Here is a 57,671-nt window from a genome sequence, read left to right as displayed (position 1 = left end):
TATGATAAGGGAGGTTAGGGAAAGGGGAATTTACATATGGGGTATATTGAAGAGTTACGAAAAGTCGTTGGTACAAGACCGCTTATTCTCGTAGGATCAGCAATCATTATATTAAATGATAAACAAGAAGTATTGCTTCAATATCGTTCAGATACATATGACTGGGGTGTACCTGGCGGGGCGATGGAACTGGGTGAAACGACAGAAGAAACGGCACGTAGAGAGTTATTTGAGGAAACGGGGTTAACTGCAAAAATAATGCAATTTCTTGGTGTTCTATCAGGAAAAGAAGTATATTTCCGTTATCCGAATGGCGATGAAATTTTCAATGTCATTCATCTGTATCAGGCACATCATGTGAGCGGGGAATTAAAGCTCGATCATGAAGGGTTGAAACTTCAATATTTTCCAGTAGATAAGTTGCCAAAATTGAATGAAACGACAGAGAAAATTTTGCAAAAGTTTTTATATGCACTGACAGAATAGAAGGTTAATTCCTTCTATTTTTATTATATTAAATATTTTGATTTTTTAGTATGTTTATAGTATGATAGTTATAGATATACATCTTATGGAATTTCACCTAAAAACTTACTAGGGTACATAAGAGAGGGGCAAGTACAAAATGCATAATGTTGTTATTACAGCTGCAGTTCGTTCGCCAATTGGAACTTTTGGAGGAGCGCTAAAAAATGTAACGCCAGTAGAATTAGCTGTTCCTGTACTTCAGGAAGCTGTAAAACGAGGCGGGGTAGAACCACATGAAGTTGATGAAGTAATTTTAGGTCATTGTATTCAAAGAACTGATGAAGCAAATACAGCGAGAACAGCTGCATTAGCGGCAGGATTTCCTGACACAGTTACGGGATATACAATCCAACGTCAATGTTCTTCAGGTATGCAAGCAATTATGTCAGCTGCAATGCAAATCCAATTAGGTGTAAGTGATGTTGTTGTTGCAGGTGGAGTAGAAGCGATGAGTTCGAGCCCTTATGCATTGAAACAGCACCGCTGGGGACAACGTCTACAGCACGGAGAAATTCGTGATACGGTGTGGGAAGTGTTAGAAGATCCGATTCACCATATTATGATGGGTGAAACAGCGGAAAATTTAGTTGAACAATATGAAATTACAAGAGAGGAACAAGATGAAGTTGCTCTTCGCAGTCATACATTGGCACTGAAGGCAATCGAGTCTGGACACTTTGACGATCAAATTGTTCCTATTACAATAAAAGAACGTAGAAAAGAAGTAGTATTTTCGAAGGATGAGCATCCACGTGCAGATATTACAGCGGAAAAATTAGCAGGGTTAAAACCAGCATTCCGTAAAGATGGGTCTGTAACTGCAGGTAATGCATCTGGCCTGAATGACGGAAGTGCAGTTCTAGTATTAATGAGCGAAGAAAAAGCGAAAGAAAAAGGCTTACAACCGTTAGCTAGAATTGTTGGATATTCAGTAGCTGGAGTAGACCCGAAAATTATGGGTATTGGACCAGCACCAGCAATTCGTAAAGGTTTAGAAAAAGTGGATTGGTCATTAGAAGATGCAGATTTACTTGAAATTAATGAAGCTTTCGCGGCTCAATATTTAGCTGTAGAGAAAGAGTTAGGTTTAGACCGTGAAAAAGTGAACGTAAACGGTAGTGGCGTAGGACTTGGGCATCCAATTGGTTGTACAGGGGCTCGTATTACGGTAAGTTTAATTCACGAATTAAAAAGACGTGGGTTAGAAAAAGGAATTGCCTCTTTATGCGTCGGTGGCGGTATCGGGGTTGCCTTATTTATAGAAGCACTATAAAAAAGAAGCAGCTATTGCTGCTTCTTTTTTTATGACTCAAATAGATGATGAAATAATCGATCACGATTTTCAAAGAAAAGTTTCGTTGTTTGGTAATGCTCGGTTTCTTCTAATGTGGATTCGTGAATCCCCTCTTGTGTTAAAGAGTATATAGTAGATTCAGGGTAAGCCATTAAAATAGGAGAATGCGTCGCAATAACAAATTGTGAACCTTGTTCCGCTAGTTCATGCATTCGAATGAGCATGGAAAGTTGTCTCATTGGTGATAGAGCGGCCTCAGGCTCATCTAAAATGTATAAACCTTGTCCTGAAAAACGATTCATAAATAAGGAAAAGAATGATTCACCGTGTGATTGTTTGTGAAGTGAGACACCACCATATGAATCAATAACTGGATTTCCGCGTGCTTCTGGATCAGCATCCATTTCATCAATATAAGAAGCAACGTTATAAAAAGATTCAGCGCGAAGAAAGAAACCGTCGTTTGGTGTATTGAAACTTTTTGAAATTCGAAGGTATTCATGTAAAGATGAATGTGAATCGTTTGTGCTAAAGCGGAAATTTTTCGTTCCACCTTCTGCATTAAAACCTAACGCAATTGCAATTCCTTCAAGTAATGTTGATTTACCCGTTCCGTTTTCTCCAATAATGAATGTTACATTTGGATGGAAAGCTAGTGATTGTAATGTTCGGATAGCGGGTAAGCAGTAAGGATATGCGGAAAAACTAGGGATATTTTCTTTTTTTAATGTGACATTTTGTAAAAAGGGTACGTCAATCAATATATAAACCTCAATTCATAACGGATTTTAATTCTAAAAAAGCAGCAAATACAATTGTTAATGGCACATGAATTCCTTCTTATTTTCTGAATATTTTATGTGTATTATATCAGTATAATCGCTCATCATCTATCCTTTTTTCTGCTTATAAAGACATTAAGGATGGGAGGTTTAGGTATTAAATATTAAAACATAAGGTGAATATTTTTAATTGTTTAGAATAATTTTTGTTAAAGGAAAATTAAAGTATCCTGTCTAATGTTGTTGAGGAGGAATTTAACATTCATTTTTGGAGAATATATATTTTGCTTTTAATGAGTGAACCTATATATATAACTAAAAAACCGAAAAAAATATATTCTAATTTTTCTTTGAAAATAGCACGAAACCTTTGTTTTAAGGTGGTTTTAATGAGAATTTTAATTCAGAATAAGTTTTATATTCTGAATTTTCGACAAAAAAACTAGACGTTTATTTGTTTTTTTAGTATAATCGATTTGTAGTTAAAAACGGGATTATCTGTAAAATTTGCACGAATATAGAAGTCCTCTAGAAGTTATTTCACCTAATTAAAAAGTAACTACATTAATGAATGCAGGGAACTAGGTGATTTTTTGTTTGTATGCAAAGAATATGTGTTAAAAGTCATTGAGAATCTTAACGTACCACATGTTTGTAAAACAGACAAAACAGTAAAATGTAAGTATTGTGAACTGTGTTCTAAAAAATGAGAATCGGAGTGAAGAGGAAATGTCGAAATTTACAAATTTGACACGTTATGAAGAAATAGGGTTAAACCAAGATTATAACTTGGCTGATGGTCATGCCCATCAGGGACAATCAGAGACACAAAAAAGTATTATTAGTGAACTATCTACTATCTTTTATGAATCAGAACTTACTAAACAAAAAGTTTTAGAGAAAGAATTTCAATACGAATTTTACAAACTAGCTGGTCAACACTCCGCTATAGATCACCCTAGAACCATGTTATGTTATTCGGCATCACTATCAACTGATTTAATAGCTACATATTTACAAAAAAAGAATATGACTGTCAGTTTATTACAACCTTGCTTTGACAATTTAGCAACTATACTTAAGAGAAGAAATGTTGAATTATCTCCTGTTTCAGAGGATGCTTTTTCATCAATTAATCTAGAAACTACATTAGATAATATAACAACAGATGCTTTATTCTTAACTTTGCCTAATAATCCTACAGGATTCATGTTAACGCAAGGAGAACTTGAAACCGTAATCAAATATTGTAAAAAGAACAATAAATTATTAATAATTGATTGTACATTTAGATTTTATCACCCAGATTCATTTTGGGATCAATATAAAATGTTAGAAGATTTAGGTGTTAGTTACTTTGTGGTTGAAGATACAGGAAAGACCTTCCCTACTCAAGACTTAAAATGTAGTATTCTTGCGGCTAGCGAAGATTTATACGAGGATATCCTTGAATTACATAATGACATCCTTTTAAATGTATCTCCGTTTATCTTAAACTTATTAATTAAGTATATGAAGGATATGAGCAAAGAGGGTTTCCAATCTACATTATGGGATATAATTAATACAAATAGAAAGTATCTTCGCAAAGTCTTAGAAAACTCTATTCTTGTTCCATATAACTCGGACACTATTATCAGTGTGGAGTGGCTACAAATAGTTAATGATGATGTAAATAGTTTGGATTTATTAGAGGAGATGAGGAATTTCGGATTAGGGGTTCTTCCAGGTGATCATTTTTATTGGAATAATCCAGAGATAGGAGAAAGGTATATTCGAATTGCTTTAGCGAGAAACCCTGAAATGTTTAAAGCATCATGTGATGTACTTGCAGAGTTTCTTACAGCTACCAGATCCAAATCTATGATAACAGTTGGTGTCTAATCGTTATGAAAATTACTTATATTGACAAGCCTACATATCTTCCGAGCTGGGTTATTAATAAAATAAATGAATATGGGGATTTTGAAGTGTTTTATGACTTCCCTAATGAAGAGGAAGCAATTAATAGACTGTCTAGTACTGACATTGCAATTGTTGAATGGACATCTATCACAAAAGAAATGATTGAGAAAATATCGAGATTAAAGTACCTTATTACTATTACAACTAGTTATGATTATATCGACGTTAACTCTCTTAAGGATAATGAAATCATGGTATCCAATTGTCCCCAATATTCTAAACAAGCTGTGGCTGAACATGTATTTGCTTTATTATTTGCTGTTAACAGAAAGATTTTACAAGCTGATGAAACTTGTAGAAAGGGATTAAGTCACATATATCCTCCTTTTCTATGTTCTGAAATAAGAGATAAGACCATTGGATTAATTGGTATTGGGCAAATAGGACAGACAGTTGCAGAAATAGCGAATGCTTTCCAAATGAAGGTTATTGGTCTTAATAAATCTAAGAGGAATGTTAAAGGTATTCAGCAAGTAGATATAACAGAATTAATGAAGAAAAGTGATATTATCTCACTTCATATTCCTAGAAATGCAGATACAGAAATAATATTGACTGAGAAATTATTGAGCTTAATGAAACCAGATGCAGTATTAATAAATACGTGTAGAGGTAACTTAATAGATGAACAGGCTTTGTATTCTGTGTTAAAACAGAATAGGATTAGAGGGGCAGGTCTTGATGATTTAACATATTATAAGGATAACCCTATAATAGGATTAAATAATGTTGTTTTGACACCTGGAAGTGCTTGGTATTCCTATGAGGCAAGGGAAAAGAATATGTATGAACTTATAGAAAATATAGAATCCTATTTAGCACAAAAACCAGTAAATGTTATATAGAATTATCTAATTTTTATCCCGATATTAGCTGGAAATAATACTCTCATCCCAGGATCTAGCAAAAGTGAGGAAGTTAGGTGGGGAGAAACTGCCGATAAAATCCTGCGTGGTTTAACTAATAATCAGTGGAGGGTGAAGAAACCTCTACTGATTAAAGTTATACTGTAGTCGGAAACTTCATGTAAAAATCTATCAGAGGTGAAAATAATGAAACACACCTATATTGACGTTTTTAAAAAAGCTGGTTCACCTTCTAAGTTGAAATCATTTGTGAATTTTCAACCAGTTTGGCCAAGTGAAACCCTTGAGAGACATACGGAGATTCTTAAACTATTTTATGATGAACGTGCCCGATATAATCACCTTGATAAATTGCCTCGTGAAATATTGGATGAATGGACTTTAGGTCGACTACAAGCGTTGGTAGATTTCGCTTATGAGCAAATTCCATTTTATAATCATATTTATAAAAATGTTGGTTTTGAGCCTGGAGATTTAAAGACACTTAAAGATTTTGAAAAACTACCTATTATTCAAAAGGGTGATTTACATATTGTTTATCAAGATGCAGTAAATCATCCTTGGGTAAAAGTGAATCACAAATCACGAACTTCAGGATCTACGGGTATCCCGTTATCCTTGATTAATGATACTGATCGACAAAAACATTGGTTTATTCATCGTTTTCAAATGTTTGAAAATATGATGCAAAAAACTTTAAATCCTGGTGACTGGATATACTCAATATATTATGAACCATTTTTACTTTCGAGTATACTGGGGAAATATCCTATTTTTACGGTTGGTTTAGGTGCTGCCTATGGAGATTTAGTTGAACATATTCGTAAGTTGAAGCCTAAAATTGTTACAGGTGTAGCTAGTCATATTATAGAGGTAGCACAACTCCTTCCGGATGCAAAAGATATTGGGATTATGGCATTCACCACTAATAGTGAAACTTCATCAGCACAAACTAGAAGACAACTGTCTATGAAGTTAGGTGTTCCGATATTAGACGAATACTCCTCCGAAGAACTTGGTATTATTGCTTGGGAGGAACGTGATGGTTCTTATTTAGTAGCTGAAGATACAGTATATCTTGAACTAGTTAATAGAGATGAAGAAGATATGGCTTCTGTAATTGGGACTGATTTATGGAACTTTGCTATGCCAAGAATTCGTTATGCTCAAAATGACTATGCTACTTGGAGACATAGGGATCCGGAATATGGATTAAGAAGATTGGAAAGAATTATTGGTCGTCAGGATATGAAAATTGTTAGCCCTGATAATGGTTCAATAGATCCGGGGAGAATCCTTGAAATTTTCGATACAACTTTAGTTTGTGAGGATTCGGGAGTTGAAGAATTTCGTCTTGTACAAAAATCATTACATGACGTAAGGTTACTGATTAAACTTAGGTCTAAGCATAACGACGCTGAATCAGCTATAAAAGAGTTTAGTGAACGTTTTCATGGGATTTTTGGTAATACTGTGCAACTAACAGTGGAAATTCTGGATGAAATCCCCTCCTTGGGAGTTAAGAGGAGGAGTATTGTGAGGGAATTTAATGACTAAGAAGATAGCTATTATTCATGAAGAAATTCATCCCTTGTTGAATAAGATTTATGAGAGATTAGAGGATTTTGGGTGCGAACCACATCTTGTTCACTGGAATACCTTAGGTTTAGAAGCAGGAAGTTTATCTTATAATTTGGAGAAATTTGACACAGTTTATTTAGATCGTATGGGTGAAATTTTTCCTTCTTATTCAACACAACTTTCACTTCTTCAAGGAATAGCGGAACAGTTGTCAAATACACGTATTGTAAATAATCCAAAAGCATACTCAATAGCCAGAAATAAAGCATTAATGGCGGTAAAACTAGCTACAGCGAATTTACCTATACCATTAACTAAAATCGCATACACAAAAAATCAAATTGAAGACTTTTGTAAACAAAGTGGTCATGAATTTTATATTGCAAAGTCGTTTCTTGGTGCTTGTGCAGAAGATATTTTTCCATTTCCTAATGGGAAAATTCCAAATGAGGTTATTAATCTCTTAGATAGAGATGGTATGGTCATAGTTCAGGAGTTTATTTATAATCCAAACAGATTCATATGGAGAATTGATATAGTGGATTCGCAAGTTATTCAGTGTAATCAAAGATTTGCGTATAACGATGACTTTGAAACACCCCTATGTAATGGGACAATTGGAGGAGACATTATTTTTTGGGAGCCTAGTAATTTACCAAGTGATATTTGTAACCTTGCTGTTAAAGCGGTAAGTGAACTAGGCTTGGATATTGCTGGAGTCGATATCTTGGTTTCTGATAGTGGATCCCTTTTTATTGCAGAAGTTAATCCTGAACCGGATATTACTCTCGATAGAATAGGATTTCCATATGCCATTGCGGACTATTTAAGAAATTTAACAAAATAATAATTTTTTGCGGAGGGCTTATGAAGAAAATATTAATTGTAACTACTCATGTAGATATTGAAAGTCGGTTAATAAAAATGATTAAGAACAATATTCTACCAGAAGCGGAATATTCGGTTGTAGCTGAGTTTTTCGGAGAAGTCCCAAAAGTTTCAACTTATTTTAAAAATTTTTTCCCCATTCAAGATTTGCGTAACGAGAATGAAATTAGTGAAGCTATTGAAAAGAGTAAAGAGTGGGGGCCCTTCGATTGTGTACTACAGACCGATGAATATGCAGTACATCTTGCAGCAGTAATACGTGAACATCTTAATGTTAAAGGACTACGTACAAAAGATGTAACGAAGTTTCGTGATAAAGTTGAAATGAAAAAATCACTTAAAGATCAGGTAAGAGCCCCGTATCTCTATGAGATGGAAATGCTATTAAACAACCCTGACTTATTTCCAGTAGTTGTAAAACCGCGTTCGTATGCTGGTAGCAAAGGAATATGTGTTCTTCATTCAATACAAGAGTTAGATAAGTATCTCAAAGAACATAATATAAGTATAGACGATCAAACAGACAGCTTCCGTGAATTTGCGATGGATGAAGTTGAATTCGAAGAGTATATCCAAGGTTTAATTTTTCACATTGATGGCCTTGTTTTTAATAATGAGATTATCTTTTGTAGTGCATCTAAGTACGAAGGGATATGTTTAAATTTTCTTAAAGGAGAACCACTGGGGTCAATTTCAATAGATGATAAGGATGAACAAGACCGTTGGAAAGCATTCACTCAACAAGTTCATGAGGCTATGGAGATCCCTGATGGTGCCTTTCATTTAGAGGCTTTTCTTACAAATGAGGGAGAAAGAATTTTTTTAGAGATAGGTATACGGCCTGGGGGAAGTCTTGTTGTTCCATCTATAGAGGCAGCTGTTGGAATCAACTTGGATGAAGCACATTTACAGTGTCAACTAGACATTACTCCCGAAATAAATCTTAAAAATGCAAAAAATTATGGATGGTTAGTTTATCCAAAAGTATATGACTCAGAAAGTGAACAAAAAATAAAGGAAGTATGTTTACCGCAAGCTTCCTTACCGTCAGTGACATGGTCGGAAATTCCAGGTATCGGACAACCACTTACAGGATCATTTTCTTATGTTAACAACCTAGGTAGTTTTGTTTTTGTATCTGAAGCAACTGAACAAATTAATCAGGATCTAAAAGTATTGATTAACCAATATTCGGTTATATAGGTATGTTTAAATAGATGCTTTTATAGGGGGAAGGTAACAGATTGTGGACCATAAACAAAAAATAATAAACAGGAAAATATGGGTTTTGATTTGTGGTAGTGGCCTTAGTACATTAGGAATATTCATTTCAATTCCAATAATAACCATATATGCAATGGATTATTTTAAACTCTCTGTTGTACAAGTTGGTTTTATCTCGGGTATTTGGCCAGTTACACAATTTAGTATGAGTTTCTTTTGTGGGATAATAGCTGAACGTTGGGGGTATTTGCGTACTCTCCGGTTGGGTATTATTCTCAATAGTATGTCTTTTCTTTTTATGGCTATATCTGTTAATCTAATTCAATTTTCCTTGTCGCTAGTTTTATTTGGATTAGGTAAAGCCTTTTCAGATAATTCAGTTCGTGCTACCATGATTGCACTTGCTGAAGAGGATGAAGTTGAAAGATATTTTCGATTACGTTATCTTTTGCAAAATGTAGGGAACGTATTGGGGCCGTTAATTGGGGTGGCTGCATACGGGCTACTATTTGGTAATACCTTTATCCTTAGCACAGTGGTATTTTTGATGTTTTTATTTGCAACATTTATTTGGTTACGACTTAATGATTTTAGAAATGAAAAACCTAAAAAGAACTCCACTGTTCTTAAGACTTTCTTAGTTCTTAAAGACACAAACTTACAGTTGTGGATATTAAGTTCGATGTTTATTATAATAGCATATGGTGCATACGAAGGACTTATGCCTGCGGTGGTATTAGGATCAGGTGGAGATCGGCCAGCTTATGGTGTTTTAGTTTCACTTAATGCTCTTGTAGTGATAGTCTTTCAACTAATTCAGTTGCGACTTTTTAAAGATGTAGATATAAACAAGTCTATTGTTTGTGGATTTTTTCTCCTTACTTCAGGTTTTTTTCTTTTTGCTTTAGACTGGAATGCTTTTGTGATGACAATTGTTGCAACGATTGTAGTCTCAGTAGGAGAAGCTATTCTGTTTCCGTGCTTTGATGTTATTATGGGAAGAATAGCACCATCTGAACAAAAAGCTGTTTATTATGGTGCAGGAGGGTTGAGCCAAGTTGGTTTTTTCATTGGTCCTTCGATTGGTGGTTTGCTTTTAGAGTATGGTGGATCGGTATTTTTATTCATTGCCTGCTCGACAAGTATTATTTTTTCCGGGATATTCTTTAATAAGATCTCTAAAGAACGGAATAATAAAGTATCTACAAATGTCCAACAAGTTATTGATTAATAAATTGCTACTAAACTCTAAAGATTTAATATTAGTGATTATAGATCGGTAGGATTTAGTCTAGACTTTAATCAGGAAGCAGGACAACAGTTGTGTGGTCTCTCAAACCATTTAATGATTACAGTTATATGCCCCGGATAACCAGTTGGAAAAAGGTTATCCGGTTAAGATTGAGTTCCCTGCTGGCTTGACTTATTACGGATTATTCTAACTAATTAAGTTCAAAGTCTAGACTGAGAAATAGGAGCGTGTAAATGAGTAAGCTCCATGGGAAGTCATCAAAGCTTGCTTAAATAAGATACATACATTTCTGTAAAAGAAGTTCCTTCAATAAGGAGCTTTTTTTCTTGCGTGCCCAGGTAAGTTGGACACTACTTATTGGTGAAATTCTAGCCTCGATAGGGGCCAAATCGTCTAGTAACTGACAGGTGAAGCTTCCATTTGGACACTTATTTTACGTAAGCTAGATTCTTATTTTATTACTTTTTAATTTTTTATTTAAGCAATCGTTGATTTAACTGGTTTTATATTTTAGTGTATAATTCTACTACAAATTCATTTTTTCCACTCTTTTTTACGTAAATAAATAACTTTCTCAAGCACCGATTTGAGGAGGCGATTTTTCTTTTCTATATCACTCGTTGTATAATAAGCCTCTAAAACATTTTTGATTCTCGGAACAAATTCATGTATACCACTCTCTCCTAATCACCGAGTTTGATACTCTTGGAAAAGAGCCTATATCTTAGGGATAAAGGGATTGTCGTTGTTTATTATTATGGACAGTGATTTAGAGAAATAAACGTACTCGGTGATTAGGGATAAGAAAGTATTTAAGACATTTGATATTTCGGTAATTCAGTAAATAAAAAGTACGCTGTTATTTATGGAGGACATTATTTCTTGAAGTGAAAATAATAAAGTTACAGGTAAGTCTTTGCAATAAAATATACTTTAAATTTGGTTACATCCCTGCTAACTAAACCATTTAAACTATCATATTCCAATGTGAAAATAAATATTGCATGAAGATCCATTCTCTCGTTATGATATATGGTATTCTACTGAAAATGTGAGAAGGAGTTAAAGTATGCCGTTTACATTTACACATCCAGCAGCAGTTCTTCCTTTTGCGAAAAAGCATTCTAAATATATGTCAGTAACGGCTCTTATATTAGGTAGTATGGCGCCTGACTTTGAATATTTTTTACACTTTAGACCGTATGGTGTTATTGGGCATACGTGGCTTGGGTTCTTATATTTAAATTTACCACTTGTCTTCTTATTAGCATGTATATATCATTACATTTTAAAAAAGCCTTTTATAACACATTTACCTAAACCATTTGCTGGGTATTATACATATGTAGTAGATAAGGGGTGGAGGATTCATACATGGAAGGATCTTTTTATATTTTGTTATTCAGCATTATTCGGTATGTTAACGCATGTTGTTTGGGATGCATTCACTCATAAGACAGGCTATTTTGTTATGAAAATACCATTATTGCAAAGAGAATGGTACGGTATCCCTGTTTATAAATATATGCAACATGGAAGTACATGTATTGGTTTTCTATTATTAGTATACGTTTTATGGAAATATAGAAATGAAATGGGTAAAGACCTTATTTTAGTTTCGGAAAAAAGAAAGTATTGGATTTCAGTAATTGTTGTGGCAACTATTATATTTATCGTGCATGCGTTCCTAGATCCCTATTTTCATATTTTCCAAATTGGAGGTATAATAGTATCTGGACTGACAAGTTCATTTTGTGGACTTTTCATTGTTTCTATAGTTTACAAGGCAAGGGACTAATTTTATATTCATGAATGATAGTGTTAGGAGAAATGAAATGATGAAAGCATGGAAAAGTATTTTTGTTTTATGTAGTTTTCTTCTTATGTTAAGTGGTTGCTTCCATCAAGAAGAAAAGAAAGCTGAACCGAAGAAAAAAGAATCTATTCCTGAAACGAAAGAATATGGTGGGCGTGAGCTGAAAAAAGTAGGACAAAAAGTGAAAGAAACAGGATGGGGTACTTTCAAGTTAGAGCAGATGCACTCTGTGAATCAAACATTTGAAGTAGCGCCAATGAAAATTCACGTACAAGATGTGAAAGTAATCTCTTTATCACAGATGAGTGAAAAAGCAAAAAATACATTGAAAGTATACACGGCACTAACTCCTGAAGAAGTAAAACGTAGATTAGGGGATAAAGTAAGCCAAGAAGATGCAGAATTATATGCATCGCTAAGTGGAACAGAGATTAGTAATACAATTCGTTACGTTGAGATTACATATAAAGTGGAGAATAGCGGGAATAAAAATATGCAATTTTTCTCTATGAATGATGTTATGATTAATGGTAAGCAACATTTTAAAGTAGCGACTCAAAACTTTTTATATGATGAAGATACGTTAGTTGGTACAAAAAATGTGTCAAGAGAAGACTATAAGCCTGGTGAAACAAGAGATGGTATTATTGGTTTGATACTTGACGATGGAAAAGACAAAGTAAAGGATATTCAGTTTACAACTGATGATTTACTTGCAGGAGATTCAGAAACACAAGATGTTGTAAAAGAGTCACAAACGTTTAATATCTCACTTTCGGAGTAAGGTGTTTTTAAAATAATGTAAGAAAAACAGTCAGCACTCAAATATTATGCTGACTGTTTTTTTATTTCTTTTATGTATGAATCTACATTTTGAAAAGGTACCTTAATTTTAAACGCATCTTTTTGTTCGTTAAATTGCTTTTCATTGTAGGGACCGAAACGTTTATTGTGCTTTACGTCAATAATCCAATAATGTTCACTTTTTTTATTTGCAATTGCTGCGTCAGGGTTATTTGGATCTGATTTTTCCTCAGTTTGTTTTGCAATAATGTATTTATCATCCCAAGCAATGTCTGTAATTTTTGCAGGGATGTATTGTGTGGCATATACAGCATCTTGCGAGGGGAAAAGTTCAAATGCATTTCCAGAAGTACGTATGAGTTCGTATTCATCGTTAACCGTATAAGTTAAGTGACTTGTGTTTCCTGCACAACCAGTTAATAGGAAGGCGACGAATAGGATTATCCATTTTTTCAATATGGGAACCTCCTTTATAATGCTATTGTAACAAATTGTACAAGAAAAGTAAGAGAAACGCTAGTTTACAATGTTTTTTAGAAGTGGTACGATGAGACGGGTAAAGAAGGATATGAAGGAGTCGACATAAAATGAAGTTAAAGATGCATCGTCCAGCGCTTGTAATGAATCGCATAGGTGCTTCCCTAATTGACATGTTTTTAATCTCGGTTATGTATGGTGCAGTAGTAGCTATTATGACCGGAAACTATAGTGCTATGTTTAAGCGCTTTAATATAAGCTTAGGTGATTTTAGATATGATTTCGCAGTAGTTTTCATATTAATGGCGATATATTTTATTGTATTACCCTTTATTTGGAACGGTGTTACACTTGGCAAAAAGGTAACGAGAATAAAATTAATTTCATTGAAGAGTGAAAAGCTAACGTTGCAAACATTAATTATAAGATTTTTTGTAGTGTTATTACCGAACGTATTGCTATTAGGAATTCCATTAATATGTAACGTATATATGATGTTGTTCCGCAAAGACAATTGCGGTTTTCAGGACTTAATTACAAAGACGAAAATAATAAGTCTTGTATAATAAAATAAAATAAAAAAAGACCCTTTTATATATAAAAGGGTCTTTTTTTATTTTATAAGTATATTGTGAATATTTACAGTAAGGAAAAGCTAAAATGTGTCATTTCTATTTATAATAGATTGAAAATTAAGATAATGGTATAATAATTAAAAATAATATCTTTATCTCACCATTTGGGGCTGATTAAAGTTTTACTTTATATAATAAGGGGGAAGTTGAGATGACAGGAGGTAGCATAATTTTTTGGGGCATTCTCATTTTTATCGGTCTAGTTCTTGATCAGCGTAAGAGTAAGAAAAAAGAAGGATAAAAAGTAAACGTTTACAAATTGAATAGCAATTTTTCTTGCTTGCAGAATAATCTCATAAAGGAGTATACTGAATGACGGTAAGACTTATAGAAGGGGTAATGAAAATGAAGCTTGCAGGAAAAGTTGTTATCGTAACTGGCGGTGGCATCGGTATTGGACGTAATACAGCTCTTTTGTTGGCTAAACAAGGCGCAAAAGTAATTGTGACGGACATTGATCAAGAAAGTGGACAAGCAACAGTGGAGGAAATTACGAATCTAGGCGGAGAAGCCCTTTTTGTATTCTATGATATGGAAAAGCAAGGAGATTGGCAACGCGTTATTAGCATTACTTTGAATGCATTCAGTCGCATTGACATGCTTTTTCAAAATGCTGGTTTATATAAAATAGATTCTATTTTTTCTCGTCAACAAGAGAACGATTCCAATGTACTTTGTATTAATGACGTTTGGATAGAGATAAAACAATTAACGTCATCTTTTATGAAACAGCAAGAAGAAGTGGTGCTTAGTGATTTACCGATTTTCGGTATTATTGGCACGAAAGGACAATCATTTCATACAGTAGAAGCCCTAGTATAATAATGAAAACCGCCCTCAATATATGTGGACGGTTTTTTTGTATGTTATATAGAAGGAAATTTTTTTAGCGAATACGTTGTTCTGTTTGGCTGTCAAAGAAATGCGCTTTATTTAAATCAAATGCCAATTTAATTTGGTCTCCAGGTGAGAATATATGTCTTGCATCAACACGTGCTGCAAAATCTTGATTTCCAAGTTTCATATATAAAATAGATTCAGCACCTAACAATTCAGCAACTTCAATTTTTGTTGTGAAAGTAGTAGATTGTGAAGCTTCTAAAAATAGTAGTTCATCATGAATGTCCTCCGGGCGAATACCTAAAACAATTTCTTTATTTACATAGCCTTGTTCACGTAGCATCTTCATTTTTCCTTCAGATACTTTGATTTTTATAGTATTGTCTATAACGAAATCGGTTTCAGTCAATTTACCACGGAAGAAGTTCATCGCTGGTGACCCGATAAATCCACCCACGAAAATGTTTTCTGGTGTTTCATATACTTCTTTTGGTGTTCCAATTTGTTGAATCTTTCCATCCTTCATAACGACAAGACGCGAAGCCATAGTCATTGCTTCTGTTTGGTCATGTGTTACATAAATTGTTGTTGTTCCAAGGCGATGATGTAGCTTAGAAATTTCTGAGCGCATTGCAACACGGAGTTTAGCATCTAAGTTTGATAATGGCTCGTCCATTAAGAAAACTTTTGCATCTCGAACGATTGCTCTACCTAACGCAACACGTTGGCGCTGTCCACCTGATAATGCTTTCGGTTTTCTATCTAAATATTGTTCAAGTCCTAAAATTTTTGCTGCATCTTTTACACGACGATCGATTTCATCTTTTGGTATTTTTCGAAGTTTTAATCCAAATGCCATATTATCATATACACTCATATGTGGATAAAGAGCGTAGTTTTGGAATACCATTGCGATATCTCGATCTTTTGGAGGAACATCATTCATTAGTTTACCATCAATTGAAAACTCGCCTTTTGAAATATCTTCGAGTCCAGCTACCATTCGTAATGTTGTAGATTTTCCGCATCCAGAAGGACCGACAAATACGATAAATTCTTTATCTTGAATGTGTAAATTAAAATCAGTTACAGCTGTTACGTTATTATCATATATCTTATAAATGTTTTCTAATTTAAGTTCTGCCATGGTATTTCCCCCTAGAAATAATTATGCAAACGTTTTCTTTGAGTTCATTATAAACGAATAGATTCAAAAAATAAATAAAAAAATAAAACGTTTTCATATATTGGAGAATTATTAGTGATTTTCGCATGTTTTCTTAGAAAAAGAACAATAAAAATTGTAAGCGCTATTTTAAATTGAGATAGAATCTGTTATCATTCATTAATGAAAACGTTTGCGCCTTAAAAAAGAGAAAAATGAATGATGAATGAAATGGGGTAGCATAATGGAAAAACAATGGTGGAAAGAAAGCGTAGTATATCAAATTTATCCTCGTAGCTTTATGGATAGTAATGGTGATGGTATAGGAGATCTTCAAGGGATTATTTCAAAGCTAGATTACTTAAAAGAGTTAGGGATTGATGTGATTTGGTTATCACCAGTCTATGAATCTCCAAATGATGATAATGGTTACGATATAAGTGATTATTGTAAAATTATGAACGAGTTCGGAACAATGGAAGATTGGGATGAACTATTACATGAAATGCATGAACGTAATATGAAATTGATGATGGATTTAGTTGTTAATCATACATCTGATGAACATAATTGGTTTATTGAATCACGTAAATCAAAAGATAATAAATATAGAGATTACTATATATGGCGTCCTGGAAAAGAAGGGAAAGAACCAAACAACTGGGGAGCTGCTTTTAGTGGATCTGCATGGAAGTATGATGAAATGACGGATGAATATTATTTACATCTGTTTTCTAAAAAACAACCGGATTTAAACTGGGATAATGAAAAGGTAAGACAAGATGTTTATGAGATGATGAAGTTTTGGTTAGAAAAAGGAATTGATGGATTCCGCATGGATGTTATCAATTTTATTTCTAAAGAAGAAGGGTTACCAACAGTTGAAACAGATGAAGATGGTTATGTTTCAGGTCATAAACATTTTATGAACGGTCCAAACATTCATAAATATTTGCATGAAATGAATGAGGAAGTATTATCGAATTATGATATTATGACGGTTGGTGAAATGCCAGGTGTAACGACAGAAGAAGCCAAATTGTATACTGGAGAAGAACGAAAAGAGTTGCAAATGGTATTCCAATTTGAACATATGGATTTAGATTCAGGAGAAGGTGGAAAGTGGGATGTAAAACCATGCTCACTTCTTACTTTAAAAGAGAATTTAACAAAGTGGCAAAAAGCATTAGAGCATACCGGATGGAATAGCCTTTATTGGAATAACCATGATCAGCCTCGCGTTGTATCTCGTTTTGGTAACGATGGAATGTATCGCATTGAATCTGCAAAAATGTTAGCGACAGTTCTTCATATGATGAAGGGGACGCCATATATTTATCAAGGTGAAGAAATCGGAATGACGAACGTTCGATTCCAATCAATTGATGAATATAGAGATATTGAAACGTTAAATATGTATAAAGAAAAAGTGATAGACCATGGTGAAAATATAGAAAAAGTAATGGAATCTATTTATATAAAGGGTCGTGATAATGCTAGAACTCCAATGCAGTGGGATGATCAGAATCACGCTGGATTTACAACGGGTGAGCCTTGGATTACTGTAAATCCTAACTATAAAGAGATTAATGTGAAACAAGCAATCCAAGATGAAGGTTCAATTTTTTATTACTATAAGAAATTAATTGAGCTACGCAAAAATAATGAAATAGTTGTATATGGATCATATGATTTAATATTAGAGAATAATCCTTCTATTTTTGCTTATGTAAGAACATATGGAGACGAAAAACTACTTGTTATTGCAAACTTTACTGCGGATGAAAGTGTATTTGAAATGCCTGAGGATATTAGTTATAGTGAATCAGAATTATTCATACACAATTACGATGTAGAAATCGGATCGATAGATAACATTACATTACGTCCGTATGAAGCGATGGTATTCAAATTGAAATAAGAAAAAGCCTTATGCCACCTTGGCATAAGGCTTTTTTGATTACCATTTTAATATGGAGAATCCATATGGAGGAAGTGTAACTTGTAATACACTTGCTTCTGCTGAAAATTCTTCATTTGTATAAATGTTAATTATTTTCTTACCAGTAACATGAAGAGGGAGTGAAACTGTAACTTCACTATTAGTAGGGTTTAAAACAAAAAAGATAGTTTCATCCTCATATGTTTTCGTATAAGAAATATAATTATGTTCATCATTTGCTTCGATGAATTGAAAAGTACCATGTCCTCCAAAAGCTGCATGTTGTTTTCGTAATGAAATCAATGTTTGTATATGTGTAAATAATGCATGATCTTGTTCTTTAGTATCCCAAATCATACATTTACGGCAATTGGGGTCCATACCACCATCCATGCCGATTTCATCTCCGTAATAAATACATGGAGAGCCGATGAAAGAAAGATGGAATACATAGAGCAATTTCAACTTATTTTTATCTCCATTGCATGTTGTTAAAATTCTTGGAGTATCATGGCTATCTAATAAATGAAAGGCTGCTTCATTTACATTCATAGAGTAGGAATGTAGAGATTCTGTAATTTGCTTCATGAATTCACTTGCTTTAATGGAATCGTTAGCAAAGTAAGAAAGTAGAGCGTTTGTAACAGGATAGCTCATGACAGCATCAAATTGATCACCTTGTAGCCACGGAAGGGCATCGTGCCAAATTTCTCCCAAAATATATACTTCAGGATTTAATGTTTTTATTTCAGTTCGGAATTCTCTCCAAAAGTTGTGATCGACTTCATTTGCGACATCAAGGCGCCAGCCATCTATATTGAATTCTCGTACCCAATAACGTCCTACTTCAAGTAAGTACTCTTTTACATCTGGATGAGCTGTATTTAATTTAGGCATATACGGTGTAAAGGCGAAAGTATCGTAATTGGGAAGTGGATCGGTTATAATTGGAAATTCATGAATGTGGAACCACTCTTTATATGCAGACTTCTCACCGTTCTCTAGAACGTCTTGAAATTTCTCGAAAAAGTATCCACTATGATTAAACACAGCATCGAGCATTACTTTTATACCGTGTTTATGACATTCTTCAATGAGCTCTTTAAAAGTTTCTTTCGTCCCAAATTGTGGATCAATTTCCATATAGTCAATTGTGTCATATTTATGGTTTGAATGAGCTTTGAAAATAGGTGTGAAATATATTCCGGAAATGCCAAGCTTAACAAGGTAATCAAGGTTTTGAATAACACCAGCAAAATCCCCACCGAAAAAATTAGTTGGAGTAGGATTCGCACTTCCCCAAGGAAGGGTGTTTTCTGGATTCAGCGTACTATCGCCATTAGCGAATCGTTCAGGGAAAATCTGATACCAAATGGTGTCTTTAATCCAAGATGGTGCTTTGAATACATCATCTGCATGAATAAATGGAAAACAAAAAAAGTTACCAACATCATCATTTGGAATGTTAGAAAAGAATCCTCGCTCTGTATAAATAAGAGTGTCTGTTTCAGATTTTAATTCAAACCCATAACGTAAGCGCTTAAATTTTGGTTCGATTGCAATGGACCAATAATCAAATAATGCAGTAGAACCCGTTTTTTTCATTGGTGTACTTGCTGATATCCATTTCCCATCTTTCCATTCGTAAGGATCACCGTAAATAAGATCGGCGCTTTGAACATCATCTCTCTTAGTACGTATTCGGATGTGAATTGTTTGTTCATCGTAAGCGTATGCATAATTATCTTTCGGCCTATGATAAATGGCTTCTTTAAACATATAGAAAATCCCCCTTCAATATCTCTATACATAGTATTCCCTTAAGTGTAATAATAAAGCCTATATTGCAAACGATTGCCTTTCTTATAGCTTTAATATTGCTTATAAGAGTAGTATTCATTTAATATAAAGTCAATGTATAAAGAGTATAATGACATAATTTTTAAATTAATATTTGCAAAATGAATAAAAGAATGTATAATGATAGACAAATAGCGCAAACGTTTTCATAGACTTGAGATATTGTTTGTGCTTCAATTAAACTATTAAATGCAAACGTTTTCAGTTGCTAAGGTACATAGACAATTTAGGGAGGTTTTTGGGATGAAGAAAGCATTATCATTATTAACGGTTTCAGCATTATCTATTGGTATGTTATCTGCATGTGGACCGAAAGATTCAGGGAAAAAAGAGGAAAGTAAAGCGAAAAAAGATTATGATCTTCTTGTTTGGGAAGATGAGAAAAAAGGTGTGGGTCTAGAGCCAGCGGTGAAAAGTTTTGAAAAGAAATATAATGTGAAAGTAAAAGTTGAAGAGGTTCAGATGACGAAACAAATAGAAAAACTTCGTCTCGACGGTCCAGCTGGCACAGGGCCAGATGTTGTAACATTGCCACATGATCATATTGGTAATGCGGTAACAGAAGGGCTACTTTCAGAAGTGAAAGTAGATGATACAGTAAAAAGTAAATTTACAGATTTATCAATAGAAGCACAAACATATAACGGAAAAATATATGGTTTACCAAAAGCGATTGAAACACCAATCTTTATTTATAATAAAAAAATGATGCAAAAAGCGCCGGAAACGATGGATGAACTGTTTAACTTCTCAAAAGACTTTACGAAAGATGGAAAATACGGATTTTTAGCACTAGGAGATAACTTCTACTTTGCTAATGCATTTATGGCAGGTATGGGTGGTTATGTATTTGGTGAAAAAGATGGAAAGCCAAATGCAAATGATATTGGATTAAATAATAGCGGTGCGGTACAAGGTGCTGAATATATTCAAAAATGGTATAAAGAAAAGTTATTCCCGAAAGGTATTATCGGTGAATCTGGTGGTTCAGCTGCAGATGGATTATTTAATGAAGGAAAAGCAGCATCTATTATGAATGGTCCATGGGCATTCCAAGCGATGGAAAAGGCTGGAATAGACTATGGTGTTGCTCCAATGCCGAAATTACCAAATGGTCAACCGATGAAAACGTTCGTTGGCGTAAAAGGATGGCATGTAACAAGCTTCTCTAAACAAAATGATTTAGCTACAAAATTTACTGAGTGGGTTACAAATGAAGAAAATGCTAAAATTCGCTTTGAGAAAACGAAAGAAATTCCACCAGTAAAATCAGTAATGGAAGATCCAATCATTAAAGAAAATGAGGCTGCAAAAGCGGTTGCGACACAATCTGAAAATGGAATTCCAATGCCAAACATTCCAGAAATGCAAGAAGTTTGGAAACCAGCTGGAGATGCGCTTCAATTAGTTGTATCAGATAAAGAAGCACCAAAATCCGCACTTGATAGTGCAGTGAAACAAATTAAAGGTAATATTGAGGCAAATCATAGTAAGAAAAAATAAGGTGAAATTCGTGCCTCTAATATGAGGGGCACGAATTCTCTCCCTTCCATGTAGGAAGAAAAAAGGGGGAAGGAACATGCAAACATCTATGGAACCTGCAAAGGGGTTAAATGATTCAAAGCATAGGAAAGTGGCAACCATGTTATCAATCATTCCAGGCGTGGGCCAAATGTATAATAAACAATTTGTAAAAGGTCTTATTTTTCTAGTATTAACAGGTTCATTTATTGTAGCCTTTGCTGATTTATTAAATATGGGATTATGGGGCATTGTAACGCTCGGTACAGAAGTTCCACGTGACCATTCCGTCTTTCTATTAGTAGAAGGGATCTTGGCACTTATCGTTATCGCTTTTGGGCTTGGCATATATGCATTTAACTTATATGATGCATATCAAAATGGGAAGAAACGTGATATTGGAACACCGTTAAATTCTGTAAAAGAGCAATACCGTAATTTGTTAGATCAAGGCTTTCCTTATTTAATGGTTTCACCAGGTTTTCTACTACTTATCTTTGTTGTCGTATTTCCAATCATCTTCGTAATTTTAATTGGATTTACAAACTATGATTTATATCATTCTCCTCCAGCTAAATTAGTAGATTGGGTGGGCTTTAAAAACTTTATTGATATTTTCACATTACCGATGTGGAGAGATACATTTTTAAGTGTATTTTCTTGGACTGTCATTTGGACATTCGTTGCAACAACATTACAAGTTGCACTTGGTATTTTTTTAGCGATTATCGTAAATCAGCCTGGTATTAAAGGTAAGGCAATTATTCGAACAATCTTTATTTTACCGTGGGCTGTTCCAGCATTCGTATCTATTCTTGTATTTGCTGGTATGTTTAATGAAACATTTGGAGCAATTAATAACCAAGTATTAGCTTTATTCGGGATTGAAAAGATTGCTTGGATGACAGACCCGTTTTGGTCAAAGATTGCTTTAATTATGATTCAAACGTGGCTTGGTTTCCCGTTCGTCTTTGCGATGACAACAGGTATACTGCAATCGATTCCAGGAGAATTATATGAAGCGGCTACAGTAGACGGAGCAACTGCTTGGCAACAGTTCCGCAAAATTACATTGCCACTTGTGTTATATGCAACAGCGCCAATATTAATTACGCAATATACGTTTAACTTTAATAATTTTAGTATTATTTATCTATTTAATAACGGGGGACCTGCTGTGTCTGGACAAAATGCAGGTGGAACGGATATTTTAATTTCATGGATCTATAAGTTAACGATGACTTCGGCTCAATACGGCAAAGCAGCAGCTCTTACAATGATTTTATCGTTAATCGTTATTACAGTTGCGTTATGGCAATTTAAGAGAACAAAATCATTCCAAGAAGAGGATATGATGTAAATGAATATTAAACGACAAAAGATGCTACGTCTTTCATTAAGTTATTTAGTTATCTTCATAATGTGTGCGATTGTTTTCTATCCATTACTATGGATAATTGGCTCATCGTTTAATCCAGGTGATAGTTTATCTGGATCAAGTATTATTCCGAAAAATGCCACATTAGATCATTATCGCAAGCTACTTGATCTCGATTCAAGTAATTACTTACTTTGGTATAAAAATACTTTGAAAGTTAGCGTAATGACGATGATTTTCTCTGTACTAGCCATTAGTTTTACTGCTTATGCATTTTCGAGATATCGTTTTGTTGGAAGAAAGAATGGTTTATTAACATTTTTAATTCTGCAAATGATCCCGAATTTTGCAGCGTTAATCGCACTATATATATTAGCTCAGTTAACAGGATTACTTGATACACACCTTGCATTAATTTTAATTTATGTGGGCGGAGCAATTCCGATGAATACATGGCTTATGAAAGGGTATTTTGATACGATTCCGAAAGAGTTGGATGAATCAGCTCGAATGGATGGAGCAGGGCATTTCCGTATTTTCTGGCAAATCATTATGCCACTTGCAAAGCCAATCGTAGCGGTTGTAGCATTATTTACTTTCATTGGTCCATTTACAGATTTCATTTTAGCGAGTATTATTTTGCGAACACCAGAAAATTATACTTTAGCAGTTGGATTATATGAAATGGTTGCGAAAAAATTCGGTAATGAATTTACAACGTTTGCAGCGGGTTCAGTGTTAATTGCGATTCCGATTTCAATTTTATTCCTATCACTACAAAAATATTTTGTTTCCGGTTTAACAGCTGGAGGTACAAAAGGATGAAAAATGGGACATTATGTCCCATTTTTCTTTTCATCTCCCTATAAATAACTTTATAGGGAGATGAAAAGAGATTTGACATCACATGTGAAAAGAAGTGAAATAAATAGTATATTATAGTATAGGAAAAAATAGCTATATCCCTTACAATACATGAAGAGGGAGAATAGGATTAGTTTTGCAAGATATAAGAAATGAAAGTTTATGACTTGCAATGAATGCGAGATAAAATATATGAAAAATGACAGAGAAATGAGAGGAGGGGGATTTTTATGACAGTTACAATTAAAGATGTGGCGAAGCAAGCGAATGTTGCACCATCAACAGTTTCTCGTGTAATTGCTGATAATCCAAGTATAAGTGAAAAGACAAAGCGCCGTGTTAGGAAAGTGATGAGTGAATTAGGGTATCATCCCAATTTAAATGCGAGAAATCTTGCGAACCAAACGACGAAAACACTTGGTCTTGTTATGCCAAGTTCTGCAAGTAAAGCTTTTCAAAATCCATTTTTCCCAGAAGTTATAAGAGGGATTAGTTCATTTGCACACGTAGAAGGTTATGCGCTTTACATGTCGACAGGTGAAACGGAAGAAGAAATTTTTAATGGTGTCGTAAAGATGGTACAGGGACGTCAAATTGGTGGTATTATTCTTTTATATTCAAGGGAGAATGATCGGATTATTCAATATTTACATGAACAAAATTTCCCGTTTGTTTTAATAGGAAAACCATATGATCGAAAAGATGAAATTACATATGTAGATAATGACAATTATACAGCTGCAAGAGAAGTGGCAGAATATTTAATTTCATTAGGGCATAAGCAAATCGCGTTCATTGGTGGTGGATCAGATTTACTTGTAACGAGAGATCGTTTAGCTGGTATGAGTGATGCCTTGAAATTAGCAGACATTGTATTACCAAAAGAATATATTTTACATTTTGATTTTTCGAGGGAAAGTGGTCAACAAGCCGTTGAGGAATTAATGGGACTGCAGCAACCGCCAACGGCAATTATGGCAACGGATGACTTAATTGGACTTGGTGTGTTAAGTGCTCTTTCTAAAAAAGGATTCGTTGTACCGAAGGATGTTTCTATTGTAAGCTTTAATAATGCTTTATTATCAGAAATTGCGAGCCCTCCACTTTCGACAGTTGATGTGAATATTTATCAGCTAGGATATGAGGCAGCAAAAGCTTTAGTTGATAAAGTAGAGAATGCAGAATCCACTGCAAAGTGTATCATTATTCCTCATAAATTACTAAAACGTCAAACTTGTGATCATTATGCAGAAAAAAGCTAAGAGTTTAACTCTTAGCTTTTTTTATTAGAAAGGCTTCTAATCGGTCGCAGCCTTCTTTTAAAGTTTCGATACTATACGCATAGGACAAGCGAAGGTAGCCTTCACCGTATTCAGAGAATGCTGTTCCAGGAACTACAGCTAGTCCAGCTTCTTTGACAAGATCAAGTGCAAAATCAAATGATGAAGATGTCAAATGACCGACATATGGGAATAAGTAAAATGCACCTGTTGGCTTTTCAACTGCTAATCCCATTTGAGTGAGTCTATTATATACGTAATCACGGCGTTTTTTATATTGGTGGCGCATCATTTTGGGTGCGTCTTTAGCAGCTGTTAATGCTTCAATCGCAGCGTATTGAGCGATTGAAGTAGCACACGTTACATTGTATTGATGAACTTTTAATATGTGTCCTGCTAAATAGCTTGGTGCGAATAAAAGTCCAACACGCCAGCCAGTCATAGAATGTGATTTAGATAAACCGTTAATGACAATTGTCTTTTCACGCATTTCTGGGAAATGAGCGATAGATGTATGCTTTTGTTCATACACAAGCTCGCTATAAATTTCATCTGAAAGGACGAAAATATTTTTATCTTTTAAAACATCTACAATATCTTTTAATTCTTCTATGGATAAAGTTACACCAGTTGGGTTAGAAGGATATGGTAGTACGATACATCTTGTTTTTTCTGTAATAGCATTTTTTAGCGCGTCAGCTGTTAAACGGAATCCAGTTTCACGAACATCTACAAAAATGGGCGTTGCACCGCATAATCGAATAATAGGTTCGTAACCTGGATAAATAGGAGCAGGTAAAATTACTTCTGTTCCTGGCTCTAAAATCGTTCGGAATGCAACATCAATTGCTTCGCTAGCACCAATTGTAACGATGGTTTCGTTTTCAGGTGAGTAATGTAAATCGTAGTTATCTTTTACGAAGTTACAAGCTGCCTTACGTAATTCTAGTAAACCAGCGTTATGTGTATAGCTGGTATAGTTTTCTGTAATAGCCCGTTTTGCCGCTTCTTTTACGAGAGAAGGTGTAGGGAAATCGGGTTGTCCGATTGTTAAAGAAATCAAATTATCATAGTTTTGAATCATGTTAGAGAATTGACGGATTCCAGAAATTTGGATATCCTTCACTCTAGGGTTAATGAATTGTTCCATTGTATCTCCCTTTCTTCCGTTTGAAAATTAAGTTCATTTTATCATATTTTCTATGATTGCGCTTTGTATATGTAATTTAGAAAGAGAGAGAAAAGAAAAAAAGCCGCTATAAGCGACTTTTTAATATCCGTATTCCCAATCTATTTCATCTTCATTCCAGAGTACAGAGGATACCTTGCCAAGGTGAACAACTGATTCGTTCACAGCACATGTGCAATCTTCATCTCCTGCTTTATGCTGTAACTCTTCATATACTGATTTTTCAACATTTTCTAGAACAACCAAATTTTCTTCTTTTAAAACAAGCGTAGTACCCGCCATATTTATCTTCCTCCTACTAAAGTAATGATCACTTATTTGTAAACATAGATAGTATGGATTATATGCTGTATTTTGCTATAGTTGTCCGTCTAAAAAAGTATTTTTACATTTTCTTTGTAATCCGTATTCATTGTATACTGCACGAAGGAAATTTGGTACAGGGTTTACAATCATTTCGAAAATCTGTAACAATTATTATGAGTTGTTAACAAAGAATTAACAAATATGTTAAGAAAAATCAAAATTTTAAAACAAATAAACCTATAAAATGATATAATCATATCAAAATACATATAGGGGATGAGAGGTTATGGAGCTTATCCGTGATTTGTTGATTCAAATTGCCATCATAATTTTACCACTATTTTTATATGAAGCGATTCGTTTAAATCGCTATCAAGAAATGCCTCCGAAGCCAAATCGTTACTTTATTATGTTTTTATCTAGCGTTACGCTCGTTCTCTCCATGACATACTCTATTTGTTTTGGCAATGTGTGTGGGTATAACTTTCACCCAATTCCAATTGTCAGTGGTTTTTTATATGGTGGGATTGTTGGTTTAATCCCAGCGGTTATTTTTGTTGCATATGAATGGTTACTAAAGGGAATGAGCTTTCTTCCAGTTTTAGAAGTAATATTTCTATTGATAGTTCCGCTATTTTTATCAAAGAAATGGTCTCTTTTTTCAAGAGATAAGAAATTAATTTTAGCATTTATGATTTCATCATTTTATGTGCTTGTTTCTTTAGTATTAGGCATGATTAATGTTCTTTTGGAAACAGGATTTACACCGTATATTTCGCAAATATATAGCGGATTTATATTTGCCTCGCTTATCATGGTCATGACAATGGTATTTCAGGTATATTTAACTGAATATTTAAATGAAAATGCATTGCTACGTACAGAGATGCAAAAATCAGAAAAGCTTAATATTGTAAGTGAGTTAGCAGCAAGTGTGGCACATGAAGTTCGAAATCCACTTACTGTTGTTCGTGGATTTATCCAATTGCTAGAAAGTACGGAAGATGTGAAGAATAAGGATTATATGCGTCTCGTATTAGCTGAATTGGATCGGGCGGAACAAATTATTTCAGATTATTTGAATTTAGCAAGGCCGCAAATTGAGAAAAAAGAACACATTTGTTTATCAGCCCAATTAATAGAAATGACCACTCTTATGTCGTCATTTGCAGCAATGCAAGGTGTATATTTACAAGTTGAAATTTCAGAAAGTCTTTATACGATTGGTGATAAGACAAAATTGAAGCAAGCTATTATGAATGTTGTTAAAAATGGTATTGAAGCAATTCAAGGAAATAAAGGATATTTAAAAGTAACAGCTATTCAAAAAGACGAAACAATCATAATAAGAGTTAAAGATAGTGGTGTTGGTATGACGAAAGAACAGTTAGCAAGGCTGGGGCAACCATATTATTCTTTAAAAGAAAAAGGGACAGGATTAGGGCTTATGGTAACATTTAGTATTTTACAAGCGCATAATGGTACATTGGAATATAAGAGTGAAAGTGGAAAAGGCACTGAAGCAATTATTATATTACCAGCTGTACAAAATAAGGAATAAAAGTTACCGATGGAAGGTAACTTTTTATTTTATATTGTTTATTCATTTGTTTTTTCTTGTTTTGCTCGGCTAAATAAACTTTTAAATGATTGAAAGAAGCTTTGCTCTTTTGAGGCAGCGACCATTCTTTTTGTTTCTTGAATTTCTCGAATAACTTGCATAAGCTGTGCATCACGATTACTGTCCTTGTTATAAATTTGACTAACAAGTTTATTCATTTTTTCTTCTTGTTTGGATTCTCGTTTATACATATGATTCATTAATAAGTCCATTTTTTCTTTTTGCAATGCATCTGTTTGAGCGGCGTGCTCGACTAATTCTTGAAGCATTTTTTCTTGAGAGCCTTCTTTTACATACACTTGTTGCATCAATTCATCTAGTTTTTCATCCTTTAAACGATTTTGTGTAATTAGAGTAGAATTTTGATGAATAATTGCTTCATTTAATTGAGCTAGCATTTCAAGTTTCAACATGAACTCCTCAAAGTTACGCCCATCTTCTTTTTCTTTCGGTTGTATCTCTTGCTTATCTTGTATAACTGGTACAGGTGGGGCCTCTTTTTCTTTTAAAATAATCGGTATCGTTTCTGAAATATCTTCTTGTAATGTGGCAGCTCTTTCATGTATAGATTTCAATAGTTTTAAATCATCAAGTTTATAAATACGAGCATCAGCTGTTTTAGAAATCATATAACCATGTTCCTCTAACAGTTGACTATATTTGCGGACTATATGTTTTGGGATGCCTGTTTTATTCGTGACATCTTTCGTTTTATAGGTAGCTTCCATGATATTTCCTCCCCAAAAAGTATCGTATATATCATTTCAATCTTTTATGAGGACTTCCTTTGAAAAAGAATGTCGGAAGGCTATTAGTTTTCTACAGCATTAGTGAAAAAATGAAATTTTTTGGCGGAATGGCAAGGAATAACTAAAATAATGTCTGAAAACATATACAGGAGAAGTTTGTTATAATAACTGAGGAAAAGAAACTGGTAGAAACATGGAGGTATACATGAAGCAATTAAAAGGTATTATCATTTCAATTATCGCAATTCTGTCTATTTTAGTAGCAGTTTATGAAGTACTTGTGCCAGAGGAAACAAGTGTAAAGAAAACGAATACGTATGATCAAGTGTTAGAATTTCCGAAAGAACGTTATCCAGAGACAGGAAAACATATTACGGATGCTATAAAAGAAGGGCATTCAGAAGTTTGTACAATCGATCGTGGTGGTGCTGCAGATAGAAGGAAATTGTCGTTAGCACCGTATCCATCAAAAAAAGGGTATGATCGTGATGAATGGCCAATGGCGATGTGCAAGGAAGGCGGAAAAGGAGCACATATTGAATATATAAGTCCGGCGGATAACCGGGGAGCAGGCTCTTGGGTAGGGAATAAGTTAGATAAATATCCAGATGGTACGCGTGTGAAGTTTGAAGTGAAGTAGTATTTGTACATTTCATGATGAAGGAGAAGGGGAACTATGGAGTTAACAATTTCTTATTCGCAATTAATGTTGATGAACTATGACGGTGAGCAGCCTTATGTAGACTGGACGGATGAAGATTTTGAAAGAGGTTATGCTGAGGCAGAGGGAACTGTTATTTTTGAAGCACTTTCTGATTATACTTGTGAAGTGAAAGTGACCCCAGGGAAACATATTGAAAAAGAAGAAGTGGTTAGAACGATTACGGTTCCTTTTACGGTTGAAAATGAAAGTATCATTATAACGAGTATTCTTTCAAACAAATTTCAAATATCTATTCCAAATGGTGAGTATACAGTTGTCTTACAAGCAATTCCTCTTGAAGAGCCAACGGATGATGAATTATATAAAATACAATACGAATTCTTCTTTGAAAGTAAAGAATAAAAAATGGGTTATCCTGAGAAAAGGATAACCCATTTTTGTTATGCGTTTGTTTTTAAAAGGGAACGAGCATCTTTCGCTGCTTGCACCATATGTTCTAAAGCTGGAATAACTTCTTCTGTTCTTCTCGTTTTTAAACCACAATCAGGATTAATCCAGAAATATTTAGGATCGCATACTTCTAAAGATTGTTCTACGATTTTATACATTTCATCTTTACTCGGTACACGTGGGCTATGAATATCATATACACCTAGGCCGATGCCTTTTTCATATGTTGTATGTTTTAATGTATCAATAAATTCTCCGTGACTTCTTGATGTTTCGATAGAAATTACATCTGCATCTAATGCGCGAATCGCGTCAACAATATCTTCGAAGTTACTGTAACACATATGAGTATGAATTTGTGTTTCATTTGCTACAGAAGAAGTTGCTAAAAGGAAGGATTGTACTGCCCATGTAATATAAGCATCCCAATCTTTTTCTTTTAGTGGCATTCCTTCACGAAGTGCTGGTTCATCGACTTGGATTACTCTAATTCCGGAAGATTCAAGTAGTTCAATTTCGTGACGAAGAGCTAGTGCAATTTGATACGAAACTTCTTTTCTTGGAATGTCATTTCGAACGAAGGACCAATTTAAAATCGTAACAGGTCCAGTTAACATTCCTTTTACAACTTTCTCCGTTAAGCTTTGTGCATAAACTGTTTCCTTAATAGTCATGCCGTTAATAAAGGCTACATCACCATAAATAACAGGTGGTTTTACGCAGCGGGAACCGTATGATTGTACCCAACCGTTTTTAGTGAATGAGAAACCAGCAAGGCGCTCACCAAAATATTCGACCATGTCAGTTCTTTCAAATTCACCATGTACAAGGACATCAAGCCCAATTTCTTCTTGGTAACGAATCCATTTTTCTGTCTCTTTTTCAATAAATTGTTCATATTGTTCATTTGAAATAACACCGTTACGCCATTCTTTTCGCGTTTGACGAACTTCAGTTGTTTGCGGGAAGCTACCAATAGTCGTTGTTGGTAATAGCGGTAACTCCAGGGCAACTTGTTGTAATTCGTATCGTTTTTCAAATGGAAGAGGGCGTGAAAAATCTTCTTCTTTTAGTGCTGTTCGTGCTGCTTTAACATCTTCTCGGTTACGTGCAGCAGATGAGCGAATTGTATGATGTACGTTTCGATATGTTTCCAGCTCATTACTAATGCTTTCTGTACCTTGAGTGAGAGCGGAATGAATAAGAACTAACTCTTCTAATTTTTGATTTGCAAATGCTAATGCATCAAATAGCTCAGTCGATAAGTGAGTTTCTTCTGTTTTATCGATCGGTGTATGCAATAAGCTACAAGAAGGCTGAACGATGAAATCTTTCGTTTGGACTTGTTTTTGTAACGTTGTAAATAACTCAAGAACTTCATCAAGGTCAGCTCTCCAAATGTTACGGCCATCTATACAACCGACAGCTAAAGTTTTATCAGCTGGGAATCCATATTTTGAAATAGCATTTAAATTACCTTCTTTACCATGAATGAAATCTAATCCAATACCGGATACCGGGAATGTAATAATTTCTTCATAGTTTTCTTCCACGCTATCAAAATACGTTTGTAAAAGAAGAGTCGCATTTGGAACTTCTTTACGAATAGCTTCATAAATTTCTTTTGCTTGTTGAACTTCTTCTTTCGTTAAAGAAGCGAAAATTGGTTCATCAACTTGAATGGCTTGTGCACCAGCTGCATGTAGTTCTGAAAGCAGTTGTACGTAAGGTGCAACTAACTGTTTTAAAATGGAAGGGAATTGTTCTTGTGTATAGCCTTTAGCTAATTTTAAGAAAGTATATGGACCTAAAATAACAGGCTTTCCATCTACTCCTAATTCTTGTTTTGCCTCTTCGTATAAGCGAAGTGGACGATTATCTTTTAAAGAGATTTGTAATCCCTCTTCATATTCAGGAACGATATAGTGATAGTTTGTGTTAAACCATTTTGTCATTTCGGAAGCTACGTGATTTTTAGAGCCACGCGCCATTGCGAAATATACATCAAGGTAAGATGTAAACTCAGAAAAACGTGATGGGATAAATCCTAGCATATAGGCAGTATCCAAAACGTGATCATAATATGTAAAGTCGCCAATTGGAATGAGTTCAATCCCTTTTTCTTGCTGTACTTTTACGTGTTGAAGGCGAATTTCTTTCATTGTTGTTAAAAATTGTTCTTCATCAATTTTATTGGACCAAAAAGCTTCCAATGTTTTTTTCCACTCTCGTTGTAGTCCGATACGTGGATAACCTAAGTTACTTGTTTGAATTGCCATTTTAAATTCCTCCCTAATTGAAAGTAAGCATTTCCGTTTACTAGGAAATACTTATAACAAAAAGTGCAAAGACATAGAAAATAAGCCTTCCTTTTTGTTTTAACACCTCATCATCATCCGTGAATCTATCAGTGTTGTTAAAACAGGCAGGTCTCCTGACTTATGCTTCATATAATTTCTTTCACCTTCCCGTTTTCACAGTGGCACCAAAAAGAAATCTCAGCATTTACAGTGGCGGGACCGTGTTGGAGTTTCACCAAGCTTCCCTTTTAAACACGAAACGAAATGTTCGTGTACCTATTTTCCTTTTGAAAGGAATTTAACAAGCGATATGATATTGAAACAAATTCTAACACAATTTTTGGAATTTTGTCTACTGTTTTAAAATAAGAAAATTCCAAAGTTTTTATTTCTTATTATTCTGACTTTTTATTCTGAAGTAACTAATAATATTACAGTATAAAAAGAGAAATTGAGCTATGAAAGAAGTAGGGATGTCTTCTTTCATAGCTCAATTTTCATCTATAGCAACTTCTGAAAGTCGGCCTGCTATAGCATCTTTAAGGAGGGTGTTTAGCCATTGTAATTCAACTGTAATATGCTCAATTACACTTTGCAAGATATATAGTTGTGCACGTGGAACCTTTCCTTTATTACAATCATATATCGTTTGCATAGTATGTAAATATTGAAGAGTATCATTTTTCTTTTTTTCTAAAATAGGAACTAATTCATGATCATTGCTAAAGTGAGCGAAAGATAGGGCTGAATAAATAGGTTTATATATTTGGTTTTTTGCTTCGAATTGTTTTAATAGTAAAGTGTGGAATAGTTTTTTGCCTTCTTCTGTTATATGAAAAATCGTTTTGTCAGGTCGGTTTGTGTCTCTAATTACATTTGTAATGTGAATTGCGCCTTGCTTTTCTAATTGCTCGAAAGCGTAATAAAGTGATCCTTTAGCATATTTAATATAACAATCCATTTGTCGTTCTTTCATAATATGCTGCACTTCATATGGATGTTTATCTCCTTCGAGTAGCAAGCCGAGAATGACTAATTTCATGCTCATGCTGTCTCAACTCCTGTATATAAAAACTTTATACATATTATAAACGGCATATCCTTTTTCATAAAGGGATATGCCGCTTCTTTTTTATATTAACTGACTTGCTTTTGTTTTTCTTTCTTTTTAGGGCCTGTAAAAAGGCGTTCATTTCCCATTAGTAAAATACAAATAACACTTAGTACAGCCGGGATGAGTGCCCAGAAGAATGTGTTCGCAATAGATGTAGCGAGAGCTTCTTTAATACCCGCTAATATTTCAGCAGGAATTTTTGCGGTAGCGCCTGGTGATAATAAGAAACTTGTGTCTCCGCCTTTTGGAGCTAATTTTGCTAGTTCAGGGGGGAACACAGAGTTTAGTTTATCTGTAAAAATATGATTTTGAATTGTACCGAAAATCGTTACACCAAGAGTCATACCGAGTGATCGGAAGAATGAGTTTGTTGATGTCGCCGAACCGCGGTCTCGCATTTCTAACTTGTGAATAGAAGACATACTTAATACTGAGAATGAGAAGCCAACACCAAGCCCAGCGAGAATCATAAATAGTGTTACGAGTAAACGAGGTGTGTCCATTGTTAAAGTACTTAATGAATAAATACCAAGAACGAAGAAGACACCAGATACCATCATAATGTTACGATAGCTTGTTCGAGAAGCTAATTGTCCTCCTGTTTGACTTCCAATTACAGAACCAACCATCATTGGTGTTAAAATTAATCCAGCATTAGAGGCCGAACCTCCAAGAACGCCTTGAATGAAGATTGGAATATAAACTGTACAGATAATAAAAGCAGCACCATAGAAAAAGGCAACTCCTTGACTAGCTGCGAATAAAGGTTTTTTAAATAGATGGAACGAAATAATAGGCTCGGTTGCTTTTCTTTCTACAAAGAAGAAAATAATAAGCGTAATAACTACTGTTGTAAATAAGCCAATAATTACAGTGGAATTCCAGGCATATTCCTTACCACCAAGTTCTAATGCGAACATTAAGCAAACGATACTTATGACAAGTGTAATAGCACCAGCCCAATCAATTTTTTGTTTTCTAAATTCTAGAGACTCACTGTAGTATTTAGTAATGAAGAAAAAGGAGATAAGTCCTAATGGAATATTGATATAGAAGACCCAATGCCAACTTATATAGTCTGTAATATAAGCACCTAATAAAGGACCGAATACACTAGATGTCCCGAAAACAGCACCGAATAGTCCTGTCATCTTCCCGCGTTTTTCTGGTGGGAAGATATCATACATAATTGTAAAGGCGATAGGCATAAGGGCACCACCACCGATACCTTGAATAGCTCTATAAATACTTAATTGCTCAATACTTGAAGCTGTTCCGCAAAGCGCAGAACCGAATAAGAAAAGAATGAGGCCCCCAATATAAAAACGTTTCCGCCCGTACATATCAGAAAGTTTCCCAAAGATAGGCATCCCTGCCATTGTTGCTACCATATAAGCTGATGTGACCCAAACAAACTTATCAAAGCCTCCTAGGTCTCCAACGATTGTTGCCATTGCGGTTGCAACGATTGTATTATCCATTGCGGCCATTAATATACCAAGTAGCAAACCAGCAACAACAAATTTTGTCTTGTTGGTGTCTTTTTTTAATGGTTGAGTTTCCAAATATAACCCTCCTTTAGAAATAAGTAAACTATATTAAGTTTTGAGTGCAGTGGATAAAAAATTTAAATGTATAGTTGATTTTAATTTCTTTTCCATAAGTGCACTAATATGCCATAAAGAATATTATAGTCAAATTTGACTATAAGGCAAATTTTTTCTTCCGTCAAAATATTCTTTCATATAAGTAGAGAACGAGTGAGCGATACGAATATTGCTATAAAGGAAATGAAGTAAATTGTAAAAAAATTTCATAAAGAACACCTTCTGTTAATAGATGAAAAATGGTTTTTTCTTCATATTGTCGAATAGGATAAAAGGAAGAGAAATATTAAACATTACTTGTAGCAAGCTTTAGTAAGTTGGGGAATTCATTGTGTGTATGGTACATCTGAAATGAGGTGAATATATATTATGAAAATATGGGGACGAATTTCGGATACAGGAAAGTATTCAATACCGCTACAACCAGTATTGTGGATTGACGGATCGAAAAAGGAAAATGAATTTCCTCAAGTAGCCGTTACATTGCAAATTGGTAGTATGTATACAGAACAATTTTCGTATGAATTGACCTACGATGTAAACGACATACTTATTATGCGAATTGAAGTGGAAAATAAAGGGGTAGAAATGATTTCGAGAGTTGTTGTAAGTCATATGATTCGAGATTACTTTGCTTATATTCCTAATTCTTTAAAAGTTGATAAGGGGATAAGTGAGTTTTTATTCCAGCTTGTAAGGTGGCGAATTGATGATTTGTTACCAAATGAAAAGGTGGAACTACGTTGCAAAATAAAAGCTAATAAAGATAAAGCTCTTAAACAAGCATTCTTTCAGGCTACATATACATTTCAAGATAAAGAGATATCATATGGTCCACTGCAAACAAATGAAGTTGTTGTGCGGCAATGATAAAAAGGAACCTGTACAAAAGGTTCCTTTTTTAGTGAAGGTTGTGTTTTTTGAGTATTTTCTTTTGCTCTATTCCTTTTTTTCCTACATAGTTATTTTTGTAGCCAAAGTATAGAATAAATAAAAATGAAACAACATTTACAATTGCGTCGATTTGATCGTTTGTAATAAAGTGTATGCCGAAAGAGGTAAATAATAATTTTAATGATAATAGAAAACCAGCTAGTAAACGCATAGCATCTGATAGATTCTCTTTGTGTAGCATATAGATTACTCCTTTCTATAAAAGTTATATATTATATATATGAAATAGAGTAGGAAAGGTATACAAGCTTAAGCAGAAATGTACATTGCATATGTACATTTTTTATTTTGTAGAAAAACATTATTGATATAGAAACATATATTGGTATAAAAGGGGGAGAAGTATGAAACATAAAGGGAAAATTAGTGGATTATTACTTGGAAATACAGTGGCAGTTACAGAATGGATTGCACTTCAGGATGTAATTGCAAAACTGGATTCACGATCATTTTATACCGTCTTTATTATTTATATACTGCAAATGATACTAAGTTATTATTTTGGACATTGGTACGATAAAAGAGCGAACAAGCATATGAATGTGGAAGTAGGAGGAATGGCAAGCAACGATTTTGTTGTTGATTTTTTTGGGAAAGTAGCCGCTTTATCTGAAAGAGATTCCCGTAATATTACAGTTTACATTCTTTCTGTAAAAGAATGGGAAGGATTAAAAGACACGTTGCAAGAAAAAAAATTGGGAGTGTTAGTACAAAAATTAGAGAGTACCATTGTAAAGACAATTCGGAAGGGAGATGTTGTTACAAAGTGGGATGAAAATAAGTATGTTATTGTAGCAATTGATAATGGTCATGAAACATCAACAATAACAAACAGATTAATGAAAAATATTGAAAGTGAAATAGAAGGTGATTTACTCAGTGTCACTCTTTTATTTGGAGCAGCTAGCTATCCAGTAGAAGGAAAAACGTTTGAAGAACTGTTGAGAAAGTCGCAAAATCAATTGTATCAGTATAGAAATTTGCAAGAAAATGAGTGAAGCTTCGATTTGAAGATATATGATAGGAAGAAGTTTTATTTGTAACATTTTTTTGACTTTTATTACAAAAAACGTTGCGTTTGTAATAAAAGTCTTTAAAAATATATGAAATAAGCATATAATTATGATGGTAGTGCCAATGCAATTTGCACAATGTGTTTTATTTTAAAAGTGTAGAGGAAAGCAAGCTCTACACTTTTCCTTTTTAGGAAATGAAAAGAATATTTGTAAGTTGTTGCGAGATATCGATTGTACTGTGTAAAATGAACAAAGAGATTATTTGATAGCAAGCTGGAAAGGGAATGATAGACGTGAGAGCGGAACGATCACCTTTTATCAGGTGAACTATTATAGTCTTATTAAGACTGAGGTGAAATTCTGTGGCCATTAAGGTAATACATAGTGTGAACAGGTTTTAAAAAACACGAAGAACTATACTTAAAGATGGATATGGAACTGCTAAATACTTCAAAAAGAATAATGTAATATTAAGTAATAATTCGTACAAACAATATTAATGATCTTCGTAAAAAAGATGCGAGTGTATAGAACAATTACATATTTTATAACTTTTTTATATTACACGATGGTCGTTTATAAATAGGAGGAAGAGATGTTGAAATATAGTAAATTAGCAATTATAACTGCATTATCAATGACTTTATTAGCCGGTTGTTTTGGACCGAAACCAGAAGAAGAATTATATGTAGCGTTTGAAAACGCTGCTAAACAAGAAAAAACAATGTTTGAAGATGCAAAAAAACTTGAGGCTTTAGAGAAAGAAGGACAAGAATTATATAACCAGATTGTGCAAGAAGGAAAAGATAATAATCAAACTGTTAAAGAAAAATTGAATCAAGCAGCAAAGAATACAACTGAACGAGAAAAAGTACTTACAAAAGAAAAAGAGGCTTTAAATAAAGCTCAAGAAGAAGTGAAGTCAGCTGATAAGTATGTGAAGAAAATTGAAGATAATAAGTTGAAAGATCAAGCTGATAAAGTGAAAAGTACCTATGAGAAACGACACGATTCATTTAATAAAATGTATGACAGCTATAATAAATCTTTAAAACAAGAAAAAGAGTTATACACAATGTTACAAGATAAAGGTACTAAATTAAAAGATATTAGTGAAAAAGTAAAAGTAGTAAATCAATCTTATAAGGATATTGAGTCAGAAAAAGATAAATTTAATGAATTCACAAAGTCTTATAATACAGAAAAAGTAGCTTTTTATAAACAAGCAAATATTAAAATTAAAGAAGAGAAAAAATAAAACAGTTTGGCCTACACTTGGCCAAACTGTTTTATTTTTTTGTATAAGTACGACTATACCATGGAACAGGTTCACTTAATTTTTTTTCTTGTTTCAATGCTTCAGGACCAATATAATCTTGAAGTGTTTTTTTTGCTACTGTTAAAGATAAGGTTGTTTTCGGATTTCGATAGGAGGATTCAAGATGACCAAGATGCGGTAGAATTCGAAAATCTTCTTTCGTAGGAGGGATGTGGAAAAAATAATCGCCTAAACGTATAAGGACATCAGATTGTTGTTGGCTAAAACGTGGGTTTCTAGAAAAATGTAATCCTTCTTTAATTGCTTTTTTTTCAGCAATCAAACGTTCTAAAGCTGTCTTTTTTAACCAGTATAAATATTTAGGATTAGTAGCTGCTTTAGCATGACGATTCACAACGAAAATAGATTGAGCTAGTCGATTAATAGAATGTTGGTTTTGTAATTGAGATTGTGGTTGTGAAGGTTTCATATTGAATCTCCTTTCAATTTTTCATTATTATACCATAAATAAAAGAGGTTTTTATTATATGCAAAAAGTGATTGTATATATTTTCAATATTAAAGCAATATTGTTACAAAAAACAACTATTTTGTATAATAGTAATAGAATATGTTTTTGAAATTTGATAATGAAAGAGTGAGAAGTTTGAAAGAAATATTAAAACAACAGTATGCCATTATAGATATTGGATCTAATACAATGCGTTTAGTTATTTATGAAAAGAAAAATGGAGGTTTTTATAAAGAGATTGAAAATACAAAAGTGGTTGCTAGGTTAAGGAATTACTTAATTGATGGTGTGTTGAATGAAGAGGGAATAGAAGTATTATTACAGACATTATTTCAATTTCAAGAAAGTACAAGGTTCCATCAGTTGCATCATGTACTTTGTGTTGCAACAGCAACAATTAGACAGTCTGAGAATCAAGAGGAAATTAAAAAGCTTATTGAAGGACAAACGGACTTTACTCTTAGAGTATTATCAGAGTATGAGGAAGCGCGTTACGGATACTTGGCGGTTATGAATTCTACATCGTTTTCAGAAGGAATAACGGTAGATATTGGTGGGGGAAGTACGGAAGTTACATACTTTAGAAATAGAGAGATTTTAGAGTACCATAGTTTTCCTTTTGGGGCACTTTCTTTAAAGCAACAATTTATTAAAGGTGATATTCCTACTAAAGATGAGTTAGAAGGAATGCAACGGTATTTAGAGTTTCAATTTCGAACGTTACCATGGTTAAGCAATAAGAAATTGCCTCTTATTGCAATTGGTGGTAGTGCGAGGAACTTAGTAAAAATCCATCAAAATTTAATATGTTATCCTATAGCAGGATTACATTTATACAAGATGAAAGAAGAAGATATTGAAAATGTAAAAGATGAATTAGGAAAATTGTCGTTCATAGAACTTCAGAAATTGGAAGGATTGGCAAAAGATCGAGCGGATACGATTATTCCAGCGGTTGAAGTATTTCATACACTTGTTCATGTTATAGAGGCACCGGCATTTGTATTAAGTAGAAAAGGGTTAAGAGAAGGTGTTTTCTATGAAGAGTTGACAAAAGATTTGGGGATTTCATATTATCCGAACGTAGTTGAAGAAAGTTTGCATTTACTATCACATGAATACGAAATGGATATGGAATTTGTAATTCAACTTATTAAACATGGAAGACTAATTTGCAAACAACTTGAGGAAATAGGGCTTATTTCTATGTCAATAAAAGACTGGGAAGTGTTCCATCAAGCAGCGAAAGTATTTAATATAGGCAAATATATAGACGAAGAAGCGAGCCGTTTACATACGTTTTATTTATTAGCGAATAAGACAATTGATGGCATGATGCATAAAGATCGAGTAAGGCTAGCACTTATTGCATCGTATAAATCAAAAATGTTATTTAAACAACATTTATCACCATTTGAAGGTTGGTTTGATAAAAGCGAACAAAAAAAAATCCGCCTGTTAGGAGCTGTTTTACAATTTTCAGCTACTTTAAATGTAAGGCAACGATCGCTTGTTGATACCATATCTATAACAGAAAACGAAGAAGGGTTAACGTTTAAAGTTTTATGCGAACAATCAGCATTAGCGGAAAAAGTGCAAGCTGAAAAACAAAAAAAACAGTTAGAAAGAGTATTAAAAACGAATATTAACTTGTTATTTGAACTAAAACATTAGGTTGTACGGATGTCTTTACAAAAAATTTACACTTTATAATATTGTAATTTGCTAAAATAAAAGTAACTAAATTATAGTAAAAAAGTTTCAAGGGGAAGTGTGAAGAGAATGGAATTATTGAAGGGGAATGCAGTAAATTTAAATGATACAGCTTATTACAATAATCGAGAGTTAAGTTGGTTAGCATTTAATGAACGTGTCTTACAAGAAGCGCAAGATGCAAATAATCCACTTTTGGAAAGATTGAAATTTATTAGTATTTTTAGTTCGAATTTAGATGAATTTTTTATGGTACGTGTAGCGGGATTAAAGGATCAAGTGAGTGCTGGATTTAATCAACCAGAAAATAAAGCTGGCTTAACACCAAAAAAGCAATTAAATAAAATTGCGATAAAAGCCCATGCACTAATGACAGTACAATATGATACATTTAAAAATTATGTATTACCAGCGCTTGAGTTAGAGGGAATTGAACGTTTAACATTCAATGATTTGACGAAAGAGCAGCGAGAATTTATAGAAGAGTATTTTGATGAGCAAATTTTTCCGGTGTTAACTCCTGTAGCTATTGATGCATATCGCCCATTTCCAATGTTATTAAACAAAAGTTTGAATTTGGCTACTCTTTTATATGATGAGAAGCAAGCGGAAGAAGAAAACAGGACGAAATTAGGAATTGTGCAAGTTCCTTCATTACTTGAGCGCTTCATAATTTTACCGAGCGAAGGGCAAAAGCATAAATTTATTTTATTAGAAGACGTAATTAGTAGCTTTACTCATAAATTATTTACGGGATATACAGTATCATCTGTTACTCGTTTCCGTATTACACGCAATGCAGATTTAACGATTCATGAAGAAGGTGCGAGAGATTTATTAAAGGTAATTGAAAAAGAATTAAAAAAGCGTAAGTGGGGGGCTGCTGTTCGTTTAGAGGTTGGGAAAGAACACATTGATGAAAGAGTATTAGCATTATTATATGAGGTTCTGGAAGTAAAAGATGAAGATGTATATATAATGGATGGTCCATTAGATTTAACATGTTTGTTTTCTTTATATAAAAAACTAGCTCCTTTATATGAACATCTTGTATATCCAGCTCTTATTCCGCAACCGCCTCAAGATTTAGGTGATGAAGAAGATGTATTTGAAAAAGCAATTGAGCATGATATTTTATTACATCATCCTTTTGAATCCTTTCAGCCGGTAGTTGATTTTGTTCGTGATGCGGCAGACGATCCGAATGTACTTGCGATTAAACAAACGTTATATCGTGTAAGTGGTGATTCACCGATTATTCAGGCGTTAAAGATAGCGGCTGAAAAGGGAAAACAAGTGACGGTATTGGTTGAATTAAAGGCAAGGTTTGATGAAGAAAACAATGTTCATTGGGCTAAAGAATTAGAACAGGCAGGCTGTCATGTTATTTACGGTGTAAGTCACTTGAAAACACATAGTAAAATTACGTTAGTTGTAAGAAGAAAAAACGGAAAAATTGAAAGGTTCGTACATCTTGGAACTGGAAACTATAATGATGCAACAGCGAAGTTATATACTGATTTTGGATATATTACATCAAGAAAAGACTTTGGGGTTGATGCAACCAATTTCTTTAATTATTTAAGTGGTTATACAACAAAGCCACATTTTCATCATTTATCGGTTGCTCCATTTGATATAAGAGAGCAATTTATAGATTTAATAGATGAAGAAATCCGTTATCATAGGCAATATGGAAATGGATATATTATCGCTAAGATGAATTCATTAACAGATAAACCATTAATTAAAAAAATGTACGAAGCATCACAAGCTGGAGTAAAGGTAGAGCTCATTGTTCGAGGGACATGTTGCCTACGACCTGGTATTCCAAATGTAAGTGAAAATATTCGTGTAGTTAGTGTTGTTGGAAGATACTTAGAGCATAGCCGTATTTATTATTTCCATCATAATGGGGAGGAGAAAATATATTTATCTTCAGCTGATTTGATGACGCGAAATATGGAGAAGCGAGTGGAAATATCTTTCCCGATATTAGATATTGAAATGAAGGCACGAATTAAGGCGATTTTACAGCTTACATTAGCTGATAATGTGAAAACACGTGAACAAAATAAAGATGGTGATTACTATTATGTTATTAATAGTAGTACAGAAGAAATTGATAGCCAAGTGAAGTTGTTTAAGATGGCATATCAAAATACAGACGCTGAATAATGAAAAAAGTAAAAACCTCTTATGTCAATAAGAGGTTTTTACTTTTTTCTACTCATATGCTCCAAAAATGGAAGGATGAGTAGAAACAATAGTTTTATTATAAGCGTGTAATGAGATGGCTCGTTGAGAGAATAATATTTGAAAGAATCGTTATTTTAACTTAGTAATAGTATGGTTGCTGACATGGTCCACCGTAACAAGGATAAGGTGCTGGCGGCGGGAAAGGTGGTGAATAAGGTGGATAAAATGGTCGAGGGCCGAAAGCTAATGCTCCGCCGAGCAATCCACCAGCAATTCCAGCTAGAAAGGGAACGCCAAAAAACGGGAAGAAGCGTGAGTCGCCTACTGGACCAATAGGTGCTGAACGGACTGGAATTGGTTGATAATATGGATACATGAACATACCTCCTTTATTGGACTCACTTTTATCATATGGTAAACAAAACGTGGATGAGCGCGTACAAGAAAGGATATGTAAGAAAATAGGCGAATTATTACGAATGTTGGAGTGTGAAAATTGTGATTTCAGGTTTTGACATAAAACGAAATGGGACACGTGTTCTTCCCAGGCCTCGATTGACATAGAGAGTTAAATCCTGAATTGTATAGAAGCCTTCAATATAGTCTTTGGCGAGTGAAGGTGTAATAATAGCTCCTAAAAAAGGAATTTGTACTTGTCCGCCGTGACTATGACCAGAAAGTTGCAAGTTGATTGGATATCTAGAAACTTTGGGCGCGATATCTGGTTCGTGAACAAGAACAATGTTATAAGTACTTTGCCGTGCATGCTCTAATGTTTTCTCTATTTTTGGTTTGCCTAATAGTATATCATCGAGACCGAAAATAGAAATTTCACTATTATCCATTAAGCGAATTCTTTTTTCACTATTGAGCAATAGCTCAAATCCTGATTCACGCATGATGTGCTCATAGTATTCAGTTCCATATCCACCGTGATCATGGTTACCATAAATAGCGAATTTACCAAAGGGGGCTTGTATATTTTTTAAAATGGATGCAACGAAAGGAGTGTCAGTATACGTTTGATAATTATCAATGAGATCTCCGGTAAAAAGGACAATATCTGGATTTACAGCATTAATTTTAGAAACAACTTTAGATAAATGTTGAAGCGAGAAATAGTATCCGAGATGTAAATCGCTGAATTGAAGAATTTTCATACCATGAAAACTTTTTGGGATGAGTTGTGATTTTAATGTGTGCTGTGTAAAAGAAATGAAATGGGGCTCTATATATTTAGCATAGTAGTATCCGATGCTACTGGTTATAAATGAATAGAGACAAGTACGCATACCAATTTTTAAAAAATTTCTTCTTGTAATGTGCTTCATAAAAATATGAGTATACCTCAATGTTTTTATTCCATTTATAGGCTACTCAAATCTCCTTTCAGTTTATTTAAAATATACTTTACATAATAAAAAAGTAGTATAGATTACGAAAAAAAATGAATAAAAAGAAAGTTCTTTACGCTAAAATATCAGAAAAGTTTAAAAATATAAAGATTTCTATTAAATAAAGTGATAAAATGAATGTGTATTCATTTTTTGGAGGGGATGTATGTGAAAGAAAAGGTAGTTATTATAACAGGTGGATCGAGTGGAATGGGAAAAGGAATGGCGACTCGTTTTGCAAAAGAAGGGGCACGAGTTGTTATTACAGGACGTACAAAGGAAAAACTAGAGGAAACAAAGTTGGAAATTGAACAATTTCCAGGGCAAGTATTACCTGTACAAATGGATGTAAGAAATACGGATGACATTCAGAAAATGATTGAACAGATTGATGAGAAGTTTGGTAGAATTGATGTTTTAATAAATAATGCAGCTGGAAACTTTATTTGTCCAGCAGAAGATTTATCTGTGAATGGCTGGAATTCAGTCATTAATATTGTGTTAAACGGTACGTTTTACTGTAGTCATGCTGTCGGAAAATATTGGATTGAAAAAGGTATAAAAGGGAATATCATTAACATGGTAGCAACGTATGCATGGGATGCAGGTCCAGGAGTGATTCATTCGGCTGCAGCGAAGGCAGGGGTATTAGCGATGACGAAGACGCTCGCTGTTGAGTGGGGGCGTAAATATGGAATACGAGTTAACGCTATCGCGCCAGGACCAATTGAACGTACGGGCGGTGCTGATAAATTATGGATTTCAGAAGAAATGGCTAAGCGTACGATACAAAGTGTTCCGCTTGGAAGGCTGGGTACGCCAGAAGAAATCGCTGGTCTAGCTTATTATTTATGCTCAGATGAAGCGGCGTACATAAATGGAACTTGCATGACAATGGATGGAGGACAACATTTACATCAATATCCATTTTAAAAGGGATAAAAAATGAATGTTTGATTCATTTTTTTATGGTTAAATGTGACGGAATTGTGACATATGAAAGAAAAGTGTTTACAAGAGGTCATATATACGTTATATTTAAGACCTCTTTTTTCTTCATAGTAGAATTGCTAATTCCCCTTAGCATTTTACCCCTCTAATCCCTTCAGGAAAACTGAAGGGATTTTTTATTATTTTTCCGTAAATATCATGTTATAATTTTTGAAAAGTAAAGGGAGGGAAGCACGTTGATAGATGCATTAGATGTAATGAGTAACTTGGATAAAGTCCTTCCTTATTATCAAGCTATTTTTAGTGCTGATGAGCATACTGTAATTGGATATGAAGTAGTAGGACGTATTCAAACAGAAGAGGGCATACAAAGTTTAGCTTCTTTCTTTCACGATGATTCGATTCCAAGTGAATTTCAACTGGAAGCGGATAATATTATAGTAGAAAAAGCTTTAAATCGTTATTTAGAAAGCGATCAAAAATTATTATTATTTATACATCGGAATGCTAATGTATTAATGAATGATGATGATGAAAGCTTGCTTCAACTTTTATTGAGGTATGAAGAACAAGGTTTAAATTTAAAACAAATTGTTTTAGAGATTACAGAGCATGAATGTAAAGAAGATATAGAGCAATTTAATCATTTGCTTATGTATTATCGTACATATGGTATTCAAATTTCGATTAATAAGGTCGGAACGGGCACAAGTAATTTAGAGCGTATTAGCGTGTTAGCACCTGATATTTTAAAAGTAGATTTAACGAACTTAAGGCAAACAGCACTTTTACAATCTTATCAAGATATTTTATATTCTTTATCATTACTTGCTAGAAGAATTGGTGCAACCTTGTTATATGAAGAAATAGATGCTTTTTATCAATTGCAATATGCTTGGAAAAACGGTGGAAGATATTATCAAGGTAATTATTTGAAAGAATGTTTACCTGATTTTATTGAAACGAATGTTTTGAAAGAGCGACTTGGTAATGAATGTCATCAGTTTATTCAGCATGAAAAGAAGAAGTTACAAAAAATTTATAATTTAACAGAGATGTTACGCGATCGAATTGGCGATGTTTTATCAAAACAAAAAAAGAATGAAGATATCAATGATTGGTTATTACAATTTAGTCAAAGTGTATCACAGTATAGTTTTCGCATATTTATTTGTAATGAAGATGGTTTCCAACAATCAGGAAATGTTATGAAAAAAGATGGAGAATGGATTGTGATGCCGGATTATTATATGAAGAACTGGAGTTGGCGCCCGTATTTTCTCGAGAATATCATGAAAATGCGTTTTGAGAATAAGGCAAGGCTTTCAGATTTATATGCAGATATCGAAACGGGCGAAATGGTACGAACATTTTCTTTTCCAATAGATGATGACAACTTTTTATTTATAGATTTATCATATGAGTATTTATATGAAGAAGATGTTTTATTTTAATGCACGAAGAGATTCGTGCATTTTTTGTTTGTTTTTATCATAAATTGGTAATAGTGAAAATGGTGATGAAAATGCTGTCTATCGTTGTAAAGATTTTACGAACGAAATCTGTCCTTTCTTTGCATAATCATTGTTACAATGAATACTACAAAGACAAGTTCTTTTAAAAGGAAGGTGAAAAAATGAGGAAATATGGAATATGGCTTGTTCTATTTGTATGTGTTGCCTTTCTAGTTGGTTATAGTGTTACGACTGTTTTAGGGAAAGAGGAAGTGGAAGTTGATCGGAAAGAAGTATTTACAACGATACAAAAAGGCTATGAAACCCAGTTTTCAATTCGTGGGAAGCATTTGCCGATGAATAAGATGATAGAGACGTTATCACCGTATTTTACAGATAATTTCCTTCAAGTATTTACAGATGAAAATAGCAGAAGTGATAAACAAAGTGGTGAATATTTACTTCCGGCAAAAGAAGCACCGTTTTCTTTTAATTCAGAAACGAAAATGTCGTATGATCAAGAGCATAAAAATTTATATGTATATGAGCGGACAAAAAGTGGACAATATCAAATTGTAACATTGAAAAGGGATCAAGATAAATGGAAGTTAGCAGGATATCATGAAAGTCAGGAACTTTTAACTGAAATAAAAAGGTTGCAACAATTATAAAGTGAAACTTTTAATTAGTGGGAGTTTTACTATCTACAAACAGCGGGATAAGAATAGGAATAGGTATTTACCTATTCCTATTCTATATTGAGTAGTTGTTGTAACTTTTCAATTTGAAAACCTGCAACTACTTCGCCATCAATTACGACTGTTGGAGTTGAATAGGAATCATAGTCGCTTAAAAGACGGTTGCGAGCAGCAGCGTCTTTTTTTACGTCAAATTCTTCATATGCAACGTTATTATGCTTCAAAAATTCTTTCACAATAACACATGGCGGACAATCAGGTTGTGTATAAACCTCAATTTTTTTCATTGTAATTCCTCCCTTTTTCTGTTTTTTATTATATTCTTCCAGTATAAAAACCGCAATAAAGAAGGGGAAATATGTTCTTTCTGTTTTTTCCTTCGCATTTCGACAAATTTTAGTTGAGTTTCTGGCTAATAACCTTTATCCTAGAGTGTGGAACATTTTTTCTGTTATGACGGATAGAATGAGTATAGCTGTAAAACCTATTGGTAGGAAGATCAGAGAAAGGAGAGATTTCATGTCTCTACTCCAAGGAATTTTAACTCGACTTGTTAGTCTACAAGAACAAGCTGAAAGCGGTGAAGTAGCACAACGCTATTTTGAAGTGAACGGTGAGCGCAAATGTAGCGTGAAATTTTTCGATAAAAGTGAAATGTATGAGTTAGAAGTGTATCAACAAGGTGAAAAACCTCAAGTGTACCAATTCGATAATATCGACATGGTTGCAATTGAGATTTACGATATCATTTCTTGATACATATAAAAAAGGTACTGCCATATGGCAGTACCTTTTTTAGTTCTATTACTTTCCAGCGTAATGTATAGAAGTTTTTTATTTTTCCTACAATGGTATTAAAATGAAAATTTAATCCGTGCAAGTTTGCTTATCCATGTGGATAAGTAGTCCCGTCAACCGGGTGAATATGTGAAGCTAAACTTCTCACAATTGCTGGGTTCTGCAAATAGCGGGAGAAATATAACTAGGAGGTTATCGTATGGAACGTTTACCAGTTGTGATTTGTCCTAATTGTCAAAGTTCTGCTGAGATTATTCATGTATTAACGGCTCAATCTAATCAAAATGTAATTTATACGTGTCAAGTTTGTCACTTTGTAATTCGAAATATTGAAACGAATAAAGGATAGGAAGTTATAATTTTAGTTTTTGTCCCATACAATGAGAATACGAAAAGTCTGTCTAATTGAAAGGACGTGACTCTGTGGACGGTGCACATAAATTTTACAATGTTTCAGAGAGACATTTAAATTTTGATATGGTCTTTAACCGTATTTGTAGTTTCATTGAAAAGGATCCGCGAAATTTGTATCGATTATCCATTGGGACAGACTCGCAAGCGCATCAAAAGGATACGAGGTTTATTACAGCAATCCATATTCATCGTGTTGGAAAAGGTGCCTGGGGTTGTTTACACCATAGATCAGTAAAAGATAAGCCAGCGACCTTACGTGAGAAAATATATTTAGAAACGCAGTTTAGTCAAGAAATCGCATGTCTATTTACGCCTACTCATATACAAACAATATGGGAGTTATTGCATCCTTATGCTCAAGATGGGGCTGGATTCATAATGGAAATTCATTTAGACATTGGGAATGATGGTTTAACAAGAGAATTTATTTTAGATATGACAGAAAAAATTCGAGCGATGGGATTAACTGCAAAAATTAAGCCGGATGCTTATGCGGCGTTTAGTTATGCAAATCGATATACGAAATGATTTTTTGTATGTTTATAATTGCTACATATCTTTTGGCAAAAACTGAATATTACATCTATTAAATAGGTTAAATTTTTTATATAATAAGAGTGAGTAACGATGCGAGTGTAAGGAGAGGGGTATATGCAAAGGGAAGTTGTTTTAACGAAGGAAGAAGAAAGTTTACTACTAGATATTTTATTTCAGCAAAATTATGCAAGTGAAATTTTAGCTGTGGAACTTACGGACATTGAGAATGGTTTGAAACAGACAGATGTGATGCAATATAAAAAAATCACAAGGTTATTTTACAGATTAAAAAATAAAGGGTATTAAGCGCTACCGGAATGGTAGTCTTTTTTTTGTGCTGTATGCTAAAATAGCTGTGTGATTGTATTTTTATTGAAATAAATTTAGGACAAAATAATAATATGAAAACGCTGTCATAAAATGTGAATAGAGTTATGAACATAAGCAGGAAAAAGGGAAAATGGGGGATGTAATATGATTAGTATTCCGAAAGACGAATTTCAACAAATTCTTGTGAAGGATTTAATGATTTCATCGGAAAAAGTAGCTCATGTCCAAATTGGAAATGGTTTAGAACATGCTTTACTCGTTCTTGTGAAATCTGGATATTCGGCGATACCTGTCTTAGATCCAATGTATAAATTACATGGTTTGATTAGTACGGCCATGATATTAGATGGTATGTTAGGATTAGAGCGTATTGAGTTTGAAAGACTTGATGATATGAAAGTAGAGCAGGTGATGAAGGAAGATATACCTTTTCTTAAATTAGAAGATTCATTTGCAAAAGCTTTAGAAATGACAATTGATCATCCTTTTATTTGCGCTGTTAATGAAGAAGGCTATTTTGAGGGGATTTTAACACGTCGGGCTATTTTAAAATTGTTGAATAAGAAAGTAAGGCAACATAATCGATAACGTGAGAAAAGTGACTTCATAGAAACGAAGAAGTCACTTTTTTTTCGTGCATATCACTTGTGTATGTATTATATTAAAAAAGACATAAAACATAAGGGAAGTTTGCGCTGAAAAATTGTATTTTCTGAATGAAAGCTTAATGGAATAAGGTGTATGGAAGCTAAGGAAAGAGGGAGAAAGTTGCAAATTGATGATTTTCAAATGATGGTTGTGTTAGCTCAGGAATCAAATATGAGAAAAGCGGCGGAACGTTTATTTGTTTCACAACCTGCGCTGAGTCAACGATTACAATCTATGGAGAAACAATGGGGAATGAAGTTTTTTATTCGCTCACAAAAAGGATTGACAATTACACCTGAAGGGGAAAAAGTTGCAAATTATGCCAAAGAAATGTTGCAAAAGGAAGAGGATATAAAAAGTGAGCTAGCTGTTTTTAGAACGGAAACTCATGGAACTTTAAAAATAGCTGTTGCATCAGTTATTGGTCAATATTGGCTCCCTCCTGTTTTGAAAAAGTTTGTGCATAAATATCCTTCTGTAAAGATATCGCTGTTTACTGGATGGAGTAGTGAAGTGCAAAAGCAGTTTTATGAAGGAGACGTTCATGTTGCTATACTGAGGGGAACACAAGAATATAAAGGTCAAAAGCAACAATTATTTGAAGATGAACTGTATTTAGTTGATAAAGAAATAAAAGATATTTCGATGCTAAAAGAAACAAATAGACCGTTCATTCAATTTAAAAGTGACTCAACTTATTATGGACAAATACAAAATTGGTGGTATGGTTTATTTTCTAATCCGCCTAAGCGAACGATTGTAGTTGACCAAATTGAAACATGCAAACAACTTGTTTTAAATGGTATAGGTTACGCCCTTTTACCTTCTACTGTTTTAAAGGAAGTACAGGAAAATATGTATAAAACACCTGTTCAACTGACGAGAGAAACATGGTTGTTAACAAGTGACTCGGCAAGGCAGTTGAAGCAAGTACAAGCATTTTTAGAAATTATAGAAGAAATTCAAAGGGAAAAATAAGATTATTATCTTGCTACTCGCTCTTTCGTTTGGTAGAGTAACATTATAAATGGATTTAGGAGGCAACAAGAATGAAAATGATGGACGCTAACGAAATTATTTCGTTTATTCAAAAAAGTGAAAAGAAAACTCCTGTAAAGGTATACATAAAAGGGGATTTAAAAGAAGTAACATTCCCTGAAACAGTACAAGCATTTGTGAATAAAAAATCAGGTGTATTATTCGGAGAATGGTCTGAAATTAAGACAATTCTTGATGAGAATAATAAGCACATCGTTGACTATGTTGTAGAAAACGATCGTCGTAATTCTGCAATTCCAATGCTTGATTTAAAAGGTATTAAAGCTCGCATCGAGCCAGGTGCTATTATTCGTGACCATGTTGAAATTGGTGACAACGCTGTAATTATGATGAATGCAACAATTAACATTGGTGCTGTAATTGGTGAAGGTTCTATGATCGACATGAACGCAGTACTTGGTGGACGTGCAACAGTCGGTAAAAACTGTCACGTAGGTGCAGGTGCTGTACTTGCAGGTGTTATTGAGCCACCTTCTGCAAAACCAGTTATCGTTGAAGATGATGTAGTAATCGGTGCAAACGTAGTTGTTTTAGAGGGTGTTACAGTAGGTAAAGGTGCAGTTGTAGCAGCAGGAGCTGTTGTAACAGAAGATGTGCCTCCATACACAGTTGTTGCAGGTACTCCAGCACGTGTAATTAAAGAAATTGATGAGAAGACAAAAGCAAAAACAGAAATTAAACAAGAGCTTCGTCAATTAAACCCAGAGAAATAAAAAGTAAAAAAAGCGTAAGAGCGTAAATGGGCTCTTACGCTTTTTATAGATAGAGGTGCAAAAATGACAGTAAGCAAATTTGTCCAAATTCGTAGAGATCTACATAGAATTCCGGAAATTGGATTTAAGGAATGGAAAACACAACAGTATATTTTAGATTATATAGGAACACTTTCTCTTGAATTTGTGGAAGTGAAGACATGGAAAACGGGTGTAATCGTTAAAGTAAATGGAAAAAATCCAGAAAAAATAATAGGTTATCGTGCAGATATAGATGGTCTGCCAATTACAGAGGAAACTGGATATGAGTTTGCTTCTATTCATGAAGGAATGATGCATGCATGTGGCCACGATGTACATACAACAATCGGTTTAGGCCTTCTAACGAAAGCTGTGAGCGAAAGAATAGATGATGACCTTGTATTTCTATTCCAGCCAGCAGAAGAAGGACCAGGCGGTGCTCTTCCTATGTTAGAAAGTGAAGAGTTAAAAGAATGGAAACCAAATATAATTCTTGGTCTTCATATTGCACCAGAATACGCTGTAGGGACAATTGCAACGAAAGAAGGACTGTTATTTGCTAATACTTCAGAATTATATATTGATTTAAAAGGGAAAGGTGGCCATGCTGCCTATCCGCATACTGCAAATGATATGATTGTTGCAGCAAGTCATCTTGTTACACAGCTTCAATCCGTTATTAGTCGCAATGTAAATCCTCTTGATAGTGCAGTAATTACAATCGGGAAAATTACAGGTGGTACGGTTCAAAATATTATTGCAGAAAAATCTCGTTTAGAAGGAACGATTCGAACATTATCAGTGGAATCAATGAAGCGTGTGAAAAGCAGAATTGAGGCAATTGTTGCAGGTATCGAAGCTTCTTTCCAGTGTGAGGCGATTATAGATTACGGAGCAATGTATCATCAAGTATATAACCATGAAGAGTTAACAAGAGAGTTTATGCAATTTGTACATAAACAAACAGATATGAATGTTATTACATGTACTGAGGCAATGACAGGTGAAGATTTTGGTTATATGCTTCGAGAAATCCCTGGATTTATGTTTTGGCTTGGAGTAAATTCAGAATATGGTTTACATCATGCAAAATTAAAACCAGACGAAGAAGTGATTGAAAAGGCAATTACATTTTTAAGCCAATATGTAAAGTGGAAAGGGAATAGAAAATAAAACTTCCGCTTTATTGAAGGTTCCAAAAAACTTTTTGTTATGAGGTGTAAGTAACGCTCGTATAGAGTGATTTTAGACATTTACATACAAATGAAAGAATAAAGTTAATTGGACTGTTTTAATAATGAGCAGGGGGTTTTTAGCCACTGCTCATTATTAATTATTTGACTAACTTATATATGTTTACTTTTAGTATGAAAAGTGTGTAAAATCAATGTGAAACATAGAAAAAAGGGTGGGGAATTACGTGCAAATTAGCAGTGCGATTTTATGTTTCGTCTTATATGCGTATGTTATTATTGCGGCGGTTTATTTTGGGATAAGTTTTTATGCCTATCGTTTAGTAGATAATAATGAATATGACGAAACATACAAATGGGTGAAGAGATATTTATCACCTGTACTAGAAATTATGAATGGGTTTGTGCTCTTTTTATTTATTGGATTAATTGCTTTCTCAACGAGTTTAGTAGGGAATAAAACTACGTTATTTGTATTGGGTATCATTATTTTTATGTTGTTAGGAATAAGGATTGGTAATACGGTCTTTTGGAATGAAAGAAAAGTAGATGGTTGGACGGGAATGTTAATTCCATGCATGTTAGCTGCAATCGTGACAAATATAGAACATGAATATTATCAATTACATTTTTGGCTTATTATCGTTTTAACAATTCTTTCTGTTTTGTATATAAGCACAGTAGTACTAACATATATTGCACATGAAAAAGGTGATGTTAAAGGCACTCGTTTCTTTAGAGGACGGGCATTATTTTGGAGTGTGCCGACGATGGCAGTTATCGCGCTTATTGCGATATTAGTAAATGGATATCAATTTTCTAGTTGGCAACTATTTTTAGAAAATTGGTGGATCTTTATCTTTTCGTTTATTGCTTTTTTAGGTGCAACGCATTATTTATTCCATCAACATCATTACATATGGGCGTTGTTATTTGCATTCATACAGCTTCTATTTGCCTTTTTTGGTCAAGAAACATTATTATTCGTTTTTGAAACATTTAGTTCGTTTGGAAATATATTTGTATTTGCTATGTTACTTGTTGGTATCGCTTTTTACTTGCAACAATATTTTTATATACAAAAACAAAAATAAGAGCTAATTACAGTTTTTGTGACGCATATAAAGTGTGTTACACTGAAAATAAATAGTACTTGAAGTTATTGGAGGAATTCCTGTGGGTGAGAAAGAAAAAGAATTTGCTGTCATTGGACTTGGTCGCTTTGGTGGAAGTATTTGCCGAGAACTAGCTCAATTAGGTATGGAAGTAATGGCAATCGACTCAGATGAGGATAAAATTAATGAATTTGCAAATATAGCTTCGCATGCTGTAATTGCAGATTCAACAGATGAGATGGTATTAAAAAGCCTTGGTATTCGAAATTTTGATCACGTAGTCGTTGCTATTGGAGATAATTTAAATTCAAGTATTCTAACTACTTTGATTTTGAAAGAATTGGGTGTAAAAAATATTACTGTAAAAGCTCAAAATGATTATCATGAAAAAGTGTTAAGTAAAATAGGTGCAGATCATATTGTGCATCCAGAACGTGATATGGGAAAAAGGATTGCTAATAATATTGCATCAAGCAATGTGTTAGACTACCTTGAGCTTTCAGATGAGCATAGTATTGTAGAGATTATTGCGAATAAAAAAATTGATGGGCACTCTTTAATTGAATTAGATATTCGTGCGAAGTTTGGATTGAATATTGTAGCAATTAAACGAGGTAAAGAAGTTATCGTATCCCCTCGGGCTACGGAGAATATTCAAGCAGGAGATATATTAATTGTCATTGGTCATGACGATGAAGTGGATCGATTTAAACACTTTTTAAGATAAGAGAAAAGAAAAGGACAATGCCTTCATAGCATTGTCCTTTTTCTTATATTTCCATAATGATTGGTAAAATCATTGGACGGCGTTTCGTTTTCTCATATAGGAATGGAGCTAATGTGTCTGTAATTTCATTTTTAATTTCAGACCATTGTGTTGTTTTACGCTCCATTACTTTTTCTAAATGAGTTGTAATTAATGTTTGTGCATCATTGATTAAATCGCTGCTTTCACGCATGTAAACGAAACCGCGTGAGATGATATCAGGTCCTGCTGCAACTTTAAATTCTTTCATATCAATGCTTACAACTACAATTACAAGTCCTTCTTCAGAAAGGATACGACGATCTCGTAATACGATATTGCCGATATCCCCAATACCGTTTCCATCAATGTAGACCGAACCAGATGGGATTTTTCCAGCTACGCTAGCTTCATCAGAACGTAAAGCAAGAACATCGCCATTATCCATAATGAAGCAATTTTCTTCAGGGATACCACAATCATTTGCTATGTTCATGTGCATACGCTGCATACGATATTCACCATGAATTGGCATGAAGTACTTCGGTTTAATTAGACGTAACATTAACTTTTGTTCTTCTTGTCCACCGTGTCCACTTGTATGGATATTTGAAAGTTTCCCGTGAATTACATCAGCGCCAGCGCGGTACAACATGTTAATTGTACGACTTACGCTAATTGTATTTCCTGGAATTGGTGAAGAAGAGAAAACAACTGTATCTCCAGGAATAATTTGAATTTGGCGGTGTGTACCGTTTGCAATACGTGAAAGTGCTGCCATCGGTTCACCTTGACTACCTGTACATAAAATAACAACTTTATTAGCTGGTAAACGGTTTAGTTGAGATGCATCTATGAATGTATCTTTCGGGCAACGAATATAACCAAGGTTTTGTCCGATTTCAATCGCTGCTTCCATACTTCGACCAAACACAGCTACTTTACGGTTGTTTTCAACAGCAGCTTCAATAACTTGTTGTAAGCGGTGAATATTTGATGCAAAGGTTGCGAATATAATCCGTCCGTCTACTTTACGGAAAATGTCTTGAATGCTATCACCAACGCGACGCTCAGACATAGTAAAGTTTGGAACTTCACTGTTCGTACTATCAGATAATAGACATAGCACGCCATCTTTACCGATTTCAGCCATTTTTGTTAAATCAGCTGGTTCACCAACTGGTGTGAAATCAAATTTGAAATCACCTGTATGAACAACTTGACCTTGAGGTGTTTTCACAACAACGCCGTACGAATCTGGAATACTGTGAGTTGTACGGAAGAAGGATACAGACGTTTTTTTGAATTTAATAACGTCATCTTCTTGAATTTCGTAAAGTTTTGCTTTACGAAGTAAGCCGTGTTCTTCCAATTTGTTTTTGATGAGTGCAATTGCTAATTTTCCGCCGTAAATCGGGATGTTCACTTGACGTAATAGGTAAGGGATTCCGCCGATATGATCTTCGTGACCATGTGTAATGAATAACCCTTTAATTTTATCTTCGTTTCGCACAAAATAAGTGTAGTCTGGTATTACATAATCGATTCCGAGAAGTTCGTCCTCTGGAAATTTAATTCCAGCATCAATTATAATAATTTCATCTTGAAATTGAACAGCGTATGTATTTTTACCGATTTCACCAAGCCCACCGAGAGCAAATACAGCAACTTGGTCGTTTTTTAGAAATTTCATATCGCTATACGATTTCCGCTAATGTTAAATCAGCGTTTTCTTTTTCATATTCAAGATGAGCGCCAGTAACAGACTGAACAAACTCGATATTATATGCGAACTTATTTAATTTTGTACGAACATCCTTTTCAGACGTAGCCTCTAAATATAAAACTTTTGTATTTTCACGTACTGGAACCTCAGTTAATTTTTCTTGATAAAATACTTTAAAAATCATTTGGAAAACCTCTCCTTGTCTATGTTTTGCATTATCTGTTACTTATTATAAAGCAAACAGTCACGATTTTCATGTTTTTTCGAATGAGAATGAAGAAAAAGCCCGAAATGGGCACAATTTAAGCGATTGTCTTTTTACGGACTAGACCGTTTAAATAACGCTTGAGCTTTTTCTTCAGCTTCTTCAGCATGATTACTCCTTCCTTTCCTTATTTTAAACATGCATATTACTAGTGAAAATTCTATCTCTGATATAAGAGATAGGACAAAAGTGAATGGTGAGTCTTGTCCTTTCCCATACAGTGAAAGTTATTCTATAGTAACGATTAGTAGCCGTTAGTTATAGGTATAGTATGAGGAAGAATGGAAAAGAAAATTCATCCGAACAAGTATCCACATGTTTTACTAATATATATATGCAAAGTTTACAAATAAGGTCAGAAAGGGAACGCTTTCTTCACAGATGTTTAATATGTTATACTTTTTTTTAGAATTTGAAAAGTGATATTCAAAATAGGAATATAGAGTGCCAGAAAGGATTTTGACAAATGAATGATAAAATTGTCTTTTTTGATATTGATGGAACATTATTAGATCATGATAAAAAAATTCCACAATCTACACGAGATGCAGTAAAACAGTTACAAGAAAAAGGTGTACATGTAGCAATTGCGACAGGGCGCGCGCCATTTATGTTCGAAGATATTCGTAAGGAACTTGATATACATAATTATGTTAGTTTTAATGGACAATACGTTGTCTTTGAAGATGAGGTAATATTTAATAATCCGTTACATCCAGATGCTTTACATAAGTTTACTCAGTTTGCAAAACAAGAAGGATATCCACTTGTATATCTTGACCATCAAGATATGAGAGCATCAGTGGAATATCATGATTATGTGAAAGAAGGCTTTGGAAGCTTAAACTTTGAGCATCCAGCATATGAGCCTAATTTTTATGAGGAACGTAATATTTATCAAACACTACTTTTTTGTGAAGTAAATGAAGAGGAAAAGTTTATTAATCATTATCCAGATTTTCATTTTATTCGTTGG

The 57,671-nt window shown here is 33.9% G+C and carries 57 protein-coding genes, 1 pseudogene and 1 riboswitch (1 of these 59 running past the window's edge); of the genes and pseudogenes, 40 read left to right on the top strand and 18 right to left on the bottom strand.

The features are described 5' to 3' along the window. Positions 1–36: 36 nt before the first annotated feature. Positions 37–486 (top strand): NUDIX hydrolase, encoded by a 450-nt coding sequence (locus AC1Q51_RS07380; protein WP_002005651.1) that lies wholly within the window; start codon positions 37–39, stop codon positions 484–486. A gap of 139 nt (positions 487–625) precedes the next feature. Next, positions 626–1,801, top strand: coding sequence for an acetyl-CoA C-acetyltransferase (locus tag AC1Q51_RS07375; protein ID WP_000552075.1), 1,176 nt, complete (start codon positions 626–628; stop codon positions 1,799–1,801). Positions 1,802–1,830: 29 nt separating this feature from the next. On the opposite strand, the gene AC1Q51_RS07370 is transcribed toward AC1Q51_RS07375, so the two are convergent. Then, a complete protein-coding gene (locus AC1Q51_RS07370; protein ID WP_088114594.1) occupies positions 1,831–2,583 on the bottom strand; it encodes an AAA family ATPase in 753 nt (250 codons plus the stop codon). A 750-nt stretch (positions 2,584–3,333) separates the two neighbouring features. Between AC1Q51_RS07370 and AC1Q51_RS07365 the strand changes: the two genes are divergently transcribed. From AC1Q51_RS07365 to AC1Q51_RS07340, 6 genes are all read left to right on the top strand, one after another. Next, the gene (locus tag AC1Q51_RS07365) at positions 3,334–4,488 is read left to right on the top strand and encodes an aminotransferase class I/II-fold pyridoxal phosphate-dependent enzyme (protein WP_090977143.1); all 1,155 of its coding nucleotides are present in this window, start codon (positions 3,334–3,336) and stop codon (positions 4,486–4,488) included. A gap of 5 nt (positions 4,489–4,493) precedes the next feature. Continuing rightward, positions 4,494–5,414 (top strand): 2-hydroxyacid dehydrogenase, encoded by a 921-nt coding sequence (locus AC1Q51_RS07360; RefSeq protein ID WP_090977145.1) that lies wholly within the window; start codon positions 4,494–4,496, stop codon positions 5,412–5,414. Positions 5,415–5,621: 207 nt separating this feature from the next. Beyond that, positions 5,622–6,992 (top strand): phenylacetate--CoA ligase family protein, encoded by a 1,371-nt coding sequence (locus AC1Q51_RS07355; RefSeq protein ID WP_090977147.1) that lies wholly within the window; start codon positions 5,622–5,624, stop codon positions 6,990–6,992. Further along, positions 6,985–7,863: an ATP-grasp domain-containing protein gene (locus tag AC1Q51_RS07350; protein ID WP_097924716.1), complete on the top strand. Its 879-nt coding sequence runs from the start codon at positions 6,985–6,987 to the stop codon at positions 7,861–7,863. Before AC1Q51_RS07355 ends, AC1Q51_RS07350 begins: the two co-directional genes overlap by 8 nt. Before the next feature lie 20 nt (positions 7,864–7,883). Then, on the top strand, positions 7,884–9,107 hold the full coding sequence (locus tag AC1Q51_RS07345; protein WP_090977149.1) for an ATP-grasp domain-containing protein: 1,224 nt from the start codon (positions 7,884–7,886) through the stop codon (positions 9,105–9,107). A 43-nt stretch (positions 9,108–9,150) separates the two neighbouring features. Continuing rightward, positions 9,151–10,359: an MFS transporter gene (locus AC1Q51_RS07340; RefSeq protein ID WP_157812355.1), complete on the top strand. Its 1,209-nt coding sequence runs from the start codon at positions 9,151–9,153 to the stop codon at positions 10,357–10,359. A gap of 524 nt (positions 10,360–10,883) precedes the next feature. On the opposite strand, the pseudogene AC1Q51_RS07335 reads toward AC1Q51_RS07340, so the two are convergent. Beyond that, positions 10,884–11,061 (bottom strand): annotated as a pseudogene (locus AC1Q51_RS07335) (recombinase family protein); the annotation flags it as partial. 388 nt (positions 11,062–11,449) lie between these two features. Between AC1Q51_RS07335 and AC1Q51_RS07330 the strand changes: the two are divergent. Next, complete coding sequence (locus tag AC1Q51_RS07330; protein ID WP_090977153.1) at positions 11,450–12,178, top strand: DUF4184 family protein; 729 nt, start codon at positions 11,450–11,452, stop codon at positions 12,176–12,178. Positions 12,179–12,215: 37 nt separating this feature from the next. Continuing rightward, positions 12,216–12,980 (top strand): hypothetical protein, encoded by a 765-nt coding sequence (locus AC1Q51_RS07325; RefSeq protein ID WP_000973900.1) that lies wholly within the window; start codon positions 12,216–12,218, stop codon positions 12,978–12,980. Positions 12,981–13,024: 44 nt separating this feature from the next. On the opposite strand, the gene AC1Q51_RS07320 is transcribed toward AC1Q51_RS07325, so the two are convergent. Beyond that, entirely contained in the window at positions 13,025–13,456 is a 432-nt protein-coding gene (locus tag AC1Q51_RS07320) for a DUF3997 domain-containing protein (protein WP_000758789.1), read from the bottom strand. A gap of 131 nt (positions 13,457–13,587) precedes the next feature. Here AC1Q51_RS07320 and AC1Q51_RS07315 point away from each other — a divergent pair, with 131 nt between their 5' ends. From AC1Q51_RS07315 to AC1Q51_RS07305, 3 genes are all read left to right on the top strand, one after another. Then, positions 13,588–14,043 carry an RDD family protein gene (locus AC1Q51_RS07315; RefSeq protein ID WP_000769080.1) on the top strand — a complete coding sequence of 152 codons (456 nt, stop codon included), beginning with the start codon at positions 13,588–13,590 and terminating at the stop codon, positions 14,041–14,043. A 220-nt stretch (positions 14,044–14,263) separates the two neighbouring features. Then, positions 14,264–14,353, top strand: coding sequence for a hypothetical protein (locus AC1Q51_RS07310; protein ID WP_000145638.1), 90 nt, complete (start codon positions 14,264–14,266; stop codon positions 14,351–14,353). Positions 14,354–14,424: 71 nt separating this feature from the next. Then, a complete protein-coding gene (locus AC1Q51_RS07305) occupies positions 14,425–14,934 on the top strand; it encodes an SDR family NAD(P)-dependent oxidoreductase (protein ID WP_492331457.1) in 510 nt (169 codons plus the stop codon). A gap of 64 nt (positions 14,935–14,998) precedes the next feature. Here the strand turns inward: AC1Q51_RS07305 and AC1Q51_RS07300 are convergent, their stop codons facing one another. Then, positions 14,999–16,099 (bottom strand): ABC transporter ATP-binding protein, encoded by a 1,101-nt coding sequence (locus AC1Q51_RS07300; RefSeq protein ID WP_000818934.1) that lies wholly within the window; start codon positions 16,097–16,099, stop codon positions 14,999–15,001. A 262-nt stretch (positions 16,100–16,361) separates the two neighbouring features. Between AC1Q51_RS07300 and malL the strand changes: the two genes are divergently transcribed. Next, the gene (malL, locus tag AC1Q51_RS07295) at positions 16,362–18,038 is read left to right on the top strand and encodes an oligo-1,6-glucosidase (protein ID WP_000415172.1); all 1,677 of its coding nucleotides are present in this window, start codon (positions 16,362–16,364) and stop codon (positions 18,036–18,038) included. A 39-nt stretch (positions 18,039–18,077) separates the two neighbouring features. Here the strand turns inward: malL and AC1Q51_RS07290 are convergent, their stop codons facing one another. After that, positions 18,078–19,838, bottom strand: coding sequence for an alpha-glycosidase (locus AC1Q51_RS07290; protein WP_492331456.1), 1,761 nt, complete (start codon positions 19,836–19,838; stop codon positions 18,078–18,080). Positions 19,839–20,162: 324 nt separating this feature from the next. Between AC1Q51_RS07290 and AC1Q51_RS07285 the strand changes: the two genes are divergently transcribed. The 4 genes from AC1Q51_RS07285 (at position 20,163) to malR (ending at position 24,944) form a co-directional block, all read left to right on the top strand. Then, the gene (locus tag AC1Q51_RS07285; RefSeq protein WP_000709931.1) at positions 20,163–21,422 is read left to right on the top strand and encodes an extracellular solute-binding protein; all 1,260 of its coding nucleotides are present in this window, start codon (positions 20,163–20,165) and stop codon (positions 21,420–21,422) included. A gap of 76 nt (positions 21,423–21,498) precedes the next feature. After that, positions 21,499–22,800 carry a maltosaccharide ABC transporter permease MalC gene (gene malC, locus AC1Q51_RS07280; RefSeq protein WP_001194982.1) on the top strand — a complete coding sequence of 434 codons (1,302 nt, stop codon included), beginning with the start codon at positions 21,499–21,501 and terminating at the stop codon, positions 22,798–22,800. Next, positions 22,801–23,643, top strand: coding sequence for a maltosaccharide ABC transporter permease MalD (gene malD / locus AC1Q51_RS07275; RefSeq protein ID WP_001022603.1), 843 nt, complete (start codon positions 22,801–22,803; stop codon positions 23,641–23,643). It begins immediately after the preceding gene. Positions 23,644–23,912: 269 nt separating this feature from the next. Next, positions 23,913–24,944 carry a maltose operon transcriptional repressor MalR gene (gene malR / locus AC1Q51_RS07270; RefSeq protein WP_016512354.1) on the top strand — a complete coding sequence of 344 codons (1,032 nt, stop codon included), beginning with the start codon at positions 23,913–23,915 and terminating at the stop codon, positions 24,942–24,944. A 4-nt stretch (positions 24,945–24,948) separates the two neighbouring features. On the opposite strand, the gene AC1Q51_RS07265 is transcribed toward malR, so the two are convergent. Together AC1Q51_RS07265 and AC1Q51_RS07260 are read right to left on the bottom strand one after the other, a co-directional pair. After that, positions 24,949–26,112 (bottom strand): aminotransferase A, encoded by a 1,164-nt coding sequence (locus tag AC1Q51_RS07265; RefSeq protein ID WP_053563723.1) that lies wholly within the window; start codon positions 26,110–26,112, stop codon positions 24,949–24,951. A 120-nt stretch (positions 26,113–26,232) separates the two neighbouring features. Then, positions 26,233–26,433, bottom strand: coding sequence for a hypothetical protein (locus AC1Q51_RS07260; RefSeq protein ID WP_000929276.1), 201 nt, complete (start codon positions 26,431–26,433; stop codon positions 26,233–26,235). Between the two features lie 310 nt (positions 26,434–26,743). On the opposite strand from AC1Q51_RS07260, the gene kinB reads away from it, so the two are divergent. Next, complete coding sequence (gene kinB / locus AC1Q51_RS07255; protein ID WP_000420369.1) at positions 26,744–28,018, top strand: sporulation sensor histidine kinase KinB; 1,275 nt, start codon at positions 26,744–26,746, stop codon at positions 28,016–28,018. Positions 28,019–28,056: 38 nt separating this feature from the next. Here kinB and AC1Q51_RS07250 read toward each other — a convergent pair whose 3' ends face one another. Further along, positions 28,057–28,806 carry a DUF3967 domain-containing protein gene (locus tag AC1Q51_RS07250; RefSeq protein ID WP_000388467.1) on the bottom strand — a complete coding sequence of 250 codons (750 nt, stop codon included), beginning with the start codon at positions 28,804–28,806 and terminating at the stop codon, positions 28,057–28,059. A gap of 226 nt (positions 28,807–29,032) precedes the next feature. On the opposite strand from AC1Q51_RS07250, the gene nucA reads away from it, so the two are divergent. Together nucA and AC1Q51_RS07240 are read left to right on the top strand one after the other, a co-directional pair. Further along, entirely contained in the window at positions 29,033–29,467 is a 435-nt protein-coding gene (nucA, locus tag AC1Q51_RS07245) for a DNA-entry nuclease (protein ID WP_000811494.1), read from the top strand. A gap of 36 nt (positions 29,468–29,503) precedes the next feature. Beyond that, on the top strand, positions 29,504–29,893 hold the full coding sequence (locus tag AC1Q51_RS07240; RefSeq protein ID WP_000424023.1) for a competence protein ComJ: 390 nt from the start codon (positions 29,504–29,506) through the stop codon (positions 29,891–29,893). Between the two features lie 38 nt (positions 29,894–29,931). On the opposite strand, the gene metE is transcribed toward AC1Q51_RS07240, so the two are convergent. The 3 genes from metE to AC1Q51_RS07225 all read right to left on the bottom strand — a co-directional run bounded on the left by metE (position 29,932) and on the right by AC1Q51_RS07225 (position 34,920). Next, positions 29,932–32,220, bottom strand: coding sequence for a 5-methyltetrahydropteroyltriglutamate--homocysteine S-methyltransferase (gene metE / locus AC1Q51_RS07235; protein ID WP_089171703.1), 2,289 nt, complete (start codon positions 32,218–32,220; stop codon positions 29,932–29,934). 128 nt (positions 32,221–32,348) lie between these two features. Further along, positions 32,349–32,536, bottom strand: a riboswitch (cobalamin riboswitch). 195 nt (positions 32,537–32,731) lie between these two features. After that, complete coding sequence (locus AC1Q51_RS07230) at positions 32,732–33,289, bottom strand: PadR family transcriptional regulator (RefSeq protein ID WP_000062063.1); 558 nt, start codon at positions 33,287–33,289, stop codon at positions 32,732–32,734. Positions 33,290–33,378: 89 nt separating this feature from the next. Then, the gene (locus tag AC1Q51_RS07225; RefSeq protein WP_090977155.1) at positions 33,379–34,920 is read right to left on the bottom strand and encodes an MDR family MFS transporter; all 1,542 of its coding nucleotides are present in this window, start codon (positions 34,918–34,920) and stop codon (positions 33,379–33,381) included. A 411-nt stretch (positions 34,921–35,331) separates the two neighbouring features. Here AC1Q51_RS07225 and AC1Q51_RS07220 point away from each other — a divergent pair, with 411 nt between their 5' ends. Continuing rightward, positions 35,332–35,832, top strand: a complete 501-nt coding sequence (locus AC1Q51_RS07220; protein ID WP_000708119.1) for a hypothetical protein — start codon at positions 35,332–35,334, stop codon at positions 35,830–35,832. Positions 35,833–35,863: 31 nt separating this feature from the next. Here AC1Q51_RS07220 and AC1Q51_RS07215 read toward each other — a convergent pair whose 3' ends face one another. After that, a complete protein-coding gene (locus AC1Q51_RS07215) occupies positions 35,864–36,097 on the bottom strand; it encodes an SPP1 phage holin family protein (RefSeq protein ID WP_090977157.1) in 234 nt (77 codons plus the stop codon). A gap of 163 nt (positions 36,098–36,260) precedes the next feature. On the opposite strand from AC1Q51_RS07215, the gene AC1Q51_RS07210 reads away from it, so the two are divergent. Both AC1Q51_RS07210 and AC1Q51_RS07205 read left to right on the top strand, forming a co-directional pair. Next, positions 36,261–36,914, top strand: a complete 654-nt coding sequence (locus AC1Q51_RS07210; RefSeq protein ID WP_090977159.1) for a diguanylate cyclase domain-containing protein — start codon at positions 36,261–36,263, stop codon at positions 36,912–36,914. Between the two features lie 613 nt (positions 36,915–37,527). Next, positions 37,528–38,190 carry a YkyA family protein gene (locus tag AC1Q51_RS07205; RefSeq protein WP_000922465.1) on the top strand — a complete coding sequence of 221 codons (663 nt, stop codon included), beginning with the start codon at positions 37,528–37,530 and terminating at the stop codon, positions 38,188–38,190. A gap of 31 nt (positions 38,191–38,221) precedes the next feature. Here the strand turns inward: AC1Q51_RS07205 and AC1Q51_RS07200 are convergent, their stop codons facing one another. After that, a complete protein-coding gene (locus tag AC1Q51_RS07200) occupies positions 38,222–38,680 on the bottom strand; it encodes a YkyB family protein (RefSeq protein ID WP_000804864.1) in 459 nt (152 codons plus the stop codon). Between the two features lie 141 nt (positions 38,681–38,821). On the opposite strand from AC1Q51_RS07200, the gene AC1Q51_RS07195 reads away from it, so the two are divergent. Then, the gene (locus AC1Q51_RS07195; RefSeq protein ID WP_071713521.1) at positions 38,822–40,396 is read left to right on the top strand and encodes a Ppx/GppA family phosphatase; all 1,575 of its coding nucleotides are present in this window, start codon (positions 38,822–38,824) and stop codon (positions 40,394–40,396) included. Between the two features lie 108 nt (positions 40,397–40,504). Continuing rightward, positions 40,505–42,613, top strand: coding sequence for a polyphosphate kinase (locus tag AC1Q51_RS07190; RefSeq protein WP_000421677.1), 2,109 nt, complete (start codon positions 40,505–40,507; stop codon positions 42,611–42,613). A gap of 160 nt (positions 42,614–42,773) precedes the next feature. On the opposite strand, the gene AC1Q51_RS07185 is transcribed toward AC1Q51_RS07190, so the two are convergent. Next, a complete protein-coding gene (locus AC1Q51_RS07185; RefSeq protein ID WP_098284575.1) occupies positions 42,774–43,010 on the bottom strand; it encodes a hypothetical protein in 237 nt (78 codons plus the stop codon). A 97-nt stretch (positions 43,011–43,107) separates the two neighbouring features. Further along, complete coding sequence (locus AC1Q51_RS07180; RefSeq protein ID WP_030027732.1) at positions 43,108–43,965, bottom strand: metallophosphoesterase; 858 nt, start codon at positions 43,963–43,965, stop codon at positions 43,108–43,110. A gap of 231 nt (positions 43,966–44,196) precedes the next feature. Here AC1Q51_RS07180 and fadH point away from each other — a divergent pair, with 231 nt between their 5' ends. From fadH to AC1Q51_RS07165, 3 genes are all read left to right on the top strand, one after another. Next, positions 44,197–44,961 carry a 2,4-dienoyl-CoA reductase gene (gene fadH, locus AC1Q51_RS07175; RefSeq protein WP_000660913.1) on the top strand — a complete coding sequence of 255 codons (765 nt, stop codon included), beginning with the start codon at positions 44,197–44,199 and terminating at the stop codon, positions 44,959–44,961. Between the two features lie 254 nt (positions 44,962–45,215). Then, the gene (locus AC1Q51_RS07170) at positions 45,216–46,433 is read left to right on the top strand and encodes an EAL domain-containing protein (protein WP_000564307.1); all 1,218 of its coding nucleotides are present in this window, start codon (positions 45,216–45,218) and stop codon (positions 46,431–46,433) included. A 182-nt stretch (positions 46,434–46,615) separates the two neighbouring features. Further along, on the top strand, positions 46,616–47,104 hold the full coding sequence (locus AC1Q51_RS07165) for a DUF3993 domain-containing protein (protein WP_001233805.1): 489 nt from the start codon (positions 46,616–46,618) through the stop codon (positions 47,102–47,104). Positions 47,105–47,181: 77 nt separating this feature from the next. Here the strand turns inward: AC1Q51_RS07165 and AC1Q51_RS07160 are convergent, their stop codons facing one another. Beyond that, positions 47,182–47,418, bottom strand: coding sequence for a glutaredoxin family protein (locus AC1Q51_RS07160; protein WP_090977161.1), 237 nt, complete (start codon positions 47,416–47,418; stop codon positions 47,182–47,184). Between the two features lie 232 nt (positions 47,419–47,650). Between AC1Q51_RS07160 and AC1Q51_RS07155 the strand changes: the two genes are divergently transcribed. From AC1Q51_RS07155 to AC1Q51_RS07110, 10 genes are all read left to right on the top strand, one after another. Further along, a complete protein-coding gene (locus AC1Q51_RS07155; protein WP_000055151.1) occupies positions 47,651–47,887 on the top strand; it encodes a YkuJ family protein in 237 nt (78 codons plus the stop codon). A gap of 241 nt (positions 47,888–48,128) precedes the next feature. After that, on the top strand, positions 48,129–48,278 hold the full coding sequence (locus tag AC1Q51_RS07150) for a hypothetical protein (RefSeq protein WP_000440540.1): 150 nt from the start codon (positions 48,129–48,131) through the stop codon (positions 48,276–48,278). 74 nt (positions 48,279–48,352) lie between these two features. Beyond that, positions 48,353–48,871, top strand: coding sequence for a ribonuclease H-like YkuK family protein (locus AC1Q51_RS07145; protein WP_000348490.1), 519 nt, complete (start codon positions 48,353–48,355; stop codon positions 48,869–48,871). A gap of 123 nt (positions 48,872–48,994) precedes the next feature. After that, positions 48,995–49,186, top strand: coding sequence for an antirepressor AbbA (abbA, locus tag AC1Q51_RS07140; RefSeq protein WP_001188692.1), 192 nt, complete (start codon positions 48,995–48,997; stop codon positions 49,184–49,186). A gap of 168 nt (positions 49,187–49,354) precedes the next feature. Next, positions 49,355–49,798, top strand: a complete 444-nt coding sequence (gene cbpB / locus AC1Q51_RS07135) for a cyclic-di-AMP-binding protein CbpB (protein WP_000623573.1) — start codon at positions 49,355–49,357, stop codon at positions 49,796–49,798. A gap of 153 nt (positions 49,799–49,951) precedes the next feature. Further along, positions 49,952–50,836 (top strand): transcriptional regulator CcpC, encoded by an 885-nt coding sequence (ccpC, locus tag AC1Q51_RS07130; RefSeq protein ID WP_002094125.1) that lies wholly within the window; start codon positions 49,952–49,954, stop codon positions 50,834–50,836. A gap of 71 nt (positions 50,837–50,907) precedes the next feature. Further along, positions 50,908–51,630, top strand: a complete 723-nt coding sequence (gene dapD, locus AC1Q51_RS07125; protein WP_000783241.1) for a 2,3,4,5-tetrahydropyridine-2,6-dicarboxylate N-acetyltransferase — start codon at positions 50,908–50,910, stop codon at positions 51,628–51,630. 63 nt (positions 51,631–51,693) lie between these two features. Next, positions 51,694–52,824: an N-acetyldiaminopimelate deacetylase gene (locus AC1Q51_RS07120; RefSeq protein WP_000218677.1), complete on the top strand. Its 1,131-nt coding sequence runs from the start codon at positions 51,694–51,696 to the stop codon at positions 52,822–52,824. Positions 52,825–53,071: 247 nt separating this feature from the next. Continuing rightward, a complete protein-coding gene (locus AC1Q51_RS07115) occupies positions 53,072–53,938 on the top strand; it encodes a hypothetical protein (protein WP_001167322.1) in 867 nt (288 codons plus the stop codon). 82 nt (positions 53,939–54,020) lie between these two features. Continuing rightward, positions 54,021–54,686, top strand: coding sequence for a potassium channel family protein (locus tag AC1Q51_RS07110; RefSeq protein ID WP_000504032.1), 666 nt, complete (start codon positions 54,021–54,023; stop codon positions 54,684–54,686). Between the two features lie 43 nt (positions 54,687–54,729). Here AC1Q51_RS07110 and rnjA read toward each other — a convergent pair whose 3' ends face one another. Beyond that, the gene (gene rnjA / locus AC1Q51_RS07105) at positions 54,730–56,397 is read right to left on the bottom strand and encodes a ribonuclease J1 (protein WP_000670375.1); all 1,668 of its coding nucleotides are present in this window, start codon (positions 56,395–56,397) and stop codon (positions 54,730–54,732) included. Between the two features lie 4 nt (positions 56,398–56,401). Continuing rightward, positions 56,402–56,614: a DNA-dependent RNA polymerase subunit epsilon gene (locus tag AC1Q51_RS07100; protein ID WP_000576435.1), complete on the bottom strand. Its 213-nt coding sequence runs from the start codon at positions 56,612–56,614 to the stop codon at positions 56,402–56,404. Between the two features lie 547 nt (positions 56,615–57,161). On the opposite strand from AC1Q51_RS07100, the gene AC1Q51_RS07095 reads away from it, so the two are divergent. Further along, on the top strand, positions 57,162–57,671 hold the 5' portion of the coding sequence (locus AC1Q51_RS07095) for a Cof-type HAD-IIB family hydrolase (protein ID WP_000998269.1). Its footprint extends 264 nt past the window's final position; the window shows 510 of its 774 coding nt (coding positions 1–510); it begins with the start codon at positions 57,162–57,164; its stop codon lies off the right edge, out of view.

Source organism: Bacillus sp. MT94, assembly GCF_058792475.1.
This window is presented reverse-complemented; position numbering and strand designations above follow the sequence as displayed.

What these genes read in the sequence shown, in the direction of transcription:
- AC1Q51_RS07205 (WP_000922465.1), top strand. Translation starts at nt 37,528, where the DNA reads ATGTTGAAATATAGTAAATTAGCAATTATAACTGCATTATCAATGACT.
- AC1Q51_RS07185 (WP_098284575.1), bottom strand. Translation starts at nt 43,010, where the DNA reads ATGTATCCATATTATCAACCAATTCCAGTCCGTTCAGCACCTATTGGT.
- AC1Q51_RS07310 (WP_000145638.1), top strand. Translation starts at nt 14,264, where the DNA reads ATGACAGGAGGTAGCATAATTTTTTGGGGCATTCTCATTTTTATCGGT.
- AC1Q51_RS07210 (WP_090977159.1), top strand. Translation starts at nt 36,261, where the DNA reads ATGAAACATAAAGGGAAAATTAGTGGATTATTACTTGGAAATACAGTG.
- AC1Q51_RS07155 (WP_000055151.1), top strand. Translation starts at nt 47,651, where the DNA reads ATGTCTCTACTCCAAGGAATTTTAACTCGACTTGTTAGTCTACAAGAA.
- malC (WP_001194982.1), top strand. Translation starts at nt 21,499, where the DNA reads ATGCAAACATCTATGGAACCTGCAAAGGGGTTAAATGATTCAAAGCAT.
- AC1Q51_RS07360 (WP_090977145.1), top strand. Translation starts at nt 4,494, where the DNA reads ATGAAAATTACTTATATTGACAAGCCTACATATCTTCCGAGCTGGGTT.
- AC1Q51_RS07375 (WP_000552075.1), top strand. Translation starts at nt 626, where the DNA reads ATGCATAATGTTGTTATTACAGCTGCAGTTCGTTCGCCAATTGGAACT.
- AC1Q51_RS07350 (WP_097924716.1), top strand. Translation starts at nt 6,985, where the DNA reads ATGACTAAGAAGATAGCTATTATTCATGAAGAAATTCATCCCTTGTTG.
- AC1Q51_RS07100 (WP_000576435.1), bottom strand. Translation starts at nt 56,614, where the DNA reads ATGATTTTTAAAGTATTTTATCAAGAAAAATTAACTGAGGTTCCAGTA.
- metE (WP_089171703.1), bottom strand. Translation starts at nt 32,220, where the DNA reads ATGGCAATTCAAACAAGTAACTTAGGTTATCCACGTATCGGACTACAA.
- AC1Q51_RS07165 (WP_001233805.1), top strand. Translation starts at nt 46,616, where the DNA reads ATGAGGAAATATGGAATATGGCTTGTTCTATTTGTATGTGTTGCCTTT.
- AC1Q51_RS07330 (WP_090977153.1), top strand. Translation starts at nt 11,450, where the DNA reads ATGCCGTTTACATTTACACATCCAGCAGCAGTTCTTCCTTTTGCGAAA.
- kinB (WP_000420369.1), top strand. Translation starts at nt 26,744, where the DNA reads ATGGAGCTTATCCGTGATTTGTTGATTCAAATTGCCATCATAATTTTA.
- AC1Q51_RS07380 (WP_002005651.1), top strand. Translation starts at nt 37, where the DNA reads ATGGGGTATATTGAAGAGTTACGAAAAGTCGTTGGTACAAGACCGCTT.
- AC1Q51_RS07305 (WP_492331457.1), top strand. Translation starts at nt 14,425, where the DNA reads ATGACGGTAAGACTTATAGAAGGGGTAATGAAAATGAAGCTTGCAGGA.
- abbA (WP_001188692.1), top strand. Translation starts at nt 48,995, where the DNA reads ATGCAAAGGGAAGTTGTTTTAACGAAGGAAGAAGAAAGTTTACTACTA.
- AC1Q51_RS07215 (WP_090977157.1), bottom strand. Translation starts at nt 36,097, where the DNA reads ATGCTACACAAAGAGAATCTATCAGATGCTATGCGTTTACTAGCTGGT.
- AC1Q51_RS07355 (WP_090977147.1), top strand. Translation starts at nt 5,622, where the DNA reads ATGAAACACACCTATATTGACGTTTTTAAAAAAGCTGGTTCACCTTCT.
- malL (WP_000415172.1), top strand. Translation starts at nt 16,362, where the DNA reads ATGGAAAAACAATGGTGGAAAGAAAGCGTAGTATATCAAATTTATCCT.
- AC1Q51_RS07325 (WP_000973900.1), top strand. Translation starts at nt 12,216, where the DNA reads ATGATGAAAGCATGGAAAAGTATTTTTGTTTTATGTAGTTTTCTTCTT.
- nucA (WP_000811494.1), top strand. Translation starts at nt 29,033, where the DNA reads ATGAAGCAATTAAAAGGTATTATCATTTCAATTATCGCAATTCTGTCT.
- AC1Q51_RS07265 (WP_053563723.1), bottom strand. Translation starts at nt 26,112, where the DNA reads ATGGAACAATTCATTAACCCTAGAGTGAAGGATATCCAAATTTCTGGA.
- AC1Q51_RS07315 (WP_000769080.1), top strand. Translation starts at nt 13,588, where the DNA reads ATGAAGTTAAAGATGCATCGTCCAGCGCTTGTAATGAATCGCATAGGT.
- AC1Q51_RS07200 (WP_000804864.1), bottom strand. Translation starts at nt 38,680, where the DNA reads ATGAAACCTTCACAACCACAATCTCAATTACAAAACCAACATTCTATT.
- dapD (WP_000783241.1), top strand. Translation starts at nt 50,908, where the DNA reads ATGAAAATGATGGACGCTAACGAAATTATTTCGTTTATTCAAAAAAGT.
- AC1Q51_RS07230 (WP_000062063.1), bottom strand. Translation starts at nt 33,289, where the DNA reads ATGAGCATGAAATTAGTCATTCTCGGCTTGCTACTCGAAGGAGATAAA.
- AC1Q51_RS07120 (WP_000218677.1), top strand. Translation starts at nt 51,694, where the DNA reads ATGACAGTAAGCAAATTTGTCCAAATTCGTAGAGATCTACATAGAATT.
- AC1Q51_RS07190 (WP_000421677.1), top strand. Translation starts at nt 40,505, where the DNA reads ATGGAATTATTGAAGGGGAATGCAGTAAATTTAAATGATACAGCTTAT.
- AC1Q51_RS07250 (WP_000388467.1), bottom strand. Translation starts at nt 28,806, where the DNA reads ATGGAAGCTACCTATAAAACGAAAGATGTCACGAATAAAACAGGCATC.
- AC1Q51_RS07180 (WP_030027732.1), bottom strand. Translation starts at nt 43,965, where the DNA reads ATGAAGCACATTACAAGAAGAAATTTTTTAAAAATTGGTATGCGTACT.
- cbpB (WP_000623573.1), top strand. Translation starts at nt 49,355, where the DNA reads ATGATTAGTATTCCGAAAGACGAATTTCAACAAATTCTTGTGAAGGAT.
- AC1Q51_RS07220 (WP_000708119.1), top strand. Translation starts at nt 35,332, where the DNA reads ATGAAAATATGGGGACGAATTTCGGATACAGGAAAGTATTCAATACCG.
- AC1Q51_RS07195 (WP_071713521.1), top strand. Translation starts at nt 38,822, where the DNA reads ATGTTTTTGAAATTTGATAATGAAAGAGTGAGAAGTTTGAAAGAAATA.
- malD (WP_001022603.1), top strand. Translation starts at nt 22,801, where the DNA reads ATGAATATTAAACGACAAAAGATGCTACGTCTTTCATTAAGTTATTTA.
- AC1Q51_RS07345 (WP_090977149.1), top strand. Translation starts at nt 7,884, where the DNA reads ATGAAGAAAATATTAATTGTAACTACTCATGTAGATATTGAAAGTCGG.
- AC1Q51_RS07240 (WP_000424023.1), top strand. Translation starts at nt 29,504, where the DNA reads ATGGAGTTAACAATTTCTTATTCGCAATTAATGTTGATGAACTATGAC.
- AC1Q51_RS07150 (WP_000440540.1), top strand. Translation starts at nt 48,129, where the DNA reads ATGGAACGTTTACCAGTTGTGATTTGTCCTAATTGTCAAAGTTCTGCT.
- rnjA (WP_000670375.1), bottom strand. Translation starts at nt 56,397, where the DNA reads ATGAAATTTCTAAAAAACGACCAAGTTGCTGTATTTGCTCTCGGTGGG.
- AC1Q51_RS07290 (WP_492331456.1), bottom strand. Translation starts at nt 19,838, where the DNA reads ATGTTTAAAGAAGCCATTTATCATAGGCCGAAAGATAATTATGCATAC.
- malR (WP_016512354.1), top strand. Translation starts at nt 23,913, where the DNA reads ATGACAGTTACAATTAAAGATGTGGCGAAGCAAGCGAATGTTGCACCA.
- ccpC (WP_002094125.1), top strand. Translation starts at nt 49,952, where the DNA reads ATGGAAGCTAAGGAAAGAGGGAGAAAGTTGCAAATTGATGATTTTCAA.
- AC1Q51_RS07260 (WP_000929276.1), bottom strand. Translation starts at nt 26,433, where the DNA reads ATGGCGGGTACTACGCTTGTTTTAAAAGAAGAAAATTTGGTTGTTCTA.
- AC1Q51_RS07300 (WP_000818934.1), bottom strand. Translation starts at nt 16,099, where the DNA reads ATGGCAGAACTTAAATTAGAAAACATTTATAAGATATATGATAATAAC.
- AC1Q51_RS07160 (WP_090977161.1), bottom strand. Translation starts at nt 47,418, where the DNA reads ATGAAAAAAATTGAGGTTTATACACAACCTGATTGTCCGCCATGTGTT.
- AC1Q51_RS07365 (WP_090977143.1), top strand. Translation starts at nt 3,334, where the DNA reads ATGTCGAAATTTACAAATTTGACACGTTATGAAGAAATAGGGTTAAAC.
- AC1Q51_RS07285 (WP_000709931.1), top strand. Translation starts at nt 20,163, where the DNA reads ATGAAGAAAGCATTATCATTATTAACGGTTTCAGCATTATCTATTGGT.